The organism is Rhizobacter sp. SG703 (assembly GCF_012275445.1).
Taxonomy (GTDB): Bacteria; Pseudomonadota; Gammaproteobacteria; order Burkholderiales; family Burkholderiaceae_C; genus Rhizobacter.
Window position 1 is genome coordinate 511,380 of sequence record NZ_JAAZQK010000004.1, and the last position, 44,920, is coordinate 556,299.

At 70.0% G+C, this 44,920-nt stretch carries 42 protein-coding genes and 1 pseudogene (1 of these 43 running past the window's edge); 25 read left to right on the top strand and 18 right to left on the bottom strand.

What is annotated here, in order from left to right; translation table 11 throughout:
* The 4 genes from FHT26_RS10545 to FHT26_RS10560 form a co-directional block, all read right to left on the bottom strand.
* Positions 1-499, bottom strand: the 5' portion of a protein-coding gene (locus FHT26_RS10545) for a PAS domain-containing hybrid sensor histidine kinase/response regulator (RefSeq protein WP_168560069.1). It extends 2,336 nt beyond the left edge of the window; only the first 499 of its 2,835 coding nucleotides appear in the window; it begins with the start codon at positions 497-499; its stop codon lies beyond the left edge, outside the window.
* A 17-nt stretch (positions 500-516) separates the two neighbouring features.
* Positions 517-1,644: an HD-GYP domain-containing protein gene (locus tag FHT26_RS10550; protein WP_168560070.1), complete on the bottom strand. Its 1,128-nt coding sequence runs from the start codon at positions 1,642-1,644 to the stop codon at positions 517-519.
* Between the two features lie 135 nt (positions 1,645-1,779).
* On the bottom strand, positions 1,780-2,820 hold the full coding sequence (locus tag FHT26_RS10555; protein ID WP_168560071.1) for a trypsin-like peptidase domain-containing protein: 1,041 nt from the start codon (positions 2,818-2,820) through the stop codon (positions 1,780-1,782).
* 4 nt (positions 2,821-2,824) lie between these two features.
* On the bottom strand, positions 2,825-3,460 hold the full coding sequence (locus tag FHT26_RS10560; RefSeq protein WP_168560072.1) for a hemerythrin domain-containing protein: 636 nt from the start codon (positions 3,458-3,460) through the stop codon (positions 2,825-2,827).
* 214 nt (positions 3,461-3,674) lie between these two features.
* On the opposite strand from FHT26_RS10560, the gene FHT26_RS10565 reads away from it, so the two are divergent.
* The 8 genes from FHT26_RS10565 to FHT26_RS10600 all read left to right on the top strand — a co-directional run bounded on the left by FHT26_RS10565 (position 3,675) and on the right by FHT26_RS10600 (position 11,236).
* The gene (locus FHT26_RS10565) at positions 3,675-5,489 is read left to right on the top strand and encodes a PAS domain S-box protein (RefSeq protein WP_168560073.1); all 1,815 of its coding nucleotides are present in this window, start codon (positions 3,675-3,677) and stop codon (positions 5,487-5,489) included.
* On the top strand, positions 5,486-6,283 hold the full coding sequence (locus FHT26_RS10570) for a response regulator (RefSeq protein ID WP_168560074.1): 798 nt from the start codon (positions 5,486-5,488) through the stop codon (positions 6,281-6,283). Before FHT26_RS10565 ends, FHT26_RS10570 begins: the two co-directional genes overlap by 4 nt.
* 8 nt (positions 6,284-6,291) lie before the next feature.
* Positions 6,292-7,056: a YoaK family protein gene (locus FHT26_RS10575; protein WP_168560075.1), complete on the top strand. Its 765-nt coding sequence runs from the start codon at positions 6,292-6,294 to the stop codon at positions 7,054-7,056.
* Positions 7,057-7,133: 77 nt separating this feature from the next.
* Positions 7,134-7,292, top strand: coding sequence for a periplasmic nitrate reductase, NapE protein (locus tag FHT26_RS10580; RefSeq protein WP_168560076.1), 159 nt, complete (start codon positions 7,134-7,136; stop codon positions 7,290-7,292).
* Between the two features lie 2 nt (positions 7,293-7,294).
* Positions 7,295-7,675: a chaperone NapD gene (locus FHT26_RS10585; RefSeq protein ID WP_168560077.1), complete on the top strand. Its 381-nt coding sequence runs from the start codon at positions 7,295-7,297 to the stop codon at positions 7,673-7,675.
* A complete protein-coding gene (gene napA / locus FHT26_RS10590; protein WP_168560078.1) occupies positions 7,566-10,061 on the top strand; it encodes a periplasmic nitrate reductase subunit alpha in 2,496 nt (831 codons plus the stop codon). The genes FHT26_RS10585 and napA overlap by 110 nt, the downstream gene beginning before the upstream one ends.
* Before the next feature lie 16 nt (positions 10,062-10,077).
* Entirely contained in the window at positions 10,078-10,557 is a 480-nt protein-coding gene (locus tag FHT26_RS10595; RefSeq protein ID WP_168560079.1) for a nitrate reductase cytochrome c-type subunit, read from the top strand.
* A gap of 13 nt (positions 10,558-10,570) precedes the next feature.
* Positions 10,571-11,236, top strand: a complete 666-nt coding sequence (locus FHT26_RS10600; protein WP_168560080.1) for a NapC/NirT family cytochrome c — start codon at positions 10,571-10,573, stop codon at positions 11,234-11,236.
* Between the two features lie 34 nt (positions 11,237-11,270).
* Here the strand turns inward: FHT26_RS10600 and FHT26_RS10605 are convergent, their stop codons facing one another.
* The 3 genes from FHT26_RS10605 to nirK are packed head-to-tail and all read right to left on the bottom strand — an operon-like array spanning position 11,271 to position 14,117.
* Positions 11,271-11,831 (bottom strand): SCO family protein, encoded by a 561-nt coding sequence (locus tag FHT26_RS10605; RefSeq protein ID WP_168560081.1) that lies wholly within the window; start codon positions 11,829-11,831, stop codon positions 11,271-11,273.
* Complete coding sequence (locus tag FHT26_RS10610; protein WP_168560082.1) at positions 11,831-12,625, bottom strand: SUMF1/EgtB/PvdO family nonheme iron enzyme; 795 nt, start codon at positions 12,623-12,625, stop codon at positions 11,831-11,833. The genes FHT26_RS10605 and FHT26_RS10610 overlap by 1 nt, the downstream gene beginning before the upstream one ends.
* A gap of 1 nt (position 12,626) precedes the next feature.
* Complete coding sequence (gene nirK / locus FHT26_RS10615; RefSeq protein WP_168560083.1) at positions 12,627-14,117, bottom strand: copper-containing nitrite reductase; 1,491 nt, start codon at positions 14,115-14,117, stop codon at positions 12,627-12,629.
* Positions 14,118-14,333: 216 nt separating this feature from the next.
* On the opposite strand from nirK, the gene FHT26_RS10620 reads away from it, so the two are divergent.
* From FHT26_RS10620 to FHT26_RS29850, 12 genes and pseudogenes are all read left to right on the top strand, one after another.
* The gene (locus FHT26_RS10620) at positions 14,334-14,642 is read left to right on the top strand and encodes a DUF2249 domain-containing protein (protein ID WP_168560084.1); all 309 of its coding nucleotides are present in this window, start codon (positions 14,334-14,336) and stop codon (positions 14,640-14,642) included.
* 31 nt (positions 14,643-14,673) lie between these two features.
* A complete protein-coding gene (locus tag FHT26_RS10625; RefSeq protein ID WP_168560085.1) occupies positions 14,674-16,947 on the top strand; it encodes a nitric-oxide reductase large subunit in 2,274 nt (757 codons plus the stop codon).
* Entirely contained in the window at positions 16,944-17,411 is a 468-nt protein-coding gene (locus FHT26_RS10630) for an RrF2 family transcriptional regulator (RefSeq protein ID WP_168560086.1), read from the top strand. Before FHT26_RS10625 ends, FHT26_RS10630 begins: the two co-directional genes overlap by 4 nt.
* Positions 17,408-17,740, top strand: coding sequence for a metal-sulfur cluster assembly factor (locus tag FHT26_RS10635; RefSeq protein ID WP_168560087.1), 333 nt, complete (start codon positions 17,408-17,410; stop codon positions 17,738-17,740). The genes FHT26_RS10630 and FHT26_RS10635 overlap by 4 nt, the downstream gene beginning before the upstream one ends.
* The gene (locus tag FHT26_RS10640) at positions 17,737-18,843 is read left to right on the top strand and encodes a DUF8744 domain-containing protein (RefSeq protein ID WP_349238122.1); all 1,107 of its coding nucleotides are present in this window, start codon (positions 17,737-17,739) and stop codon (positions 18,841-18,843) included. Before FHT26_RS10635 ends, FHT26_RS10640 begins: the two co-directional genes overlap by 4 nt.
* Positions 18,834-20,027 (top strand): NnrS family protein, encoded by a 1,194-nt coding sequence (locus tag FHT26_RS10645; RefSeq protein WP_168560088.1) that lies wholly within the window; start codon positions 18,834-18,836, stop codon positions 20,025-20,027. The genes FHT26_RS10640 and FHT26_RS10645 overlap by 10 nt, the downstream gene beginning before the upstream one ends.
* A gap of 4 nt (positions 20,028-20,031) precedes the next feature.
* A complete protein-coding gene (locus tag FHT26_RS10650) occupies positions 20,032-20,433 on the top strand; it encodes a SirB2 family protein (RefSeq protein ID WP_168560089.1) in 402 nt (133 codons plus the stop codon).
* A gap of 62 nt (positions 20,434-20,495) precedes the next feature.
* On the top strand, positions 20,496-21,752 hold the full coding sequence (locus FHT26_RS10655) for an NAD(P)H-dependent flavin oxidoreductase (RefSeq protein WP_168560090.1): 1,257 nt from the start codon (positions 20,496-20,498) through the stop codon (positions 21,750-21,752).
* Positions 21,749-23,002 (top strand): NnrS family protein, encoded by a 1,254-nt coding sequence (locus tag FHT26_RS10660; RefSeq protein ID WP_168560091.1) that lies wholly within the window; start codon positions 21,749-21,751, stop codon positions 23,000-23,002. The genes FHT26_RS10655 and FHT26_RS10660 overlap by 4 nt, the downstream gene beginning before the upstream one ends.
* Entirely contained in the window at positions 22,999-25,890 is a 2,892-nt protein-coding gene (locus FHT26_RS10665; protein ID WP_168560092.1) for an adenosylcobalamin-dependent ribonucleoside-diphosphate reductase, read from the top strand. The genes FHT26_RS10660 and FHT26_RS10665 overlap by 4 nt, the downstream gene beginning before the upstream one ends.
* A 99-nt stretch (positions 25,891-25,989) precedes the next feature.
* Positions 25,990-26,727: a helix-turn-helix domain-containing protein gene (locus tag FHT26_RS10670; protein ID WP_168560093.1), complete on the top strand. Its 738-nt coding sequence runs from the start codon at positions 25,990-25,992 to the stop codon at positions 26,725-26,727.
* Between the two features lie 133 nt (positions 26,728-26,860).
* Positions 26,861-26,974 (top strand): annotated as a pseudogene (locus FHT26_RS29850) (ubiquinone anaerobic biosynthesis accessory factor UbiT); the annotation flags it as partial.
* Between the two features lie 86 nt (positions 26,975-27,060).
* On the opposite strand, the gene FHT26_RS10685 reads toward FHT26_RS29850, so the two are convergent.
* The 3 genes from FHT26_RS10685 to FHT26_RS10695 all read right to left on the bottom strand — a co-directional run bounded on the left by FHT26_RS10685 (position 27,061) and on the right by FHT26_RS10695 (position 29,129).
* Positions 27,061-27,687, bottom strand: coding sequence for a GrpB family protein (locus FHT26_RS10685; RefSeq protein ID WP_210427319.1), 627 nt, complete (start codon positions 27,685-27,687; stop codon positions 27,061-27,063).
* Positions 27,688-27,729: 42 nt separating this feature from the next.
* Positions 27,730-28,098 carry a DUF1428 domain-containing protein gene (locus tag FHT26_RS10690; RefSeq protein WP_168560094.1) on the bottom strand — a complete coding sequence of 123 codons (369 nt, stop codon included), beginning with the start codon at positions 28,096-28,098 and terminating at the stop codon, positions 27,730-27,732.
* A gap of 119 nt (positions 28,099-28,217) precedes the next feature.
* Positions 28,218-29,129, bottom strand: coding sequence for a LysR family transcriptional regulator (locus tag FHT26_RS10695; RefSeq protein ID WP_168560095.1), 912 nt, complete (start codon positions 29,127-29,129; stop codon positions 28,218-28,220).
* Between the two features lie 111 nt (positions 29,130-29,240).
* On the opposite strand from FHT26_RS10695, the gene FHT26_RS10700 reads away from it, so the two are divergent.
* The gene (locus tag FHT26_RS10700) at positions 29,241-29,993 is read left to right on the top strand and encodes an SDR family oxidoreductase (protein ID WP_168560096.1); all 753 of its coding nucleotides are present in this window, start codon (positions 29,241-29,243) and stop codon (positions 29,991-29,993) included.
* Positions 29,994-30,123: 130 nt separating this feature from the next.
* On the opposite strand, the gene FHT26_RS10705 is transcribed toward FHT26_RS10700, so the two are convergent.
* A complete protein-coding gene (locus FHT26_RS10705; protein WP_168560097.1) occupies positions 30,124-30,486 on the bottom strand; it encodes a GFA family protein in 363 nt (120 codons plus the stop codon).
* 221 nt (positions 30,487-30,707) lie between these two features.
* Here FHT26_RS10705 and FHT26_RS10710 point away from each other — a divergent pair, with 221 nt between their 5' ends.
* On the top strand, positions 30,708-31,319 hold the full coding sequence (locus FHT26_RS10710) for a class I SAM-dependent methyltransferase (protein ID WP_168560098.1): 612 nt from the start codon (positions 30,708-30,710) through the stop codon (positions 31,317-31,319).
* Positions 31,320-31,335: 16 nt separating this feature from the next.
* On the opposite strand, the gene FHT26_RS10715 is transcribed toward FHT26_RS10710, so the two are convergent.
* The 7 genes from FHT26_RS10715 to kdpF are packed head-to-tail and all read right to left on the bottom strand — an operon-like array spanning position 31,336 to position 41,284.
* Positions 31,336-33,207 carry a potassium transporter Kup gene (locus tag FHT26_RS10715; protein WP_168560099.1) on the bottom strand — a complete coding sequence of 624 codons (1,872 nt, stop codon included), beginning with the start codon at positions 33,205-33,207 and terminating at the stop codon, positions 31,336-31,338.
* Between the two features lie 45 nt (positions 33,208-33,252).
* Entirely contained in the window at positions 33,253-33,948 is a 696-nt protein-coding gene (locus FHT26_RS10720; protein ID WP_490362778.1) for a response regulator, read from the bottom strand.
* The gene (gene kdpD / locus FHT26_RS10725; RefSeq protein WP_168560100.1) at positions 33,948-36,674 is read right to left on the bottom strand and encodes a two-component system sensor histidine kinase KdpD; all 2,727 of its coding nucleotides are present in this window, start codon (positions 36,672-36,674) and stop codon (positions 33,948-33,950) included. The genes FHT26_RS10720 and kdpD overlap by 1 nt, the downstream gene beginning before the upstream one ends.
* 10 nt (positions 36,675-36,684) lie before the next feature.
* Complete coding sequence (kdpC, locus tag FHT26_RS10730; RefSeq protein ID WP_168560101.1) at positions 36,685-37,260, bottom strand: potassium-transporting ATPase subunit KdpC; 576 nt, start codon at positions 37,258-37,260, stop codon at positions 36,685-36,687.
* 22 nt (positions 37,261-37,282) lie between these two features.
* Positions 37,283-39,367 (bottom strand): potassium-transporting ATPase subunit KdpB, encoded by a 2,085-nt coding sequence (kdpB, locus tag FHT26_RS10735; RefSeq protein WP_210427320.1) that lies wholly within the window; start codon positions 39,365-39,367, stop codon positions 37,283-37,285.
* Positions 39,368-39,386: 19 nt separating this feature from the next.
* Positions 39,387-41,195, bottom strand: a complete 1,809-nt coding sequence (gene kdpA / locus FHT26_RS10740) for a potassium-transporting ATPase subunit KdpA (protein ID WP_168560102.1) — start codon at positions 41,193-41,195, stop codon at positions 39,387-39,389.
* Entirely contained in the window at positions 41,195-41,284 is a 90-nt protein-coding gene (gene kdpF / locus FHT26_RS10745) for a K(+)-transporting ATPase subunit F (RefSeq protein ID WP_047592445.1), read from the bottom strand. Before kdpF ends, kdpA begins: the two co-directional genes overlap by 1 nt.
* A 623-nt stretch (positions 41,285-41,907) precedes the next feature.
* Between kdpF and FHT26_RS10750 the strand changes: the two genes are divergently transcribed.
* The 3 genes from FHT26_RS10750 to FHT26_RS10760 form a co-directional block, all read left to right on the top strand.
* Positions 41,908-43,506, top strand: a complete 1,599-nt coding sequence (locus tag FHT26_RS10750) for a methyl-accepting chemotaxis protein (protein ID WP_168560103.1) — start codon at positions 41,908-41,910, stop codon at positions 43,504-43,506.
* Between the two features lie 175 nt (positions 43,507-43,681).
* Positions 43,682-44,449, top strand: coding sequence for a sulfite exporter TauE/SafE family protein (locus FHT26_RS10755; protein WP_168560104.1), 768 nt, complete (start codon positions 43,682-43,684; stop codon positions 44,447-44,449).
* Positions 44,450-44,477: 28 nt separating this feature from the next.
* Positions 44,478-44,920 (top strand): phosphoadenosine phosphosulfate reductase domain-containing protein (locus tag FHT26_RS10760; protein ID WP_168560105.1); only part of this gene is annotated, 443 nt, incomplete at its 3' end.

The following is a 44,920-nucleotide window of genomic DNA, read 5'->3' on the forward strand; positions in this document are numbered from 1 at the left end:
CCCGTTCCGCGCGGCGCCGTGCGGTGATGTCGCGCGAGATGCCGAACACGCCGACGACCCGGCCGGCCTCGCCGTGCAGCGGCCCCCTGGTCGCGAGGTAGCTGACGCTGCCGTCGCGGGTGCTGAGCTCCTCGTCGCAGGTGCGCACGCGGTCCTCGGCCATCACGAGCAGGTCGTTGCCGCGCACCAGCAGCGCCTGCTCCGGCGGGAACAGCGCCAGGTCGTCGTGCCCGATCACGTCGTCGGCGCTGCGGCCGAATGCGCGGCAGGCCTCGGGGTTGGCGAGCAGGTAGCGGCCTTCCAGGTCCTTCGCGAAGATGGCGTCGTTCGACCCGTCGACGATCGCCTGCAGCAGCCCGAGCGCCCGGACGCGGCCTTCCAGCACCACCTTCTCGGCCTGCAGCCGGCGCAGCGCCCGGCGCTCGACGGCCAGCAGCGCGAGGCTCGCCAGCGCGAGCCCGCAGGCCAGCAAGGTCAGCGCGACCGGGGGCAAGGGCAAGGGGAAGGGCGAGGGCATCACGCCGCCACCGGCTCGCGCGGCACGCCGTCGTGCACCGGTTCCGGTTCGTCGGGATGGCACTGCGCGATGGTGCAGAAGGCGTCGAAATCGGCGAGAAATGCATCGAGCAGGTCCGGATCGAAATGCCGGCCGCGCTGCGCCGCCATGATGCAGCGCACCTCGCCGAAGCCGAGCGCCGACTTGTAGACGCGCCGCGAGATCAGCGCATCGAACACGTCGGCCACCGCCATCAGCCGCGCGGCCAGCGGGATCGCATCGCCGGCCAGCCCGTCGGGATAGCCGCTGCCGTCCCAGCGCTCATGGTGGTGCAGCGCGATCTCGCAGGCGTACGACAGGAACGGCGCCGGCGCATGCGTGTCGGCCACCGCATGCGCGATCGCATCGGCACCGAGCCGGGCATGGGTCTTCATCACGGCCCATTCGTCGGGCGTCAGCGGCCCCGGCTTGAGCAGCACGCGGTCCGGGATGCCGACCTTGCCGATGTCGTGCAGCGGTGCGGATTTGGCGATCAGCGCGATCGCATGCTCGTCGAGTTCGGCGCGAAAGCGCGGGTGGCCGCCGGCGCGGCGTGCCAGCGCCTCCACATAGGCCTGGGTGCGCAGCAGGTGGTTGCCGGTCTCGTTGTCGCGCGTCTCGGCCAGCCGCGCCAGCGCGCGCATCGCGACGTCCTGGATGCGCTCGTTCTCGCGCCGGCGCAGCAGCAGCTCGGCCTGCAAGGCCGCCTTCTCGTCGCGCAGGCTGTCGCGCGCCTGCTTCAGCGCGAGGTGGGTGCGCACCCGCGCCAGCACCACCGCCGGGCGCAGCGGCTTCGTGATGTAGTCGACCGCGCCTTCGGCCAGCCCGTGGCGCTCGTCGTCGGTGGAATCCATCGCGGTCGCGAAGATCACCGGGATGTCGCAGGTGGCGGGATCGTCGCGCAGCGCCTGCAGCACCTGGTGGCCGTCCATCAGCGGCATCATCAGGTCGAGCAGGACCAGCTCGGGCGCCGGATGCCGGCGGGCCAGCTGCAACGCGCGTTCGCCGCTGCGCGCCGCGAGCACCCGGTAGTCGACCTGCAGCAGTTCGCCGAGCACCTGCAGGTTGTCGGGGTTGTCGTCGACGATCAACACGGTCGGCTGCCGCATGTCGGTGCTCCCGGTGCCGGGAGCGGCACCTGTGGCGGCAGTCTCGGCATTCGCCGCGGGCGGGCAGTTGATCGGCGTCAAGCGGTGGCGGACCGGGCGGCCGCGTGCCCTGCCCGCGTGCGGAACCGCACGGCCTCAGCGCGGTGCCGCGCTGCGCAGCTCCAGGTAGCCGCCGGCGCGGAACACCGTCAGCCGCGTGCCCGCCAGCGTGCGCCACGACAGCAGCGCGCGCACGAAGTCGCCGCTGTCGCCGAGGGCCCGGCCGTTCATGCCGACCACGATGTCGCCGACGCGCAGGCCCAGCGACGCCGCGACGCTGCCGCGTGCCACCGCGTTGACGAAGGCCCCTCGCGCATCCGGGCGGCCGGCGTGCCAGGCCGCGAGCGGCGACACGTCCTCGAAGCCGGCGCCCAGCCGCGGCCGGGGCGCGGCACCGTCGCTGCGCAGTTCGGCCACCACCTGCTGCACCACCTCGATCGGCATGAACAGGCTGACGCCCGAGGTGCCGTACGGGCCGACCACGGTGCGCAGGCTCATGCCGACGATCGCGCCGCGGGCATCCAGCAGCGGCCCGCCGGAATTGCCGGGGTTCAGCGTCAGGTCGCTCTGGATGAACAGCACCTCGCCGTCCTCCGCGAAATGCCGCGCACGCCCGCCGACGATGCCCGCCACCACCGAACGGTTCAGGCCGTACGGCTCGCCGATGGCGAGCACCCAGTCGCCGGCGCGCAGCGCGGCCGAGCGCGCGAACACCGGTGCCACGGAAGGCGCCGCATCCAGCTCGAGCAGCGCGATGTCCATGTCGCGGTCCATCGCCCGCACGCGCGCCGGGCTGACGCGCTGGTCGGGCAGCTTCACCAGCACCTGGCCGGCACCGGCCACCACGTGCGCGGCGGTCACGACCGCCCCGCCCTCGTCGATGAAGAAGCCGGCGCCGATGCGCGCCGGCAGCTCGGCGGTGCTCCACGGCGCGAGTTCGTCGCCGCGCGGCAGCGAGGCCTCGTCGGCGTCCGCTGCATCGTCCGCGCCGATGCCGTAGACGCCGACCGCGAACGCGCCGCCGCGGCTCACCGCCGCCGCGAAGCCGGCGGCCGGCGCGGGCGACGGCCACGGCGACGGCGCGGCGCAGCCGGCCAGCCCGGCGGCCAGCAGCAGCGTGCCGAGCAGGCGACGCACCCCGTCAGCGCCCGCCCGGCGGCCGGTGGCAGTGGCCGTGGCCGATGGCCGGCCCGATGCCCAGCGGCGGCGGCAGGGCCCACAGGATCTTCTTGAAGACATGGCGGTAGTGGTCATCCGGTTCATGGCCGGCCAGCGGGTCGCGGTTGGCGCAGAACGCGCTGTCCAGCGCGGCCCAGTCGTCGGCCGTCAGCACGCGCTCGGCGAGCGGCAGCACCTCGGCCTCCTCGGCCTGGATGTGCGCCAGGTAGAAGTCGATGTAGCGCAGCATGGCCTGCTCGAAGCGATCGCGGCGCACGCTCAACTGGCCGGTGTCGGCCATCATCTCGAAGCCGAGCAGCTCGTGCTCCAGCTCGCGGATCGCGCGCTCGCCGTCGGCGTGATCGCGGTCGAGCCGGTCCAGCACCGCATCGCCTTCGGTCGTGCGCCGCCGCAGCAGCGGGAACAGCAGTTCGCTCTCCTTCGCATGGTGCAGGCGCTCGGGAAACTCGTCGACGTAGAACAGCATCGCGCGCAGCACGCCGAAATCCGGCAGGCTGCCGCGGCGCCGGTGGTCGGCCAGCAGCAGGCTGATCGAGCGCAGCATCGCCGACATGGCGCTGTGCTCTTCGAGGATGACGCGCACGGCAGCGTGATGCATGGCAGGGTCCCGGCCGACGAAAGGCCTTCAGCTTCGCGCCGCGCCGGCCGATGTGCCTTGATGCGCGTCAACTCCGCGATCCGACGCAAGTCGATCGGAAATCGATGCCCCTCGGCTTGCGCAACCGGCCCGCGCGGAGTTGAATCGGGGGGGGATGCACCAGAACAACCCAACGCATCGGGCGCCGGGTCCGTCCCGGTGATGGGGAGGCGAAATGACAACGACCGAGCTGCTGGCCGCACGGCTGGCCCATGATTCGCCGGAGGCGCTTGCCGCGACCGCGGCCGACGACACCATCACGTGGTGGAATGACGCCGCGCAGGCGTTGTTCGGCTACCGCAGCGACGAGGCCATCGGACGCCGGCTCGGCGAGTTGCTGCTGCCGGCCGGCGTGACCGAGCCGCAGCACGACGGCCGCAGCCGCGAGGCGGTGCGCCGCTGCAAGGACGGCTCGCTGATCTACGTGCTCGCCTCGTCGCGCCGGCTGGACGACGCGTCGGGCGGTCCGTCCCATGTGCACAGCATGGCCGACGTGACCCACATGAAGGTCGCCCGCGACGCCCGCCTGATCGACACCCGCTACCGCGAGCTGCTGGAATCGACCCCCGATGCCATCGTGATCGTCAACGACATCGGCCGCATCGTGTTCGTCAACGGCCAGGCCGAAGCGGTCTTCGGCTACGGGCGCGACGAACTGTCCGGCCGCGTGCTCGAACAATTGATGCCGCCGCGCTACCGCGCCGCGCACGGCGCGCATCTGACGCGCTACCTCGCGCAGTCGCGCACGCGCGAGATGGGCGTCGGGCTGGAGCTGTACGGGCTGCGCAAGAACGGCGAGGAATTCCCGGTCGAGATCAGCCTGAGCCCGCTGGAGACCGATGCCGGTCGCATGGGCATGAGCGCGATCCGCGACATGACCTACCGGCGCAAGGCCGAGCAGAAGTTCCGCGGCCTGCTCGAATCCGCCCCCGACGCGATCGTGATCGTCGACCACAACGGCCGCATCCTGCTGGTGAACACGCAGACCGAGCGGCTGTTCGGCTACCCGCGCGCCGAACTGCTCGGCGAGCCGATCGAGGTGCTGGTGCCCGAGCGCTTCCGGGCGCTGCACCCGGGCCACCGGCAGCAGTTCTTCGCCGACCCGAAGGTGCGGCCGATGGGCGCCGGGCTCGAGCTGCAGGGCCGCCGGCGCGACGGCTCGGAGTTCCCGGTCGAGATCAGCCTGAGCCCGCTGGAGACCGAGGACGGCACGCTGGTCAGCGGCTCGATCCGCGACATCTCCGAACGACGCCGCGTCGAGCATGCGCTGCAGGAGAAGAACGTCGAGCTCGAACGCGCGAACCAAGCCAAGGACAAGTTCCTCGCGACGATGAGCCACGAGCTGCGCACGCCGCTGAACGCGGTGATCGGCTTCACCGGGCTGCTGCTGATGAAGCTGCCGGGCCCGCTGACCGCCGACCAGGAGAAGCAGCTGGCGATGGTGCAGTCCAGCGCCAAGCACCTGCTGTCGCTGATCAACGACCTGCTCGACCTCGCGAAGATCGACGCCGGCAACGTGCAGATGCAGTTCAAGCCGGTCGCCTGCCGCTCGCTGGTGGAGGAAGTCGCCGCGACGCTGCGCCCGGCGGCCGAGGCCAAGGGCCTGCGGTTGTTGGTGCAGCTGCCGGCGCAGGAGGTGTCGGTCGACACCGACCAGCGCGCGCTGCAGCAGATCCTGATCAACCTGGTGAGCAATGCCGTCAAGTTCACCGACAGCGGCACGGTGACCGTCGTGCTGGACAGCCAACCCGCGAGCGGCGTGTCGCTGTCGGTCACCGACACCGGGCCGGGCATCGGCGCCGACGAGCAGGCGCGGCTCTTCCAGGCCTTCACGCGCGTGGGCAGCGCGACCGCGCGCAGCCGCATCGAAGGCACCGGCCTCGGGCTCTACCTGAGCCGCAAGCTGGCCGAACTGCTGGGCGGGCGCATCGAGCTCGACAGCGAGCCGGCGCGCGGCAGCCGCTTCACGTTGTCGCTGCCGCGGTCATGAGCGCGCGCGTGCTGATCGTCGAAGACAACGCGATCAACCGCGAGTTGATGGACTACCTGCTGCGCGCGTTCGGCTTCGAGACGATGAAGGCGGCCGACGGCGCCGTGGGGCTGGAGATCGCCCGCCGCGAGCGGCCCGACCTGATCCTGTGCGACATCCAGATGCCGGTGCTCGACGGCCCGGGGTTCGCGCGCGAGGCGAAGGCCGACCCGGTGCTGCACGGCACCCCGCTGGTCGCGGTGACCGCGTTCGCGATGGTGGGCGACCGCGACCGGCTGCTGGCGCTGGGCTTCGACGGCTACATCGCGAAGCCGCTGGAGCCGCTGGCCTTCATCCAGGCCGTCAACGCCTCGCTGCCGGCGGCGCTGCGCGCCAACGGCCCGGCGCAGCCGCCGCCGGCGTACACCAGCCTGCCGCCGAGCGGCATGACGGTGCTGGTGCTCGACGACTCGCAGGTCAACCTGCAGCTCAAGCGCGACCTGCTGCAGCCGCACGGCTACACCGTCGTGACGGCCGACACGCCGGCGCAGGCGCTGCGGCTCGCGCGCGAGCACCGGCCGGCGCTGATCATCTCGGACGTCGGCATGTCCGAAGGCAGCGGCTTCGACTTCATCCGCGACGTGAAGGCCGATGCGCAGCTGCGCGACATCCCGTTCATCTTCCTGTCGTCCACGCACTGGAACGAGGCCTCGCGGACGCTCGGCCTGCAGCTCGGCGCGTTCCGCTACCTGCTGCGCCCGCTGGAGCCGCAGGTGCTGCTCGCCGAGATCGAAGCCTGCCTGCCGCAGCACTGAACGCCCCCATGCCCCTTCAATACGCCCGCCGCCTCAGCAGCCGCCAGCGCTCGGTCCAGGCCGACCGGCACCTGGGCGTGGCACTGACCTTCGTCGCCGGGGCCACCAATGCCGGCGCCTTCCTGGCGGTGCACCAGTACACCTCGCACATGACGGGCATCCTGTCGGCGATGGCCGACCACCTGGTGCTCGGCATGTGGGACGTCGTCGCGGCCGGCCTGGGCGCCCTGCTGGCCTTCACCGCGGGCGCTGCCTGTTCGGCGCTGCTGGTGAACCTCGGCCGCCGCCATCAGTTGCACAGCGAGTTCGCCGGTCCGCTGCTGCTGGAGGCCGCGCTGCTGCTGGCTTTCGGCCTGCTGGGCAGCCGGCTGGCGGAGCTGCGCAGCTACTTCGTGCCGCTCACCGTGATGCTGCTGTGTTTCACGATGGGGCTGCAGAACGCGCTGGTCACCAAGCTGTCCCGGGCGGAGATCCGCACCACCCACGTCACCGGCATCGTCACCGACATCGGCATCGAACTCGGGAAGCTGGCCTACTGGAACCGCTCCCGGTCGCTCGACGGGGTCCTGCGGGTGGAGGCCAACCGCGACCGCCTCGGCCTGCTGGGCCTGCTGCTGCTGAGCTTCTTCTGCGGCGGCGTGGCCGGCGCGTGGGGATTCAACCGGCATGGCTACGTCGCGACCGTGCCGTTGGCCGCGCTGCTCGGCGCGGTGGCGGTCCCGACGGCCTGGGACGACGTCGTCGGCTGGTGGCGGCGCCATCGGAAAGCTTGACATCCGTCAAGCCGCGGATCGGCGTCCCTGCCTATCCTCGTGCCGATGAAATCGACAAGCCCGATCGGCGGGAGCACATGAACGAAGCTTCCGACGTCCCGACGAAGCGGCAGGAGCGCACCGTGGTGCTCGTGTCGCTGGCGGTGATCGCACCGGTGCTGGCGGTCGGCGTCGTCGGCGGCTACGGCTTCCTCGTGTGGATCTACCAGCTCTTCGCGGGCCCGCCCGGCAGTTGAGCATGCACCCCCCCGAACTTCACATCGCGAGCCTGGTCGTCCATTCGACGCCGGCTCGCGCCGCCGCGCTGGCGGCCACGCTGTCGACCCTGCCGCAGGCCGTCGTCCATGCAGTGGGCGCCAACGGCAAGCTGGTCGTCACGCTGGAAGCCGACGGCGCCGCGCAGATGGTCGCGCAGGTGCAGCAGATCCAACGCACCGATGGCGTCCTGTCGGCAGCGCTGGTCTACCAGCATGCCGACACCCTGGATTCGATGAACGAGGAGATTTCCGATGCCGATCGCCCGCAGGGACTTCATCCGGCAGACGGCAGCGGCGAGCGCGGCTGCGGTCGCCGGCCTGCCACTGCCCGGCCTGACGGCCACCCCGACGGACAACGCTGAGCTGAAGTGGTCCAAGGCCCCGTGCCGCTTCTGCGGCACCGGCTGCGGCGTCACCGTCGCGGTCAAGGACAACCGCGTCGTCGCGACGCACGGCGATCTCGAGGCCGAGGTCAACAAGGGCCTGAACTGCGTCAAGGGCTACTTCCTGTCGAAGATCATGTACGGCGAGGACCGGCTGACGCGCCCGCTGATGCGCATGAAGGACGGCAAGTACGCGAAGGACGGCGAGTTCCAGCACGTCTCCTGGGACCAGGCCTTCGACGAGATGGCGCGGCAGTTCAAGCGGGTGCTGAAGGAGAAGGGGCCGACCGCGGTCGGCATGTTCGGCTCCGGGCAATGGACGGTGTGGGAAGGCTATGCGGCGCTGAAGCTGATGAAGGCCGGCTTCCGCTCGAACAACCTCGACCCGAACGCCCGCCACTGCATGGCCTCGGCGGCCGTCGGCTTCATGCGCACCTTCGGCGCCGACGAGCCGATGGGCTGCTACGACGACATCGAGGCCGCCGACGCGTTCGTGCTGTGGGGCTCGAACATGGCCGAGATGCACCCGATCCTGTGGACGCGCGTGACCGACCGGCGCCTCACCGGCAAGGACGTCAAGGTGGCGGTGCTGTCGACCTTCGAGCACCGTTCGTACGAGCTGGCCGACCTGGACCTCACCTTCACGCCGCAGACCGACCTGGCGATCCTGAACTACATCGCGCACTACATCATCTCGACCGGCCGGGTGAACCGCTCGTTCGTCGAGAAGCACACCACGTTCAAGCTCGGCAACGCCGACATCGGCTACGGCCTGCGGCCGGAGCACCCGCTGCAGAAGGCGGCGAAGAACGCCAACGCCGCCGGCGGCTCGAAGCCGATGAGCTTCGACGAATTCGCGAAGTTCGTCGCCACCTACGACCTCGAGTACACCGCGAAGCTGAGCGGCGTGCCGAAGAACCGCCTGCAGGCGCTGGCCGAGCTGTACGCCGACCCGAAGGTGAAGGTGATGTCGTTCTGGACCATGGGCTTCAACCAGCACACCCGCGGGGTCTGGGCGAACAACATGGTCTACAACATCCACCTGCTCACCGGCAAGATCGCGACGCCGGGCAACAGCCCGTTCTCGCTGACCGGCCAGCCGTCGGCCTGCGGCACCGCGCGCGAGGTCGGCACCTTCGCGAACCGGCTGCCGGCCGACATGGTGGTCACCAACCCCAAGCACCGCGCGCACGCCGAAGAGATCTGGAAGCTGCCCGACGGCACCATCCCCGACGTGCCCGGCTACCACGCGGTGCTGCAGAACCGCATGCTCAAGGACGGCAAGCTCAACGCCTACTGGGTGATGGTCAACAACAACATGCAGGCCGGCGCCAACCTGACGCAGGAAGGCTACCCGGGCTACCGCAACCCCGACAACTTCGTCGTGGTGTCCGACGCCTACCCGACCGTCACCGGGCTGGCCGCCGACCTGATCCTGCCGGCCGCGATGTGGGTCGAGAAGGAAGGCGCCTATGGCAACGCCGAGCGGCGCACCCACTTCTGGCACCAGCTGGTCGGCCCGCCGGGCGAGGCGAAGTCCGACCTGTGGCAGCTGATGGAGTTCTCCAAGCGCTTCAAGATCGAGGAGGTCTGGCCGGCCGAGCTGATCGCGAAGAAGCCGGAGTACCGCGGCAAGACCTTGTTCCAGGTGCTGTTCGAGAACGGCCAGGTCAACGCCTTCCCGGCCTCGCAGGTCGAGGCCGGCTATGCGAACGACGAGGCGAAGGCCTTCGGGTTCTATCCGCAGAAGGGACTGTTCGAGGAGTACGCGAGCTTCGGCCGCGGCCACGGCCACGACCTGGCGCCGTTCGACCGCTACCACCAGGTGCGCGGGCTGCGCTGGCCGGTGGTCGACGGCAAGGAGACGCGCTGGCGCTACAAGGAAGGCTCGGACCCCTACGTGAAGCCGGGCAGCGACTGGCAGTTCTACGGCAACCCGGACGGCAAGGCGGTGATCTTCGCGTTGCCGTACGAGCCGCCGCCGGAGGTGCCCGACCGCGACTTCCCGTTCTGGCTGTCGACCGGCCGCGTGCTGGAGCACTGGCACTCGGGCTCGATGACGCGCCGGGTGCCCGAGCTGCATGCCGCGGTGCCGAACGCCGTCTGCTACATGCACCCGGACGACGCGAAGGCGCTGGGCGTGCGGCGCGGCGACGAGATCGAGGTCGCCTCGCGCCGCGGCGCGATGCGCACGCGGGTCGAGACGCGCGGGCGCAACAAGCCGCCGCGCGGGCTGGTGTTCGTGCCATGGTTCGATGCCAGCCAGCTGATCAACAAGGTCACGCTGGACGCCACCGACCCGATCTCGTTCCAGACCGATTTCAAGAAGTGCGCGGTGCGCATCGCGAAGGTCGCCGCGGCGTGAGGCACAGGAAGAACCCATGAATGCACTCCGATTGCTGGCGCGGTCATGCGCCCTGGCCTGCGCGCTGGCTTGCGCGGCCGCCGCCGCGGCCCCGCCGCTGCTGCAGGACGCGATGCGCGGCCCGACCCCGATCCTCGACAACGCGGTGCCGCCGCGGCTGGCCAATGCGGTCAACGACGACCAGCGCCGCACGCGCAACTACGACATGCAGCCGCCGATCGTCCCGCACCGGGTCGACGGCTACCAGGTCGACCGCAACTTCAACAAGTGCCTGGACTGCCACGCCCGCGCCCGCACCGGATTCAGCCAGGCGGTGCCGGTGAGCGTCACGCACTACATCGACCGCAGCGGCAAGGTGCTGGCGCAGATCTCGACGCGCCGCTACTTCTGCCAGCAGTGCCACGTGGCGCAGGAGCCGGTGCGTCCGCTGGTGGCCAACACCTTCGAGGACGTCGACACGGTGCTGCGCAAGGCCGCCGCCGCCCCCCAACGCTGACCGGAGGCCTGCCGTGCGCCACCTGCTGATCCGCTTCTGGACCATCCTCGCCCGCCCGAGCGTGCACTACAGCCTGGGCGTCCTGCTGCTGGCTGGCTTCATCGCCGGCGTGACGTTCTGGGGCGCCTTCAACACCGCGATGGAGGCCACCAACACCGAGGCCTTCTGCACCGGCTGCCACGAGATGCGCGACAACGTGTTCGCCGAGCTGAAGAGCACCATCCACTACACCAACCGCTCCGGCGTGCGCGCGGTGTGCTCGAACTGCCACGTGCCGCACGAGTGGACCCACAAGATCGCCCGCAAGATGCAGGCGTCGAAGGAGGTCTGGGGCAAGGTGTTCGGCACCATCGACACGCCGGAGAAGTTCCAGGCCAAGCGGCTGGAGCTGGCACGCCACGAATGGGCCCGTTTCAAGGCCAACGATTCGCTGGAATGCCGCAACTGCCACAACTACGACTCGATGGACTTCACGCGCCAGAGCGTGCGCGCGCAGGCCATGCACTCGACCCACCTGGCCAGCAAGGACAAGACCTGCATCGATTGCCACAAGGGCATCGCGCACCGGCTGCCGCACATCCCGCCCGGCGAGGCACCGACCGACACGCCGGGGCAGCAGGTGCCGAAGGCCGGGCAGGCGGCGCAGGCCGAAGCCGGCGGCGCCGCCGCCGCACGCTGACGGCCCGGCCCCAGCGCCCGCCTCGACGCCGGCCTCAACGCAATTGCGCCTGGATCCGCCGCACGAAGGCCGGGTCGGCACTGCCCAGCTGCGTGGTGCGCCCGGCAACGCGGCCGCGCGCATCCAGCAGCACCAGCAGGCTGGTGTGGTTGTAGTCGCCGTCGGGCAGCGCGCGAAAACGGATGCCCAGCAGCGCGGCCAGCTTGCGCGCGCCGGCCGCGTCGGTGCGGGCCAGCGTCCAGTGCGTGCGATCGAGTCCCCGTTCGTCGGCGGTGCGCCGCAGCACCTGCACGGTGTCGCGTTCCGGGTCGAAGCTCACCATCAGCACGCCGACGCGTTCGCGCTCGGCCGGGGCCAGTGCCGCCTGCGTGTCGCGCAGCGCGTCGACCAGCATCGGACAGACGAACTGGCACGAGGTGTAGAACATCGTGACGAGCATCGGGTGGCCCTGGCCGGCATCGAGCGCGATGGCCCGGCCGTCCTGGTCGGTCAGCGGCAGCTCGAGCTGGTAGACCGAATCGCCCGGCCAACGCGGTGCGGCGCCCGCCGAGGCGGCACAGGCCAGCAGCGTGGCCAGCAAGGTTCTTCTCAACATCAGTGTTTCTCCTTCAGGTCGGGGGCCTGCGGACGCACGCAGCGAAAGCCGAGGCTGCGCGTGCTGTTCGAGGCGTCGAGGGATGACAGCAGGGCCACGCGCATCAGCACCGCGTAGTTCTCCCGCTGTTGCAGGTCGATGGCGCCGGCGCCGCAGAACTGCAGCTTGTCGGGGTCGTCGGCGGAGCGGCTGTCGGGGTTGACCAGCAGCGCGTTGAAGTCGTCCACCCACTCCCACACCAGGCCGTGCAGGTCGCGCACGCCATACGCATTGGGCGGGCCGCCGACGGCCGGCAGCGCCTGCGTCGCCGGCCGCGAATACCACGCCAGGATGCGCGCGCGCCACGCGGGGTCGGCGCGCGCATCGACGCGGGTCTCGTCGGCCGCCGCCACGTACTCCCACTCGGGCCAGCTGGGCAGCCGGCCGCCTTCGCTTTCGCAGAAGGCCTGGGCGGCGAACCAGCTGAGCCCGGTGGCCGGCTGGTCGGCTCGCCAGCCGTCGCCGGGCGTGACCGGGTCGCGCCAGCCGCTCAGGTAGTCGGCATCGGCGAAGACCGTGGCGACGCGCCCGCGCTGCCACTGCGGCTGCGCGACGACGAAGCGCTGCAATTCGCCCACCGTGACCGGCGTCGCGCGCATCGCGAAGGCCGCGATGGCTTGCGGCTGCTGCTGCGCATCGCGTGCCAGCACGCTCGCGAGCGTGCCGGCCGGAATGTCGACATACGCCGCCGTCTGCGCTGCGCACGGCAGCGCGATGCAGCAGGCGCAGGCGGCGATCCAGGCCGTCGTGCCCACGTCAGTGCTCGGCGACCGTCGCCGCCACCGGCTTGGCGGCGCGCACGCGCTTCACATCGTCGGTCAGGATGCGCCCGCCCGGGTTGCCCCAGCTGTTGAGCACGTAGGTGAGGATGTTGGCGACCTCGTCGTCGTTGAGCTGCACCATCGACGGCATCACCGAGTCGTAGTCGCCGCCGTTCACCTTCAGCTTGCCGTTCAGCCCGTGCAGCACGATGCCGATCGCGCGCGCCGGGTCGGCCGCGAGGTAGTCGGACCGTGCCAGCGGCGGAAACACGCCCGGCAGTCCGGCGCCGTTGGCCTGGTGGCACACCGAGCAGGTCCCGGCGAACAGCGACTCGCCGGCACGCACCTGGTCCTGCAGCGTCAAGGTGCCGGCCGCGGCCGCCTGCGTCGCGGTGGCGACCGCATTCATGTTCGGCTGGGAGCGGTCGCCCAGGTACACCGAGTCGAGTTCCTTGCCGGAGTACAGCGACTTGTCCTCCGGCCCGCTGACCTTCAGGATCGCGAGCGCCCCCTTGTTGAACGCGCGGAAGATCGAATGATCGACCAGCACGTAGCTGCCGGGCACGCGGGTCGTGAACTTCACCACCGCCGCGCCGCCGGCCGGGATCAGCGTGGTCTGCACGTTCTTCTGCACGTTGCTGCCGCCCTCGTAGCGCACCTCGTCGAAGATGGCGCCGATCACGTGGAAGCTGGACACCAGGTTCGGCCCGCCGTTGCCGACGAACAGCCGCACCGTCTCGCCGGTCTTCGCGGTGATCGCCTTGTCGCCGGTCAGCGCGCCTTCGGCGCCGTTGAACAGCACGTAGGTCGGCCGCTCGTCGATGGCCTTCTCCATGTCGAACGGCTGCAGCCCCTTCTCTCGGTACTTGCCGCCGGTGTAGAAGTCGCCCTGCATCACGTAGTACTCGTGGTCCACCGGCGGCAGCCCCTGCGGCGGCTCGACCAGGATCAGCCCGTACATGCCGTTGGCCACGTGCATGCCGACCGGCGCGGTCGCGCAGTGGTAGACGTAGATGCCTTCGTTGAGCGCCTTGAACGTGAACTGCGACGCATGGCCCGGCGCGGTGAAGCTGGACGCCGCCCCGCCGCCGGGGCCGGTGACGCCGTGCAGGTCGATGTTGTGCGGCATCTTGCTGCCCGGGTGGTTCTTCAGGTGGAACTCCACCGTGTCGCCCTGGCGCACGCGGATGAAGCTGCCGGGCACGGTGCCGCCGAAGGTCCAGAACGTGTACGACACGCCTTCGGAAATCGGCATCTCCTTCTCGATCACCTCGAGCTCGACAATGACCTTGGCGGGCGTGCTGCGATGGATCGGCGGCGGCACGTTGGGCGGGCTGGTCAGCACCGCGTGGATGGGCGCGCCCTGGGGCGGCCCGAAGTCGCCGGTTTTCGGCACGGCTTTCTGCGCCGAGCCCGCGGCGTGCGCCAGGCCCAGGGTGCAGGCCAGCAGTGCGGCGGCCGTCGCTGTCTTGAGGATGTTGGTCATGCTGTGATCCGGTACGGATGCGTCCCTCCATCGGGACGGCATGACAGTAGGGGCGCGTCGCCGGCGAGGGTTTGTGTTCGGTCAAGGAAGGCGACGGGGGCCGCGCGGTCGACGCCACCTTGACTTGCGTCAAGACCCTGCCGCGGTCGCACTCCTACTCTAGATGTATCTGCGATGCATCTTTCTTGCAACGCATCCACGCCAGGAGATTCCCGCATGTCCCCGTCCCAGGTTTCCGCCCCATCCCTTGCCGTCATCGACGTCCGCCCGATCCCGCGGCACGAACGCCACGCGCTGATCTTCTCGACCTTCAGGAAGCTGCCGGTCGGCAGGTCGATGCAACTGGTGAACGACCACGACCCGCAGCCGCTGCAGCACCAGTTCCATGCCGAGATGCCCGGCGCCTTCAGCTGGGAGTACGTGCAGGCGGGCCCCGACCTCTGGCGCGTGCGCATCACACGGCAGGCCGTGCCGGACCGCCATGCCGCCGGCGGCTGCTGCGGCGGCTGCGGCGGCGCGGCCTGATCCCTCCCCAGGTTTCCCCAAGGAGCACTCCATGAACCCCTCGCATCGCCTGTGGCGCTGGCTGGCACTGACCTTCGTGCTGTCCTTCGGCGCGCTCGGCTTCCTCGGCTACCAGATCCACCTGGCGGCCCCTCCCATTCCCGCATCGGTGGTCGATGCCGACGGCCGCACGCTGTTCACCGGCGCGCAGATCCAGGCCGGCCAGCAGGTCTGGCTCGCCTCGGGCGGCCAGCAGCAAGGCACGGTCTGGGGCCATGGCGCCTACGTGGCGCCCGACTGGTCGGCCGACTGGCTGCACCGCGAGGCGTCGGCGCTGCAGGCGCTTCGCCTCGACCAGCACGTGCAGGCGCAGCCGACGCTGTCGAGCGCTGACCGCGCCGCGATCGCCGTCACCTTGCGCGAGGAGATGCGGCACAACGGCTACGACGAGACGAGCGGCGTGCTGAAGGTGTCGAACGACCGCGCGCTGGCGATCCGGCGCGTCGCGAGCCACTACGACAGCCTGTTCGGCAGCGACCCGGCACTCGCCGAACTGCGCAGCCAGTACGCGATGCGCGCCGGCAACGTTCCCGACGCCGCCGACCGCCAGGCGCTGACGGCCTTCTTCTTCTGGAGCTCGTGGGCCGCGGCCACCGACCGCCCCGGCGAGACCTCCCTGTCGTACACCAGCAACTGGCCGCACGAGCCGCTGGTGGGCAACACGCTGACCGGCACCGCGGCCATGTGGTCGATGGCGAGCATCGTGCTGCTGATCGCCGGCATCGCCGCGATGGTCTGGTTCCATGGCAGCCGCGAGCACGAGGCCGATCCGGTGCCGCCGGCCGCCGACCCCTTCCTGCAGGTGGTGGCCACCCCGTCGATGAAGGCGACCCGCAAGTACTTCTTCGCGGTGGTGGGCCTGCTGCTGCTGCAGATCGGCATGGGCGCCATCACGGCCCACTATGCGGTCGAGGGCGATGCATTCTTCGGCCTGCCGCTGGCCGAGGTGCTGCCGTATGTCGTGAGCCGCACCGTGCACACGCAGGTCGGCATCTTCTGGATCGCCACCGCCTGGCTGGCCACCGGCCTGTACATCGCCCCGTTGCTGTCCGGCACCGAACCGCGCTTCCAGAAGCTCGGCGTCGACGTGCTGTTCTGGGCGCTGATCGCCATCGTGGTCGGCTCCACCGCCACCGGCTGGCTCGGCACGCTGCAGCACCGCGGCGTGGACTTCAGCTTCTGGATCGGCAACCAGGGCCTCGAATTCACCAGCATGGGCCGCGTCTGGCAGCTGCTGCTGTTCGTCGGCCTGCTGTTCTGGCTGCTGCTGCTCGGCCGCGCGCTGTGGCCGGCGCTGAAGAAGCCGTCGGAGACCCGCGGGCTGATCGCGATGGTGTTCCTGTCGGCGGCCTGCATCGGCGGCTTCTATTCCAGTTCGCTGATGTGGGGCCAGCACACCCACTACTCGATGGTCGAGTACTGGCGCTGGTGGCTGGTGCACCTGTGGGTCGAAGGCTTCTTCGAGGTCTTCGCCACCGCGGTGGTCGCACTGATCTTCACGCGGCTGGGCCTGGTCTGCGCCGCGAGCGCCAACCGCGCGATCGTCGCCGAGACCATCGTGTTCCTGTTCGGCGGCATCCTGGGCACGCTGCACCACCTGTACTTCACCGGCACGCCGACCTCGGTGATCGCCGTCGGCGCGGTGTTCTCCGCGCTCGAGGTCGTGCCGCTCGCGATGCTCGGGCTGGAGGCCCTGCAGACCTGGCGCCGTTCGAAGCGTGCGCCGTGGCTGGCAGCCTACCGCTGGCCGATCATGTGCTTCGTCGCGGTCGGGTTCTGGAACACGGTCGGTGCCGGCGTGCTCGGCTTCGCGATCAACCCGCCGGCCTCGCTGTACTACGTGCAGGGCCTGAACATGACGGCCGCCCACGGGCACGCGGCGCTGTTCGGCGTCTACGGCATGCTGGGCATCGGGCTGATGCTGTTCTGCCTGCGCGGCCTGTATGCGCGGCACCTGCATGCCGACCGCCTGCTGGCACCGGCGTGGTGGGGCATGAATGCGGGCCTCGCGATGATGGTCTTCCTGTCGCTGCTGCCGGCCGGCATCTGGCAGGCCTGGGCCAGCATCGACCAGGGCATGTGGTTCGCGCGCTCGCCGGCCGTCGTGCATTCGAAGGTGATGGAAACGCTGGTGTGGTTGCGCGTGCCCGGCGACCTGGTGTTCGCCGGCGGCGCGCTGCTGCTGGCGGTGTATGCGTGGCGGCTGCTGCGCCGCCCGGCTGCCGACGCGGCAGCGCTGGCGTCCGCGCGGGCGGTGCAGCCATGAGGCTCAGCGGCTTCACCGACTACAGCCTGCGCGTGCTGATCTACCTCGCGGCGAAGCCCGGCCGGCAGGTCACGATCCGCGAGATCGCCGGCTCGTTCGGCATCTCGGCCCACCACCTGACCAAGGTGGTCTGGTTCCTCGGACAGCACGGCTGGCTGAGCACCGTGCGCGGACGCGGCGGCGGCATCGCGCTGGGGCGACCGGCCGCCGAGATCGGCGTCGGCACGGTGGTGCGGGCGACCGAGGCGCAGACCCGGGCCGGCGACTGCTTCGGCCAGCAGCCCGACGCCTGCCGCATCGCGCGGATCTGCGCGCTGCGCGGCGTGCTGCACGACGCGCTGGAGGCGTTCTACGCCGCGCTCGACCGCAGCACGCTGGCCGACCTGGTCCGCAACGCGCCGGCGCTCGCCGAGGTGTTGTTCGTGCGGTCGCCGCCAGGCGCGCTGCAGGCGGGGTGCGCATGAACGCCGCCGCCATCGACTTCGACGGTCCCGAGGCGCTGCGCAAGCCGTTGCAGGCCGCGCTGGCGCGGGTCGTCGATCCCGAGCTCGCGCTGTCGATCACCGACCTGGGCCTGGTCTACGGGCTGCACGTGGACGATGCCGGCGCGCGGGTGCGGATGACGATGACGTCGCCGGCCTGCCCGGTGATCGACCTGATCGTCGAAGACGTCGAGAACGAACTCGACCGCGTGCTGCCGGCCGGCTGTGCGATCGCGGTCGAGGTGTGCTGGGAGCCCGCATGGACACCGGACCGGATGAGCGAGCGGGCCCGCCGCTTCCTGCAGCGGTGAACGCACGGGCATCGGGTCTCGCCCGGCTGGCCCTGGCGCTGCTGGTCGCCGTGTCGCTGGTGGCCGCGGTGGCCGCCGGGCTGCTGCGGGCGGGTTGGCTGCAGGGGGCGTGGCTGCCGGAAGGCCCGGGGCCGCTGGCGCTCGGCCAGCATGCCGCGCTGATGCTGTCGGGCCTGCTCGGCACCACGATCGCGATCGAGCGTGCGGCCGCGCTGAAGCAAGGCTGGGCCTTCCTCGCGCCATGGGCCTCGGGGTTGGGCAGCCTCGCGCTGCTGGCCGGCCTGGACAGCGTGGGCGGCTGGCTGGGCGTGGTCGCGGCCGCGCTGTTCGTCGGCGCCAGCGCCGCGGTGTCGGCGCGCCAGTGGGCCGTGCATTCGGCGCTGCTGCTGCCCGCGGCCGTCGCGTGGCTGGTCGGCAACCTGTTGTTCGCGCTCGGCCAGCCCACCGAGACGACGCTGCCGTGGTGGTTTGCCTTCATCGTGCTGACCGTCGCGGCCGAGCGCCTGGAGATGGCCCGGCTGATGCGCCACCACCCGGCGGCGCAGGCGGTGCTGGTGGTCCTGCTGCTGGGCCTGCTGGCCGCGGCGGCCCTGACCGGCCGCCGGCCGTTCGAAGCCGGCGTGCTGTACGGCGGCACGCTGGTCGCGCTGGCGACGTGGCTGCTGCGCTTCGACATCGCCCGCCGCACCTGGCATGCCCATGGCCTGGCCCGCTACATGGCGGTGAGCCTGCTGGCCGGCTACGTGTGGCTCGCGGTGGCCGGCGTGGCCTGGATCGGCGTCGCCTGGGGTTGCCCGGGCCGCGACTGGGCGCTGCATGCGCTCGGGCTGGGGTTCATCTTCAGCATGGTGATGGGTCACGCGCCGGTGATCCTGCCGGCGGTCGCGCGGGTGAAACTGCGCTTCGGCCCGTGGTTCTACCTGCCGCTGGCCCTGTTGCACGGCTCGCTGCTGCTGCGCCTGCCGGGCAGCCTGGTCGATCCCTCCTGGCGCAGCGTCGGCACAGCCGTGAATGCCGCCGCGCTCGCGCTGTTCATGGTGACCCTGGCCGGATCGGCACTGGCCTGGCACCGCCCCTTGCATCGGAGGCCACGATGCCGCTGATTCCGCTCGAAGATCCCCGCCCCGCCCGCGTCGACCCGCGCAGCTTCGCGCTGTGGGCGCTCGGCTTCCGGCCGTTCTACCTGCTGGCCGGCGGCTTCGCGTCGCTGTCGATCGGCCTGTGGGCGCTGCAGTTCGCCGGCTGGTTGCCGCATGCCTACCTGTCGGGGCCGGCGTGGCATGCGCACGAGATGCTGTTCGGCTTCGCGCTGGCGGTGGTGGTGGGCTTCCTGTTCACCGCCGGCCGCAACTGGACCAACCGGCCGACCCCGACCGGCGGCGGCCTGGCCGCGCTGGCCCTGCTGTGGGTGGCCGGGCGCGTGCTGGTGCTGACGCCGTTCGGCTGGACCGCCGCGCTGGTGGACAGCGCGTTCGCGCCGGCCGCCGCCATCGCGTTGGCCGTTCCGTTCCATGCCGCGCGCAACCGGCGCAACTACTTCTTCGTCGGCCTGCTCCTGCTGCTGGGCGCGGCGAACTTCTCGATGCACCTGTCGCAGCTCGGCGTACTGGACCTGCCGCCGCTCGCCAGCCTGCAGGTCGCGCTCGACGCGGTGCTGTTCATCATGGCGGTGATGGCAGGCCGGGTGGTGCCGATGTTCACCAACAACGGCGTGCCGGGCGCCGGTGCGCAGCGCGAGCCGCGCGTCGAACGGGTCGCGCTGGGCGCGGTGCTGGCGTTGCTGGCGGTCGACCTGCTGCCGCTGCCGCCGCTCGCGCTGGTGGGCGTCGCGCTGCTCGGCGCGCTGGCACATGCGCTGCGCTGGGCGCTGTGGCGTCCGTGGAAGACGCTGCGCACGCCGCTGGTGTGGGTGCTGCACGCCGCCTATGCATGGATCCCGCTGCACCTGGCGCTGCGCGCCTGCGCCGCGCTCGGCTGGACCAGCCCGTCGCTCGCGACCCATGCGCTGACCGCCGGCGCCCTCGGCGGCCTGGTGATCGGCATGATGAGCCGCACCAGCCGCGGCCACACCGGCCGGCCGCTGCGCGCCGACCGCATCGACGTCGCCTGCTACCTGCTGGTGCTGGGCGCCGCGCTGCTGCGCGTGCTGCTGCCGTGGGCCTGGCCGGCGTGGACGTTGGTGGCGGTGCTGGCCTCGGCCGGGCTGTGGTCGGCGGGGTTCGCGCTGTTCGTGTTTCACTACGCACCGTTCCTCGTTCGCGCGCGGCTCGACGGCCGTGCCGGCTGACCCCATGGACTACGCCACCGTCAAGCTGATCCACCAGGGCGCCGTGGCGCTGTCGTTCGCCGGCTTCTTCGTGCGGGGCCTCGCCGCGCTGGCCGGCGCGGGCTGGGTGCGCGGCCGCGCCGCGCGCTCGCTGCCGCACCTGGTCGATTCGGTGCTGCTGCTGTCGGCATTGACGCTCGCGTGGATGCTGCGCATCCACCCCGGCTCGGCGCCCTGGCTGGCCGCCAAGGTGGCCGGCCTCGTGCTCTACATCGGGCTGGGTGTCGTCGCGCTGCGCCCGGGGCTGCCGTGGCGCTGGCGCGCCGCCGCGTGGATCGCGGCGCTGCTGTGCTTCGGCTACATCGTGTCGGTCGCGATCACGAAAAACCCGCTCGGCGTGCTGTCGCTCGCACAGCCCGGCGCTTGACAACGGTCAAGCCCGGTACGTTCCACGCTGGCTATCGTCGATCCTTCACCCTCCCGATCGCCATGCACTCTTCCATCGCCCCCGCCGACACACTGCAAGACACCCTCGCACGCAGTGGCCTTGCGCCGCTGCGCCTTGGCGGCCGCTCGCTGCTGCCGATCGTCCAGGGCGGCATGGGCGTGGGCATCTCCGCGCATCGCCTGGCGGGCACGGTGGCGAGCCTGGGCGCGCTCGGCACGATCTCGTCGGTCGACCTGCGGCGCCTGCACCCGGACCTGATGGAGCGCACGCACAACCTGCCGATCGGCACCGCGTGGGCGACCGCCGCGGCGAAAGCGGCCATCAACGAAGCCAACCTGGTGGCGCTGGACCGCGAGATCCACGCGGCGCGCGCGCTCGCGAACGGACGCGGGCTGCTCGCGATCAACGTGATGCGCGCCGTCGGCGAGTACGCGGCCTCGGTGACCTGCGCGCTGCAGTGCGGCATCGACGCGGTGGTCGTCGGCGCCGGGCTGCCGCTGGACCTGCCGGAGCTGGCGCGCGAGCATCCCCGCACGCTGCTGGTGCCGATCCTGTCGGACGCCCGCGGCGTGCAGCTGCTGCTGCGCAAGTGGGAGCGCAAGCAGCGCCTGCCCGACGCCATCGTGCTGGAGCACCCGGGCCTGGCCGGCGGGCACCTCGGCGCGGCGCGCATCAGCGACCTGCACGACCCGCGCTTCGACTTCGACACCGTGATCCCGCAGGTGCTGGGCTTCCTGCGCGAGCATGGCGTCGAGAAGGAGATCCCGCTGATCGCGGCCGGCGGCGTGCGCAGCTTCGCCGACATCGCGCGACTGCAGTCGCTCGGCGCGGCCGCGGTGCAGCTGGGCACGCCCTTCGCCGTCACGACCGAAGGCGATGCCCATGCGGGCTTCAAGCGCGTGCTGGCCGAGGCACGCGACGAGGACCTGGTCGAGTTCACCAGCGTGGCCGGCCTGCCGGCCCGCGCGGTCGCGACGCCGTGGCTGCGCAACTACCTGAAGGCCGAGCCGCGGCTGAAGGAGAACGCGCAGGTCAAGCCGCGTTGCACGCTGGCCTTCGACTGCCTCGCCCAGTGCGGCCTGCGCGACGGGCTGGCCGACTGGGGCCAGTTCTGCATCGACACGCAGCTGGCCGCCGCGCTGCGCGGCGACGTGCGCAAGGGCCTGTTCTTCCGCGGCGTCGGGCGGCTGCCGTTCGGCAGCGAGATCCGCAGCGTGCGCGAACTGATGGAGCGGTTGCTGACGCCCGCACCCGCCGCTGCCCCGGTCACACCCGCAGTCGCCGCCACCGCCGATTGAGCCTCGCGGTGCGGCGCCTGCCGGACGCACCGCACCGGCTGTGCTTCGCGGCCGCGGGCCTGCTGCTGGCGGTCGCCTCGCTCGGGTGGCTGGCGCTGCTGGCGGGGCCGCCGGGCATCGCGTCGCGCTGGGCGGTGGCCCCGCGCCACGCCCACGGGCTGCTGATGACGCTCGGCTTCCTGCCGCTCTACATGGCCGGCTTCCTGTTCACCGCCGGTCCGCGCTGGCTGCAGGTGCCGGCGCTGCCGGCGCGGCGGCTGCTCGCGCCGGTCGCCGCGATGGTGGTCGGCTGGTTCGCCGTGCTGGCCGGCATGCCGCTGGATGCGACCTTCCCGGCCGCCGGGATGGCCTCGGTCGCCGTCGGCTGGTCGAGCCTGTGCCTGCGCCTCGCGTCGTTGCTGCGCGCCAGCCGGGCGGCCGACAAGGCGCATGCCGCCGCGATCCTGGCCGCGTGCGGCGTCGGCGCCGCCGCGATGGCGCTCGCCGCCGTCGCGCTGGCGACCGGCGATGCCGCCGCGCTGGACGCGGCCCCGCCGCTCGCGCTGGGCGGCTTCGTGCTGCCGGTGTTCATCGCCGCATCGCACCGGATGCTGCCGTTCTTTCCTCGCAGGTCGGGCGGCTGGCTGGCGGCCGCCGTGCTGGTCGCCTGGTGCGGCGATGCCGTCGTCGGTGCGTGGCGGCCGGCGACGCCGTGGCTGGCGGACAGCGTCGCCGTCGCCGAAACGCTGGTCGCGGCCTGGCTGGCCGTCACCGCCTGGCGCTGGTGGCGACAGCATGGCCTGAAGAGCCGGCTGGTGGCGATGCTGTTCACCGGCTTCGCCTGGCTGGCCGTCGCGCTGGCGCTCGGCGCCGCCGCCCACCTGCCCGGCCTGCCCGCGGGCACCGCACGGGCCGCGCTGCATGCGCTGGCCGTGGGCCACGCCGGCAGCCTGCTGATCGCGATGGTCACGCGCATCATCGCCACCCACGGCGGTCGGTCGCTGGCGGCGGATGGCGTGACGCTCGGCCTGTTCCTGCTGCTGCAGGCCGCCGCCGTCGCGCGCGTGGCCGCCTCGCTGTGGCCGGCGGCGGGCACGGCCCTGCTGCCGGTCGCGGCCGCGCTGTGGGCGGCGGCCATGACGACCTGGTCCGTGCGCTGCGGCGCCTGGCTGCTGCAGGCCGGAGTTCGACCCCCCACTGACGCGAGTCAAAGCCGTGCCCGCAACACGCCGCTACCGTCAGGCACGACTTCATCACCAGACCGCCCATGACCACCGACACGCTCGCTGCCGACACCGCCCCCCGCCTGCTGCCGCCGCAGCCGATCAGCGAGGAAATCCTGCTCGAGAAGTACGCCAAGGGCGACGAGCGCAGCATCGACGACGTGCGCCGGCGCGTCGCACGCGCGCTGGCGCAGGCCGAGGCGCCGGAGGCGAGGCTGCATTGGGAACAGCGCTTTCTCGATGCGCAACGCCACGGCTTCGTGCCCGCCGGCCGCATCAACTCGGCCGCCGGCACCGAGATGGCGGCCACGCTGATCAACTGTTTCGTGCAGCCGGTCGGGGATTCGATCGCGACCGACGACGAGGGCCACCCCGGCATCTACACCGCGCTCACCGAGGCGGCCGAGACGATGCGCCGCGGCGGCGGCGTCGGCTACGACTTCTCGCGCATCCGCCCGCGCGGTGCGTGGGTCGCCAGCACGCGCTCCAGCGCCTCCGGGCCGGTGTCGTACCTGCGGGTGTTCGACCGCTCCTGCGAGACGGTCGAGTCGGCCGGTGCGCGGCGCGGTGCGCAGATGGGCGTGCTGCGCTGCGACCACCCGGACATCGAGGAGTTCATCCATGCGAAGGACCAGGGCGACCTCAGCAACTTCAACCTGTCGGTCGGCCTGACCGATGCGTTCATGGAGGCGGTGCAGCGCGACGCCGCGATCGACCTGGTGCACCGCGCCGAGCCGGGCCCGCAGCGGCTGCGCGAAGGCGCCCGCCAGCGCGGCGACGGGCTGTGGGTGTACTGCAGCCTGCCGGCGCGCGCGCTGTGGGAGCAGATCATGCAGTCGACCTACGACCATGCCGAGCCCGGCGTGCTGTTCCTCGACCGCATGAACGCCGACAACAACCTGGCCTACTGCGAGCACATTGCCGCCACCAACCCGTGCGCCGAACAGCCGCTGCCGCCGTATGGCTGCTGCTGCCTCGGCTCGATCGACCTGACGCGCTTCATCGCCGATCCGTTCAGCGCCGCCGCGCGCTTCGACGAGGCCGGCTTCGCCGAGCAGGCCCGTGTCGCCGTGCGCATGCTCGACAACGTGCTCGACCTGAGCCACTGGCCGCTGCCGCAGCAGGCCGCCGAGGCCGCCGGCAAGCGCCGCATCGGCCTCGGCTTCACCGGGCTGGGCGACGCGCTGGTGATGCTGAACCTGCGCTACGACAGCGCCGACGCGCGCGCGGCCGCGCGCCGCATCGCCGAGGTGATGCGCGACGCGGCGTACTCGGCCTCGTGCGACCTGGCCGCCGAGCGCGGGCCGTTCCCGCTCTTCAATGCCGACCTGTTCCTCGGCGGCGGCAGCTTCGCGTCGCGCCTGCCGGCGGCGCTGAAGGAGCGCATCCGCGCCGGGGGCTTGCGCAACTCGCACCTGCTGTCGATCGCACCGACCGGCACCATCAGCCTGGCCTTCGCCGACAACGCCAGCAACGGCATCGAACCGGCCTTCTCGTGGACCTACACGCGCAAGAAGCGCATGGCCGACGGCAGCGTCGTCGCGCATGCGGTGCAGGACCACGCCTGGCGCCTGTACCGCCACCTGAAGGGCGACGATGCACCGCTGACGCCGGCCTTCGTCACCGCGCTGGACATCTCGGCCGCGGCGCACGCGCAGATGGTGGCCGCCGTGGCACCGTGCATCGACACGTCGATCTCGAAGACGGTGAACGTGCCGGCGGACTACCCCTACGCCGACTTCCAGGACCTGTACCTGCAGGCCTGGCGGGCCGGCCTGAAGGGGCTGGCCACCTACCGCCCGAACGCGGTGCTCGGCTCGGTGCTGAGCGTCGACGCGCCGCCGCTGCCGGTCGAGGTCGACGCGGTGAACCGGCGCCTGGCGCTCGAGCGCACCCGCCCGGCGGTGCTCGCGTCGTTGCGCTGGCCGGGGCGGCCGCCGCTGCCGGCGGGCAACCAGGCTTGGTGCTACATGGTGCGCCACCCGCACGGCGAGTTCGCGCTGTTCGTCGGCGACCTGCCGGTGGACGAGGCGCCCGCCCGCCTGGCGCCGTTCGAGGTCTGGGTCAACGGTGCCGAACAACCGCGCGGGCTGGGCGCGCTCGCCAAGACGCTGTCGATGGACCTGCGAGCGCGCGATGCGGCCTGGGTGCGCCTGAAGCTCGACCAATTGGCCACCGTGCAGGAAGAACGCGCGTTCGACATGCCGTTCCCGCCGGACGCCGCGCCACGCCGCTTCCCCGGCGTCGTCGCGGCCACCGCCGCGGTGATCCGCTGGCGATGCGAGCAGCTCGGCCTGTGGTCGGCGACGGACGGCGCGGCGGCGACGCCGGTGATGGACTCGCTGTTCAGCGCCGGCGAACCGCAAACCGGCCCGAACGGCACGCTGGCCTGGTCGGTCGACATCCACAACCCGGCGAGCGACGAGCAGTTCACGATGACGCTGAAGGAGGTGGTGGTGCCCGACGGGCACGGTGCGACGACCACGCGGCCCTGCAGCGTCGGGCTGTCGGGCAACTACCCGCGCGCGATGGACGGGCTGGCCCGCCTGCTGTCGCTGGACATGCGGGTGCTCGACCCGGCCTGGATCGGCATGAAGCTGCGCAAGCTGCTGAACTATGCCGAGCCGCTCGGGCACTTCATGGCGTTCGTGCCCGGCACCGCGCCGGACCGGCCGCGACAGCAGACCTGGCCGTCGACGGTGGCGTACATGGCGCGGCTGATCCTGCACCGCTACGCGCAGCTCGGCGTGCTGGACGAGGACGGCCATCCGGTCCACCGCATGGGCATCCTGCAAGTGCCGGCTGCACCGGCCAGCGCGGCGGTGCCGGCCACCCTGCACGGTGCGCCCTGCCCCGAATGCGGCAATGCCTCGCTGATCCACCGCGACGGCTGCCTGTTCTGTACCGCCTGCGGCCACCTGGGCAGTTGCGGGTAGGGATGACGGCCCCCGGTGCGGCCCGCCGGCGTTGATCCATCGCAACGCGGTGGCGGGGGTCGGGCCGAACAATGGCGCACCCCTGCCGCCTGCCTTGCCATGGACCGTCCACCCGCTGCCGCCCTTTCCACCGCACCATCGGCGGCTTGCGTGTATTGCGCGTTGCGCGACCTGTGCCTGACCCCGCCGTCCGGCGCGCCGCCGTCGTGGCAACCCGACACGCTGGTCGCGACCCGGCTCCCGCTGCGCCGCGGCGAGGCGCTGTTCCAACAGGGCGGCCGCTTCGAGTCGCTGTACGCGGTGCGCAGCGGCTTCTTCAAGACCCGGGTGTCGTCGCCGGACGGGCGCGACCAGATCACCGGTTTCCAGATGTCCGGCGAACTGCTCGGGCTGGATGGCATCGGCGACGGCGTGCACGCCTGCGACGCGCTGGCGCTGGAGGACTCGCAGGTGTGCGTCGTCCCGTACCCGACCCTGGAGCGACTGGCGCAGCAGTTCCCCGACCTGCAGACCGAGTTCCACCGCATCCTGAGCCGTGAGATCGTGCGCCACCACGCGGTGATGCTGCTGTTGTCCAACGTGCATGCCGACCGGCGCCTGGCCGCCTTCCTGGTGAACCTGGCACGGCGGCTCGGCAACCGCGGCTACTCGGCCGCATCGCTGGTGCTGCGCATGACGCGCGAAGAGATCGGGACCTACCTCGGCCTGAAGCTGGAGACGGTCAGCCGCAGCTTCTCGCGGCTGCACGAGCGCGGCGTGCTGGACGTCCGGCAGCGGCAGGTCCGCATCATCGATCCGTCGGGGCTGCAGGAACTGGCCGGCGACAGCAGCGGCTGAGCAAGGACGCATGCGAGTTCAGGTGCCGCGACGACGCGGACGGACGCCCCTTCCTGGTGGGCGCCGGCGTGTCGCGGCTGCGCCTGTCGCCGATGTCGACGGGCTTCCCCGCGGTCATCGAAGTCTTCCAGCGCGTGATGAACCGCACCGGCTCTTCTTCGAACGCCAGCTGGTGATGGAGGGCGACACCGAGATGGCACTCGTGCTGAAGAACACGCTGGATGCCATCGGGCCGCTGCGGGGGTGACAGGCCGGCACCGCTGGTCCTCCGGCTCGTCCGGGACGACAAGGTGCCCGGCATGGTGACGCGTGGGCACCTCGAACCTCGACGCGTCATCGAAGCCAACGGCGGGATGCTGCACGAGCGATTCGGGGACTCAGTCGACCCGCCTCGATCGCGGTAACGGCCACTGGATCCTGGCTGGGCGTGAGCGGATCGTCGGCCGCGCAGGCCAGAGCGCGCGCTTCAAGCAGCCGGACAAATTCATCCTTCAGTCTCGTGTAGGCATGGACATCGTTGCCGCAGTCGGCGGCGGCCCGGCGCTTGACTGCGGCGTACGCGTCGCGCGCTTCGCTGTTCGCTCGCAAAAAATCTCGCAGAGCGAGATGCCGACGGACATCGTGAGATCCCGTGCGAAACGCATGGACTTGATGTGTCCGCTTCGAGGATCCCTTGACGAAGTAACGACGCTCGGGAATTCCATTCTCTCCGCGCGGCTCGTAGCCAATCCCGAGGAAGGCGGCAGTCAATGAGTCGAGCCGCTCGACACGAGATACCTCGACAAGGACGTCGATGACGGGTTTCGCAGCAAGCCCGAATACGGATGTGCTGCCAATGTGATGGATTCGCGCGTGCAGGCCAAGAACACTCTCCAGCGCTTGCCGCTCATGTTCGAACATGGTTTGCCACAACGGGTTGTATGGTGCGATTTGCATGAATCTCTTGTTCAATGAAATCATCGCGCGACCAGCTGGCGTCCAGCAGCAGTCTCGCACCGCCGCTCATGCCTTCACTTCGACCACCTGTTCGAAGCCACCGAAGATCATGCGCTTGCCGTCGAAGGGCATGGGCGGATTGCCGGGTGTGGACGGGTCCATGCGCGGGTCTTCCACCATCTTCTTCATGGCGGCGTCGCGCGTGGCCTTGTCCGGCCATTCGACCCATGAAAAGGCGACCGTTTCCTCGGCCGTGGCCTGGACCGCGCGGCGGAAATCGGTGACCTTGCCGTCGGGGACGTCGTCACCCCAGCCCTCGATCACACGGGTCGCGCCGAGTTCGATGAACAGCGAGTCGAAATGACGCGCATGCTCGATGAACTTCTGCTTGTTGGCCGTCGGAACCGCGATCACGAAACCATCTATGTAGGACATGTCCTGACTCCTGTTGGGTTGGCGGTCGGCGCACCCGATCGAGAGCGCCCCGTACTTCGTCGACGAACGGAAGGAGGCCGATTCGACACCCGTCAGCGCCGACCTGCCGCGCGCCCGGCTCAGTGTCCCGTGTTGTAGGGCTCGAAGACTTGCACCACCCAATCCACGAAGACCCGCAGTTTCACACTGAGGTGGCGGTTGGGTGGGTAGGCCACGTAGAACGGCATGGGCGGCGGTGCCCAGTCGGCCAGCACTTCGACCAAGGCGCCGCTCGCCAGGTGCGGCTGCACGATGGGCGCGAAAGTCTGCACCAGACCGAGGCCGGTCAAGGCGGCGTTCAGGTGCGCGGTGCTCTCGTTGACGGAGATCGGACCCTGGCGGGTGATCTCGAATCGCTCGTCACCTCGCACATACGAGGCCGGCACGATCCGACCGGTTCCGGCCGAGAAATAGCTGGCCATGGCATGCCGACCCTCCAGCAGGTCTTCCGGCCTGCGGGGGGTGCCATGCCGCTCCAGATAGGCCGGCGACGCGACCGTGGTGAACGCCATCTGCGCGATTCGACGCGCCACCAGGGATTGGTCCGTCATCGCGCCGCCGCGAATCACGCAATCGACCGCTTCGCCCACCAGATCGACCGGCCGGTCGCTGACGCCCAGCGCCAGTTGCACTTGCGGGTAGCGCTCGCAGAAGGCGGGCAATTGGGGCATCAGGATCAGATTGGCCACCACCGATCCGACATCGACGCGCACGCAACCCCTGGGATGGGTCCGTTCCTGGGTCAGGTCGGATTCGATCTCGTCAAGTTCGGCCAGCACGCGCGCCGTGCGCTCGTAGTAGGCCGCGCCCTCCGGCGTCACCGTCACGCGCCGGGTCGTGCGCTGCAGCAGCTTGACCTTCAGGCGCGCTTCCAACTGCTGGACCAGCTTGGTCACACTGGGCTTGGGCATCTGCAACTGGTCGGCGGCCCGCGTGAAACTGCCTGCCTCGACAACGCGGGCAAACACGCGCATGGCGGTGATCTGGTCCATCAGGAATTATTAGCGGATTGGAAACAGACCTGTTCCCTTCTCGCTCTTGGTTCGAAGGGGCCGCGCTTCCAGACTGCACGGCTTCTCAACGACCATGCAAGGCAGACCCTCATGACTTCCAGACTCACCGACAAGATCGCCCTCGTCACCGGCGGCACCAGCGGCATCGGCCTCGCGACCGCGCGGCGCTTCGTCGCTGAAGGCGCTCACGTCTTCATCACGGGCCGGCGGCAGGAGCAACTCGACGCGGCCGTGAGGGACCTGGGTCGCAACGCGACGGGCGTGCGCAGCGACGTCGCCGATCTGGGCGATCTCGATCGCCTGTACGCCACGATCCGGCAGGAAAAGGGCCGACTCGACGTGCTGTTCGCCAATGCCGGTGGCGGCCAGGTGGCCCCGTTGGGGCAGATCACCGAGGCCCACTTCGACAGCATCTTCGCCACCAACGTGCGCGGCCTGGTGTTCACGGTGCAGAAGGCGCTGCCGCTCATGCCCAAGGGCGCGACCATCGTGCTGAATGCCTCGACCACATCGATCAAGGGAACGCCGGGTTTCAGCATCTACAGCGCCAGCAAGGCGGCCGTGCGCAACCTGGCGCGAAGCTGGATGCTGGACCTGAAGGACGCGGGAATCCGCATCAACGTTCTCAGTCCCGGCGTGGTCCCGACGCCTGCCTACGACCTGCTGGGTCTGAAGGGAGATCAACTCGACGGGTTCATCGAGATGCAGGCCAGGACGATTCCGCTGGGCCGTGTCGGCACGACCGACGAGATCGCCAAGGCGGCGGTGTTCCTGGCCTGCGACGAAAGCAGCTTCGTCAACGGCGTCGAACTGTTCGCCGATGGCGGCATGACGCAGGTCTGACACGCATCCGCGGCCGCGCGAGGAACGGGCGTCGCACCCAATTCGCTGCACTGTGCGGCAGCGACCGGTACCGTCCCGATTCGCTGGGACGGTGCCGGACGGCCGGCCGTTCGCACCGTCGAGCGGCCCCTCACTCGTCGAAGAATGTCCAGGTGTCTGCGCCGTCGAACTTGCGGACCCGCACGGAGGCGATCAACTGCGGGTCGAAGTTGCCGAGGTGCACGCCATGCTTCGCGCCAGCCTTCGCTTCGATCGGCTCCCAGTGCGTGACGCAGCCGCAATGCCGGCAGCGGATCGTGCGCAGGGTCTTGTCGCCTTGGACGTAGGCCTCGGTCGAGCCGGGATGGCCTTCGATGGCCACCGTTCCGAACTCGAAGTACACCCACGGACCGCCGATCCTGCGGCAGAGCGAGCAGTTGCAGTCCGTGGCAACTTCCGGCGTGGATGGGAGCGTGAGGCGGACGGCGCCGCAATGGCAAGAGCCTTGATGCATCGGCAGGCCTCCTGTTGACGTTCATCACCGCATTGTCATGGCCTTTGCCCGCGCCCAAGGTCGAGACCAATCGTCCGTCTCTCACAGCGAACCTGTCGTCGAGGGTGTGCGGCGTGACACCCGCGGGTTCAATCCCTCGCAGGATCAGGCACTTGGCCCATGACGATGGCAACGGCCGTGCCCTTGCTCTACGCTCAGGGCGTCGACCACCGGAAAGCACGATGACCAAGCCGAGTGCCACTGCCCTGGCCCGCATGCACCAGACCCTCCAGTCCTACGAAGGTTCTGCACGTGAATACGACAAGCTCGTCGACCCGCATCGGCCGCCGCACATCCTGAAGGCGCTGCGGCAACTGGTCGAGGCCGTGCCGCCCGGCGGACGGGTGCTGGAGATCGGCTCGGGGCCCGGTCGCGACGCGGATGTCCTGGAGTCGCTCGGACTGGCGGTCCGGCGCACCGACGCGACCCAGGCCTTCATCGACCTGATGGCGGAGCGCGGCCAGCGTGCCGAACTGTTGAACGTCGTGACCGACGAACTCGGGGGGCCTTACGACGGCGTGCTCGCGATGGGGGTGCTGATCCATGTCGATCGGAACCAGACCGACGCCGTCCTGCGCAAGATCCACGCCGCGCTGCGGCCGGGCGGAGCGTTCCTCGCCGCGATGCGCGAGGGCGAAGGCGAGACGACGGGCGAATACCACACCGTGTGCTGGACCCGCGAGCGCTTTACCGAACGGCTCGCCGCGGCCGGCCTCTCGGTCGTCTGGGATGCGGACAGCGTGGGGCGCGACGGCAACAACTGGATCATCTACCTGGCGCGCCGCGCGCCGTGAACGGCGGGGCGACCCGCTAGATCTGCACCCGCGTCCCCAGCTCCACCACGCAGTTGTGCGGCAACCTGAAGAAGTCCGCAACGCTGCCTGCGTTCCTCGACATCGCCGCGAACAGCGCCTCGCGCCAGTGCGCCATGCCGGCGCCCTTCGTGGGCACCACGATCTCGCGGCTGAGGAAGTAGGACGTGGCACCCGGCTCGATCGCCAGGCCGTGCATCGCGCAATGCGCCAGCGCACGGGGGATGTCGGGCTGGTCCATGAAGCCGTAGCGCACCTGCACCCGCCAGAATCCTTCCACCAGCCCGACCAGCTCGATGCGCTCCGCGTCATCGATGCGCGGCACCTCCTCGAACTTCACCGTGAGGATGATGTTCTGTTCGTGCAGCACCTGGTAGTGCTTGAGGTTGTGCATCAGCGCCTGCGGCACCGTGTCGGGATTGGCCACGGCATAGACCGCCGTGCGCGCGGTGCGGTGCACGCCGCCGTCGTGCGACAGCGCGCCGACGAACGGCAGCAGTTCCGGGTCGTCCCGGCGGATGTGCTCGATGAGCAGTTCGCGCCCGCGCTTCCACGTCGCCATCACCGCGAAGATCGCGGCACCCATCGCCAGCGGGAACCAGCCGCCCTGCAGGATCTTCAGCGAGCAGGCAGCCACCAGCACGGCATCGACGACCCCGAAGACCGCGGTCGCGGCCAGCGCCACGGCCAGCGAGTAGCGCCACACGTAGCGCACGACGAAGAAGGTCAGCAGCGTCGTGATCAGCATCGTCACCGTGACGGCGATGCCGTAGGCCGAGGCCAGCGCCGACGAGCTGCCGAAACCGAGGATGGCCAGCAGCACCGCCACCATCACGATCCAGTTCACCGTGGGCACGTAGATCTGGCCGGCCTCCTTCTCCGACGTGTTGAGCACGCGCATCCGGGGCAGCAGGCCGAGCTGGATCGCCTGCTTGGTCATCGAATAGGCGCCCGAGATCACCGCCTGCGATGCGATCACCGACGCCGCGGTGGCCAGCAGCACCGCCGGGATCAGCCAGGCCTGCGGGAACAGGCGGTAGAACGGGCTCTCCAGCGCCGACGGGTCGCGCATCAGCAGCGCGCCCTGCCCCATGTAGTTGAGCGCCAGCGACGGCAGGACCAGCCCGGTCCAGGCGATGCGGATCGGCCGCGCGCCGAAGTGGCCCATGTCGGCATACAAGGCCTCGGCGCCGGTCAGCGCGAGCACGATCGACCCCATCACCAGGAACAGGTGCCAGCCTCGTGCATGCAGGAACGAGAGGGCCTCCAGCGGATTCAGCGCCGCCAGGATCGCGGGCTGCTGCACCACCTGCAGCACGCCCACCACGGCCAGCACCGCGAACCAGATGGAGATGATCGGGCCGAACAACTTGCCCACCGCCTCGGTGCCGAAGCGCTGCGCCATGAACAGCCCGAAGATGATGGCCACCGAGATCGGCAGCACATAGGGCTTCAGTGTCGGCGTGATCACCTCCAGCCCTTCGACCGCGCCCAGCACCGAGATTGCCGGCGTGATCACGCTGTCGCCGTAGAACAGCGCGGCACCCAGCACCCCCGTCAGCAGCAGCAGGGTCCGGCGCGCGGGCGTGCCGCCTGCGGCCAGCGCGGTCAACGCCATGATCCCGCCTTCGCCGCGGTTGTCCGCGCGCAGGATCAGGATCACGTACTTGAGCGTCACCACCACCATCAGGGCCCAGAAGATCACCGAGACCGCGCCGATGACGTCCGGCGCATCCAGCGGCACGCCATTCGCAGGGTGGAAGACCTCCTTCATCGTGTAGAGCGGGCTGGTGCCGATGTCGCCGTAGACGACGCCCAGTGCACCGAGCGTCAGCAGGCCCAGGCCCTGGCGGGTTTTGTTGTCGTTCATTGTGTTCCGAGGAGAAGAAGGTCGGCCGTCGATGGCGCAGGCGCGTCAGTCGGCGAGCAGCCGGTAGCCGACGCCGGTTTCCGTGAGGATGTATTTCGGCTGCGCCGAATCCGCCTCCAGCTTCTGCCGGAGGTTGCCCATGTAGACGCGCAGGTAGGGGGTGCTCTGCGAATGCCCCGGCCCCCAGACTTCGCGCAGGAGGTGCGGATGCGTCAGCACGCGCCCGGCGTTGGCCACCAGCAGCGCCAGCAGGCGGTACTCGATGGGCGTCAGGTGGACCTCGGTGCCCGCCTTGCGCACGCAACGCGCGGCCAGGTCGACTTCGACGTCGCCGAACCGGAAGGTCAGCTCCGGCGTCGACCGTCCTGCCCGGATGCGTCGCAGGTTGGCGCGGGTGCGCGCCAGCAGCTCCGCCACGCCGAATGGCTTCGTGATGTAGTCGTCCGCCCCGGCATCGAGCGCCGCCACCTTCTCGCTTTCGTGCGTGCGCGCCGACAGCACGATGATGGGAACGCCCGACCACGCGCGCAGTTCGCGGACGAAGTCCACCCCGTCGCCGTCCGGCAGCCCGAGGTCGGCGATCACCAGGTCGGGCCGGCGCGTACCGACCTCGATGCGGCCTTGCTTCAACGTGGCCGCTTCGAAGACCTGCCAGCCCTCCGCGGCCAGCGACCTGCACACGAACTGGCGGATCTCGGCTTCGTCCTCCAGCACCAGGACGATCGGGTTGTTCATCGACATCAGCGTTCCTCCTGCAGCCCGATCGCGGTGTGCGAGCCCTGCGCATCTTCGGACAGATCGACCACGGGCGGCGTGCCCACGGGCAAGGTGAACGAGAAGGTCGCGCCGTGCGGAAGGGTCGGCTGCACGCGGATGCGGCCCTTGTGGGCCTCGACGATCGCGCGGCAGATGGCCAGCCCGAGCCCGACGCCCGGGGTGGCCGATTCGGCCTGGCCGCGCGTGAACTTCTCGAAGATCGCGTCCTCCTGGCCCTTCGGCACGCCGGGGCCATGGTCCCGCACGCTGATCTCGACCTGGTCTTCACGCTGCGTCGCGAGGATCTCGACGCAGGTGTCGGCGGGCGTGTACTTGCCGACGTTCTCCAGCAGGTTGACCATCACCCGCTCGATCAGCACGGCATCGCATTCCACCAGCGACACATCCGGATCGATCCGGATCGCGAGCGGGCGCGGGCCGAGGGCGCCGTGGGCGGCCTTCACGGCCCCCCCGACGATCTCCTCGACCGATTGCCATTCGATGCGCAGCCGGATCTCGCCGCTCTGGATGCGGGCCATGTCGAGCAGGTTGGTCACCATGTCGGCCATGCGCAGCGCCTTCTCGCCGAGGCCGTGCGCCAGTTCCAGTTGCGCAGGCGCCAGCGGCGGCTGGCTGGCCGCCAGCATGTCGGCCGATCCCACCAGCGCAGCGAGCGGCGTCCTCAGGTCGTGGGACAGCGCGGCGAGCAACGAATTGCGCAGCCGCTCCGACTCGATCTGCACGGTGGCGCCCTGCGCGACCTCGACGTAGTGCACGCGCTCCAGCGCCATCGCCGTCAGCGCCGCGAAGGTCTCCAGCTGCTGCCGCTGTTCGGGCACCAGCAGGAAGCGCGGCTCGCCGGGCTGCACGGCCAGCACGCCGCGCGAGCGCATCGTCGCCTTCAGCGGCAGGTACAGCCAGGCGCTGCCGGCCAGCGTGTCGGTGCCCAGCCCCGCCGCCTGGCCGTGGTCGAGCGACCACTGCGCCGTCCCCAGGTCCAGGCCCGCGGCGGCCTCCCGCGGCGGTTGAAGCCGATCGGCCAGGTCCAGCGCACAGACCGCCACCTGCGCGCGGAACTCGCGTGCAATCACCGCCTGCGCCACCTCGATCGCGTGCTGCTGGGTGAGCGTGTTCGACAGGTCCCGCGCCGCCTCGAACAGCGCCCGCGACCGCGCCTCGCGGTGCGTCGCCACCCTCGCCTGGAAGCGCAGGCCGGCCGTGAGCTGGCCCGTCACCAGGCCGACGGTCAGCATGATCGCGAAGGTCAGCAGGTACTGCACGTCGGACACGGCGAACGACAGGCGCGGCGCGACGAAGAAGAAGTCGAACGCGGCAACGCTGACGAACGCCGCCAGCACGGCCGGCCCGCGCCCGAGCCAGACCGCCACGCAGACCACGCTCAGCAGGAACACCATCACGATGTTCGCCAGGTCGAAGTACGGCACCATCAGGTGGGTCAGCAGCGTCGTGACGCCACACACCGCGGCCGCCAGCCCGTAGCGGCGAGCCTGCAGGGCGGCACCCGCCACCGCCTCGTCCACCTCGGGCTGCGCCGACGCGGCAGTCCGCGGGCGGTGGTCCTGCCCCACTTCGAAGCGGTCGATGTCCGGCGCCATCCGCGACAAGGCCTGGCCGAGGGAGCGCCGCGGCAGCCACCCCGAGCGTCCGCCCTGCCCGATCACCAGCCTGGCCAGGTTGTTCCCGCGCGCATGCGCCACCAACGCCTGCGCGACATCCTGTCCCGACAGCACCGCCGCCCTGGCGCCCAGGTCCTGCGCCAGCTTCACGGCCTGCAGGATGCCCTCGCGGCGCGCGGCCGGCAGCCGCTGCAGGGCCGGCGTCTCCACGTAGACCGCATGCCAGGTCACGGCGAGCTGCTGCGCGAGGCGCGCCGCGCTGCGCACCACGTGCTCCGATCCTTCCCGCGGGCCGATGCAGCACAACAGCGCCCCCTCGGTCTTCCACACCTTCGCGATCGACCGGTCGGTCCGGTAGGCCTGCACGTCATCCTCGATGCGATCGGCCGTGCGGCGCAGCGCCAGCTCGCGCAGCGCCATCAGGTTGCCCTTGCGGAAGAAGTTCTTCGCGGCGCGCTCGGCTTGCGCCGGCAGGTAGACCTTGCCGGCGTGCAGCCGCTCGATCAGCTCGTCGGCCGGCGTGTCGACCATCACGATCTCGTCGGCCCGGTCGAAGAAGGTGTCGGGCAGCGTCTCGTGCACCACGATGCCGGTGATGCCGCCGACCACGTCGTTCAGGCTCTCCAGGTGCTGCACGTTCAACGTGCTGTAGACGTCGATGCCGGCGGCCAGCAGTTCCTCCACGTCCTGCCAGCGCTTCGGATGGCGCGAGCCCGCGACATTGGAGTGGGCCAGCTCGTCGACCAGCATCAGCCCGGGGCGCCGGGCCAATGCCGCATCGAGGTCGAACTCGCCCAGGCGGCGGCCGCGGTATTCGACCTGCCGGGCGGGCAGCGCCGGCAGGCCGTCGAGCAGCGCCGAGGTCTCGCCGCGGCCGTGGGTTTCGATGACCCCCGCGACGACATCGACGCCTTCGGCCCGCAGCTTGCGGGCCGCCACCAGCATCGCGTACGTCTTGCCGACGCCCGCCGACGAGCCGAAGTAAATGCGCAGCCGGCCGCGGCCGTCCCGCCGTTCTTCGGCGTGGATCTGCGCCAGCAGGGCGTCGGGGTCGGGTCGCCGGTCGTCGGTCATGCGTGCATTCTCAACCCCGCGTCGCGTCGAGCGCGAGGTTCAGCCGCAGCACGTTGACACGCGGCTCGCCCAGGAAGCCGAGCCAGCGGCCCTGGGTGTGCTGCGCGATCAGGTCCTGCACCTGCTTCGTCGACAGGCCGCGCGCCTTCGCGACCCGCGCAGCCTGGAACTGCGCGCCGGCGACGCTGAGCTCGGGATCGAGGCCGCTGGCGGACGCGGTGACCAGGTCGACCGGCACCGGCGCCGCGTTGCCGGGGTCCGCAGCCCGCAGCGCATCGATGCGACCCTTGACCGCCTCGACCAGCGCCGGATTCAGCGGCCCCTGGTTGGAGCCGCCGGAAGCGCTGGCGTTGTTGGCCATCGGCGCGGTGGCCGACGGACGGCCCCACACGTACTTCGGGTCGCTGAAGCGCTGGCCGATCCATGCCGAGCCGACCGGCTGGCCGTCGCGCGTGATCAGGCTGCCGGCGGCTTCTTCGGGGAAGGCCACGCGGGCGATGCCGGCGACGACGATCGGGTAGGCGACGCCGGTCAGCGCGGTCAGCACCGCGAACAGGACCAGCGCCGGGCGAATGATGGAACGCATGGTGTTCTCCTTCAGGCCGGGTTCAGACGAGGTGCAGGGCCGACAGCAGCAGGTCGATCAGCTTGATGCCGATGAACGGCACGACCAGCCCGCCCAGCCCGTAGACCAGCACGTTGCGGCGCAGCAGCGCGGCTGCGCCGATCGCGCGGTACTTGACGCCCTTCAGCGCCAGCGGGATCAGGAACACGATGACGATCGCGTTGAAGATCACCGCCGACAGGATGGCCGACGACGGGCTCGCGAGGCGCATCACGTCGAGCGCGGCCAGCTGCGGGTAGGTGGTGGCGAAGGCCGCCGGGATGATCGCGAAGTACTTGGCCACGTCGTTGGCGATCGAGAAGGTGGTCAGCGAGCCGCGCGTCATCAGCAGCTGCTTGCCGGTCTCGACGATCTCCAGCAGCTTGGTCGGGTTGCTGTCGAGGTCGACCATGTTGCCGGCCTCCTTCGCGGCCTGCGTGCCGGTGTTCATCGCGACCGCCACGTCGGCCTGCGCCAGCGCCGGTGCGTCGTTGGTGCCGTCGCCGGTCATCGCGACCAGTCGGCCGTCGGCCTGGTGGTCGCGGATCATCTTCAGCTTGGCCTCGGGCGTGGCCTCGGCGAGGAAATCGTCGACACCCGCCTCGGCCGCGATCGCCGCGGCGGTCAGGCGGTTGTCGCCGGTGATCATCACCGTGCGGATGCCCATGCGGCGCAGTTCGGCGAAGCGCTCCTTGATGCCGCCCTTGACGATGTCCTTCAGCTCGACGACGCCGAGCACGCGGGCGCCATCGGCCACCACCAGCGGCGTGCTGCCCTGGCGCGCGACGTCCTCGACGGTGGCCTGCACGTCGGCCGGGAAGCTGCCGCCGAGCGATTCGACGTGCTTGCGGATCGCCTCGCCGGCGCCCTTGCGCAATTGGCGGACCGTGCCGTCGCCACCATCAATGTCCACGCCGCTCATCCGCGTCTGCGCCGTGAACGCGATGAACTCGGTCCGGTGGCTCGACAGGTCGCGCTCGCGCAGGTTGAACTTCTGCTTGGCCAGCACGACGATGCTGCGGCCCTCGGGCGTCTCGTCGGCCATCGACGCGAACTGCGCCGCATCGGCCAGAACCTTGTCGCCGACGCCCTTCGCGGGCAGGAACACCGAGGCCTGGCGGTTGCCCAGCGTGATGGTGCCGGTCTTGTCGAGCAGCAGCACGTCGACGTCGCCGGCCGCCTCGACCGCGCGGCCCGAGGTGGCGATCACGTTGGCGGCCATCATGCGGCTCATGCCCGCCACGCCGATCGCCGACAGCAGCGCGCCGATGGTGGTCGGGATCAGGCACACCAGCAGCGCGATCAGCGTGGTGATCGCGACCGGCGTGCCCAGCCTGGCCGCCTCGACGCTGAAGATCGAGAACGGCAGCAGCGTCACCGTGACGACCAGGAACACGATGGTCAGCGCGACCAGCAGGATGGTCAGCGCGATCTCGTTCGGCGTCTTGTGGCGCTTGGCACCCTCGACCATCGCGATCATGCGGTCGAGGAAGGATTCGCCCGGGTTGACGCCGATGCGCACCACCAGCCAGTCCGACAGCACGCGGGTGCCGCCGGTGACCGACGCGAAATCGCCGCCCGATTCGCGGATCACCGGCGCCGACTCGCCGGTGATCGCGCTCTCGTCGACCGAGGCCACGCCTTCGATCACCTCGCCGTCGAGCGGGATCACGTCGCCGGCCTCGACCAGCACGACGGCCCCCTTGCGCAGCTCGTCGGCCTCCATCGGGTGCCAGGCCGAGCCGTGCTTCGGTTGCTCCAGCTTCTTCGCGATCGTCTTGCGCTTCATGCCGCGCAGCGACGAGGCCTGGGCCTTGCTGCGGCCTTCGGCCAGCGCCTCGGCGAAGTTGGCGAACAGCACGGTGAACCACAGCCACAGCGTCACCGCGAGGATGAAGCCCTGCGGCGCCTCACCTTGTCCGCCGAGCGCCTGCAGCCACAGCAGCGTCGTGATGATGCTGCCGACGTAGACGACGAACATCACCGGGTTGCGCCACTGCACGCGCGGGTCGAGCTTCGCGAAGGCCGAGGCGACGGCCGGCTTGACGAGCGCCGGGTCGAACATCGAAAAGTTCTGGACGGTTGTCATGATGGTTCCCAATGGCGCCTCACTTCGGCGCCCACAACATCAGGTGCTCGACGACCGGCCCGAGGGCCAGCGCCGGCACGTAATTGAGCAGGCCGACCAGCAGCACGCTGCCGATCAGCAGGGTCACGAACAGCGGGCCGTGCGTGGGCAGCGTGCCGGCGGTGACGGCCAGCCGCTTCTTCGCGGCCAGCGAGCCGGCGATGGCCAGCACCGGCACGATCACGCCGAAGCGGCCGAACCACATCGCCACCGCCAGCAGCGTGTTGTAGAACGGTGTGTTCGCCGACAGGCCCGCGAACGCGCTGCCGTTGTTGTTGGCGGCCGACGTGAGGGCGTAGAAGATCTCGGAGAAGCCGTGCGCTCCCGGGTTCGCGATGCCCGCCCTGCCGGCATCGGCGAGCACCGCGATGGCGGCGCCGGCCAGCACGAGGATCGGCGTGACCAGGATCGCGATCGAGGTCATCTTCATCTCGCAGGTCTCGATCTTCTTGCCGAGGTACTCGGGCGTGCGGCCGATCATCAGCCCGGCGATGAACACCGCGAGGATCGCGAAGATCAGCATGCTGTACAGCCCTGTGCCGACGCCGCCGAACACCACCTCGCCGAGCTGCATCAGCACCAGCGGCACCATGCCGCCGAGCGGCGTGAACGAATCGTGCATCGCGTTCACCGCGCCGCACGACGCGGCGGTGGTGATGGCGGCGAACAGTCCGCTGGCGGCGACGCCGAAGCGCGCCTCCTTGCCTTCCATGTTGCCGCCCGGCTGCGTGACGCTGGCCGCCTGGTCGACGCCGAGCTGCGCGAGCAGCGGGTTGCCCTGCTGCTCCTGTGCGGTGACGACGACCACCGCGACGACGAAGATCGCCGTCATCGCAGCGAGCACCGCCCAGCCCTGGCGCAGGTCGCCGACCATGCGGCCGAACATGAACACCAGCGCGGCCGGGATCAGGAAGATCGCCAGCATCTGCAGGAAGTTGCTCAACGCCGTCGGGTTCTCGTACGGGTGCGCCGAGTTGGCGTTGAAGAAGCCGCCACCGTTGGTGCCGAGCATCTTGATGGCTTCCTGCGACGCGACCGGTCCCATCGCGAGGGTCTGCTTGTCGGTCTTCAGGTCCTCCATCACCGGGTTGCCCTGGGCATCCTTCAGCGGCTGGCCGTCGGGACCGTTCTTCGGCAGTTGATAGCCCGTGGCCTCCAGCGTGTTCACCTCCTTGTAGGCGTCGAAGTTCTGGATCGCGCCCTGGCCGACCAGGAAGACGGCGAACACCAGCGACAGCGGCACCAGCACGTACGCGGTGATGCGGGTGACGTCGACCCAGAAGTTGCCGATCGATGCCGACGAGCGCGCCGCGAAGCCACGCACCAGCGCGATCACGACGACGATGCCGGTGGCGGCCGAGAAGAAGTTCTGCACCGTCAGCGCAAGCATCTGGGTCAGGTAGCTCATCGTCGACTCGCCGGCATAGCCTTGCCAGTTGGTATTGCTGACGAAGCTGATCGCGGTATTGAATGCCGAATCGGCGCTGACCGCGGACATCCCCTGCGGGTTGAGCGGCAGCACGCCCTGCAGGCGCTGCAGCGCGTAGACCGCCAGCACGCCGAGCAGGTTGAAGGCCATCAACGCGATCGCGTAGGGACGCCAGCCCATGCCGGCCGAGGCATCGATGCCGGCCAGCCGGTACAGGCCGTGCTCGGCCTTCACGACCGGCGCGAGCCAGCGCGGGAATCGCCCCTCGGCCACGGCGGCGAGCCACCGGCCGAGCGGCCACGCGAGCAACGCGAGGGCGGCCAGGAATGCCGTCAACAGAATCCAGGCTTGCGAATTCATCAGAAGTCCTCCGCCTTCAGCAATGCAAAGACGAGGTAGGCGAGCAGGCCGAGCGAGGCCAGGCCCGAGAGCCAGTAAAGCCAACTCATTGGCGTGCTCCCAACAGGTCGCAGCCGATGGCCATGCCGACGATGGCGACGAACATCACGGCGACGGCGCCCAGAAACAGAACGTCCATGAACTCCTCACGGGTGATTCGGATGTCTGAAAGCGTAGGGATCGCCGCATCAAATCGGTATATAGATTTGGGCTTCGCGCATCAAGAACGCATAAAGAGCCGTCACCCCGCGACGCCGGCCGGCGATAAATCGGCACGGTCGACAGGGTGGTGCGCGCGTGACAAGGCACCCCGATTGCCGCGATCGCATTGCTTGTCGGATAGATGATTCCGACCACCGGAAACCGCCTTTTCGCGGCACGGTCCGCGCCACTCGCGTCGGATAATTCTCAGCACTCAATGCCTGCGAGTCGCCGGCCAATTCGATCTGCGACATCGCGCGAACATTTTCACGTTCGCCGGGACGGCAGCATGTTGATGCCGGGGGAGCAATTGATCATCATTGATCGGTGTCAATTGCGCGGCGCAATAAGCGAAGACGATCGCCAAACGACTCAATTGGGAGTGAATTTTCGGTCTTTTCCGACTCTATTAAATTCCCATCGTGTCGATAGTAGTGACACATTTTCAGCATCTATCTCAGGGAGTAAAAGGATGAAATTCCTGTCCAAAGTGAAGATCGGCACGCGCCTCAGTGCCGGCTTCGCCGTCCTGCTGGCCATGCTGGCGGTCCTGGCTTTCACCGCCAAGGTGCAGGCCGATCGCCTGCAGGCGCACACCGAGTACTACGACAGCCACATCATGGCGTCCTACAAGCTCGTCACCGAGTTCATGCGCAGCGCCGACGACGCGCGACGCCGCTCGTTCCTCCACATCCTCGGCAAGCTGGAGCAGAAAAAAGAGGCCGAATTGATGACCGCGAAATCGGTCGACTCCGCACGCAACGTGCTCGAGGATTACTCGTCGCGCGCCTTGTTCCAGGACGATCAGGACCGCGCCAATTGGCAGGAAGTGAAGGCCAGGTTCGAGACCTTCGTGCACTCCAATGAGAAAGTGATGGCGGCGTCGCGCACCATCCTCGACGATCCGGCACAGCGAGACGTCGCCATCGGCATCATGCTGGGCGAGGCTCGCGTGGACAACATGAACCTCATCAAGGCGAAGGACGCCTGGCTGGCGCACAGCGACGAGAACGCCCAGCGCATGATCGAGCAAGGCCGGGAAACCTACCAGGCGGTGCTGTGGACGCTGGGAGGCCTGGCGGCAGCGGCCATGCTGGTGGGCGTGGTGGCAGCCCTGGCGATCACGCGGTCGATCACCCGACCGCTGACCGAAGCGGTGACCATCACCCGGGCAGTGGCCGAAGGCGACCTGACGCGCCAGGCGCGGATCGGGTCGCAGGACGAGATCGGCGAACTGCTGGGCTCGCTCAATCTGATGACCACCAATCTGTCCAGCATGGTCAGCACGGTGCGCGTCGGCGTGGACACCGTGGTGACCGCCGCGACGCAGATTGCGCATGGCAACCTCGACCTGTCCTCGCGCACGGAGTCGCAGGCTTCGAGCCTGCAGCAGACCGCCGCGTCGATGCAGCAGATGGCCGACAGCGTCAAGATGAATTCCGACAATGCGCGTGAAGCCAACCTGCTATCGGGCAAGGCGTCCGAGGTGGCCGGGCAGGGCGGCGGCGCGGTCGAGCGCGTGGTCGAGACCATGGAAGACATCCAGGATTCGAGCCGCAAGATTTCCGACATCATCACGGTGATCGACGGCATCGCCTTCCAGACCAACATCCTGGCACTCAATGCCGCGGTGGAGGCGGCGCGCGCCGGCGAGCAAGGACGCGGCTTTGCCGTGGTCGCGGGCGAGGTGCGCAACCTGGCACGGCGCTCGGCGGACGCGGCCAAGGAGATCAAGAGCCTGATCACCAACAGCGTGGAGAAGGTGGATGCCGGCACCGTGCAGGTCAATGCGGCGCGCAAGACCATCGACGAGGCCGTGCAACAGGTTCGCAAGGTGAGCGAGCTGATCGCCGACATCACGCAATCCAGCTCGGAACAGAGCTCCAGCGTCGGCCAGATCAATCAGGCGGTGGCGCAGCTGGACGACACCACGCAGCAGAACTCGGCCCTGGTCGAGGAGACCTCGGCGGCGGCCGAGAGCCTGCGTCAACAGGCCGAGAAGCTGTCCGTGGCGATCTCCGTGTTTCGCGTCGCCGGACATGACGCCACGCCGCAGCACAGCTTCGCCTAGGCAAAGGCAGGGCTCGACGTCCGGGTTCCGTCTGAACTCCACGCGACGCCGCAACGCTTGAATCGACCCGACCGCGCAGGCGTGCTGCCGGTCGCCGCAACCGACGCCGCCTGAGCGTCGGCTGCAACGCTATCCACCGCGCCGGCTTCCGCCGGCACCTCAAGATGGGGATGTCATGGACTGGCTGGCAGTGGCGAGTGGTTTTGCAATCGGTGCCATCGTCGGCTTGACCGGCGTGGGGGGCGGATCGCTGATGACGCCGCTGCTGATGGGCGTCTTCAATCTCAGCGCGCCGGTGGCCATCGGCACCGACCTGTGGTTCGCTGCCATCACCAAGGCCAACGGAACGGTCGCCCACCACCGCCAAGGCCAGGTCGACTACGGCATCGTCGGGTGGATGCTGCTCGGCAGCATCCCGGCGACGATCGCCACCCTCGTGCTGATGCGCCATACCGGCATGACGAAGGGGGTCAGCCTGCTGATGATGCAGGTGCTGGGCGTGGCCCTGCTGATGACCGCGGCCGCGGTGGCCTGTCGTCCCTTCTGCCACACCGTGGGCCTGAAGCTCGATGCCTTGCTCACGGCATCGCGCAAGCGCGCGTTGACCGTGCTCGCCGGGCTGCTGCTGGGGGTGCTGGTATCGCTCAGCTCGATCGGCGCTGGCGCGATCGGCGCGACCCTGACCCTCGTCCTCTATCCGCGACTTCCCATCCAGCGCCTGATCGGAACGGACATCGCCCATGCGGCGGTGCTGACGCTTGTCGCGGGCCTGGGGCATGCGGCACTCGGGAACGTCAATTGGCCATTGCTCGCCAGCCTGCTGGTCGGATCCCTGCCCGGCATCTGGCTGGGCGCGCGATTGATCAGATCCCTGCCGGAAAAGGTGACACGCGGGTTGTTGTGCGTGTCTCTGTTGACTGCCGGCCTCCGCGTCATCCATTGAGCGCGGGCGCCCGGCAACAAAGGTACCTATGAAACGACATGACGACCCTTCCCTTTGCGATTTCGTCGCAGTGCTGCCGGACGAAGCTGCCGCCGACTGGCCGCTCGAACGCGAGCGTCCCCGTTCGCGCGCAGTGCCCGAGCGGTTGACGGCCCACCTCGATCAATCCCACCTCGACTGGCTCGAGGAAGAAGCCATCTTCATCCTGCGCGAGACGGTCGCCGCGTTCGAGCGCCCTGCCCTGCTGTTCTCGGGCGGCAAGGATTCGTGCGTCGTGCTGCGCCTGGCCGAGAAGGCCTTCAAGACCAAGGGCGCCGATGGCCACTATAAGGGCCGCCTGCCGTTCCCGCTGCTGCACGTCGACACCGGCCACAACTTCCCCGAAGTGATCGAGTTCCGCGACCGCCGCATCGCCGAGATGGGCGAGCGGCTGGTCGTCGGCCACCTCGAAGACTCGATCCGGCGCGGCAC

What these genes read in the sequence shown, in the direction of transcription:
- nirK (WP_168560083.1), bottom strand. Translation starts at nt 14,117, where the DNA reads ATGACCAACATCCTCAAGACAGCGACGGCCGCCGCACTGCTGGCCTGC.
- kdpF (WP_047592445.1), bottom strand. Translation starts at nt 41,284, where the DNA reads ATGAGTTGGCTTTACTGGCTCTCGGGCCTGGCCTCGCTCGGCCTGCTC.
- FHT26_RS10705 (WP_168560097.1), bottom strand. Translation starts at nt 30,486, where the DNA reads ATGCATCAAGGCTCTTGCCATTGCGGCGCCGTCCGCCTCACGCTCCCA.
- FHT26_RS10695 (WP_168560095.1), bottom strand. Translation starts at nt 29,129, where the DNA reads ATGGACCAGATCACCGCCATGCGCGTGTTTGCCCGCGTTGTCGAGGCA.
- FHT26_RS10605 (WP_168560081.1), bottom strand. Translation starts at nt 11,831, where the DNA reads ATGTTGAGAAGAACCTTGCTGGCCACGCTGCTGGCCTGTGCCGCCTCG.
- FHT26_RS10700 (WP_168560096.1), top strand. Translation starts at nt 29,241, where the DNA reads ATGACTTCCAGACTCACCGACAAGATCGCCCTCGTCACCGGCGGCACC.
- FHT26_RS10710 (WP_168560098.1), top strand. Translation starts at nt 30,708, where the DNA reads ATGACCAAGCCGAGTGCCACTGCCCTGGCCCGCATGCACCAGACCCTC.
- FHT26_RS10580 (WP_168560076.1), top strand. Translation starts at nt 7,134, where the DNA reads ATGAACGAAGCTTCCGACGTCCCGACGAAGCGGCAGGAGCGCACCGTG.
- FHT26_RS10720 (WP_490362778.1), bottom strand. Translation starts at nt 33,948, where the DNA reads ATGTCGATGAACAACCCGATCGTCCTGGTGCTGGAGGACGAAGCCGAG.
- FHT26_RS10550 (WP_168560070.1), bottom strand. Translation starts at nt 1,644, where the DNA reads ATGCGGCAGCCGACCGTGTTGATCGTCGACGACAACCCCGACAACCTG.
- kdpD (WP_168560100.1), bottom strand. Translation starts at nt 36,674, where the DNA reads ATGACCGACGACCGGCGACCCGACCCCGACGCCCTGCTGGCGCAGATC.
- FHT26_RS10665 (WP_168560092.1), top strand. Translation starts at nt 22,999, where the DNA reads ATGACCACCGACACGCTCGCTGCCGACACCGCCCCCCGCCTGCTGCCG.
- FHT26_RS10625 (WP_168560085.1), top strand. Translation starts at nt 14,674, where the DNA reads ATGAACCCCTCGCATCGCCTGTGGCGCTGGCTGGCACTGACCTTCGTG.
- kdpA (WP_168560102.1), bottom strand. Translation starts at nt 41,195, where the DNA reads ATGAATTCGCAAGCCTGGATTCTGTTGACGGCATTCCTGGCCGCCCTC.
- FHT26_RS10570 (WP_168560074.1), top strand. Translation starts at nt 5,486, where the DNA reads ATGAGCGCGCGCGTGCTGATCGTCGAAGACAACGCGATCAACCGCGAG.
- FHT26_RS10645 (WP_168560088.1), top strand. Translation starts at nt 18,834, where the DNA reads ATGCCGCTGATTCCGCTCGAAGATCCCCGCCCCGCCCGCGTCGACCCG.
- napA (WP_168560078.1), top strand. Translation starts at nt 7,566, where the DNA reads ATGCCGATCGCCCGCAGGGACTTCATCCGGCAGACGGCAGCGGCGAGC.
- FHT26_RS10620 (WP_168560084.1), top strand. Translation starts at nt 14,334, where the DNA reads ATGTCCCCGTCCCAGGTTTCCGCCCCATCCCTTGCCGTCATCGACGTC.
- kdpC (WP_168560101.1), bottom strand. Translation starts at nt 37,260, where the DNA reads ATGCGTTCCATCATTCGCCCGGCGCTGGTCCTGTTCGCGGTGCTGACC.
- kdpB (WP_210427320.1), bottom strand. Translation starts at nt 39,367, where the DNA reads ATGACAACCGTCCAGAACTTTTCGATGTTCGACCCGGCGCTCGTCAAG.
- FHT26_RS10575 (WP_168560075.1), top strand. Translation starts at nt 6,292, where the DNA reads ATGCCCCTTCAATACGCCCGCCGCCTCAGCAGCCGCCAGCGCTCGGTC.
- FHT26_RS10635 (WP_168560087.1), top strand. Translation starts at nt 17,408, where the DNA reads ATGAACGCCGCCGCCATCGACTTCGACGGTCCCGAGGCGCTGCGCAAG.
- FHT26_RS10685 (WP_210427319.1), bottom strand. Translation starts at nt 27,687, where the DNA reads ATGATTTCATTGAACAAGAGATTCATGCAAATCGCACCATACAACCCG.
- FHT26_RS10595 (WP_168560079.1), top strand. Translation starts at nt 10,078, where the DNA reads ATGAATGCACTCCGATTGCTGGCGCGGTCATGCGCCCTGGCCTGCGCG.
- FHT26_RS10655 (WP_168560090.1), top strand. Translation starts at nt 20,496, where the DNA reads ATGCACTCTTCCATCGCCCCCGCCGACACACTGCAAGACACCCTCGCA.
- FHT26_RS10750 (WP_168560103.1), top strand. Translation starts at nt 41,908, where the DNA reads ATGAAATTCCTGTCCAAAGTGAAGATCGGCACGCGCCTCAGTGCCGGC.
- FHT26_RS10670 (WP_168560093.1), top strand. Translation starts at nt 25,990, where the DNA reads ATGGACCGTCCACCCGCTGCCGCCCTTTCCACCGCACCATCGGCGGCT.
- FHT26_RS10690 (WP_168560094.1), bottom strand. Translation starts at nt 28,098, where the DNA reads ATGTCCTACATAGATGGTTTCGTGATCGCGGTTCCGACGGCCAACAAG.
- FHT26_RS10715 (WP_168560099.1), bottom strand. Translation starts at nt 33,207, where the DNA reads ATGAACGACAACAAAACCCGCCAGGGCCTGGGCCTGCTGACGCTCGGT.
- FHT26_RS10560 (WP_168560072.1), bottom strand. Translation starts at nt 3,460, where the DNA reads ATGCATCACGCTGCCGTGCGCGTCATCCTCGAAGAGCACAGCGCCATG.
- FHT26_RS10650 (WP_168560089.1), top strand. Translation starts at nt 20,032, where the DNA reads ATGGACTACGCCACCGTCAAGCTGATCCACCAGGGCGCCGTGGCGCTG.
- FHT26_RS10585 (WP_168560077.1), top strand. Translation starts at nt 7,295, where the DNA reads ATGCACCCCCCCGAACTTCACATCGCGAGCCTGGTCGTCCATTCGACG.
- FHT26_RS10630 (WP_168560086.1), top strand. Translation starts at nt 16,944, where the DNA reads ATGAGGCTCAGCGGCTTCACCGACTACAGCCTGCGCGTGCTGATCTAC.
- FHT26_RS10755 (WP_168560104.1), top strand. Translation starts at nt 43,682, where the DNA reads ATGGACTGGCTGGCAGTGGCGAGTGGTTTTGCAATCGGTGCCATCGTC.
- FHT26_RS10565 (WP_168560073.1), top strand. Translation starts at nt 3,675, where the DNA reads ATGACAACGACCGAGCTGCTGGCCGCACGGCTGGCCCATGATTCGCCG.